This window comes from Agrilactobacillus composti DSM 18527 = JCM 14202 (assembly GCF_001436375.1).
In the GTDB taxonomy this organism is placed as follows: Bacteria; Bacillota; Bacilli; order Lactobacillales; family Lactobacillaceae; genus Agrilactobacillus; species Agrilactobacillus composti.
Genome location: NZ_AZGA01000002.1, coordinates 1 through 57,671, shown reverse-complemented (window position 1 = coordinate 57,671; position 57,671 = coordinate 1). Strand labels below are relative to the sequence as shown.

The 57,671-nt window shown below is 41.2% G+C and carries 47 protein-coding genes, 1 other RNA gene and 1 pseudogene (1 of these 49 running past the window's edge); 14 read left to right on the top strand and 35 right to left on the bottom strand.

The window, feature by feature from the left end; all coding sequences use genetic code 11:
- The 5 genes from pflA to icd all read left to right on the top strand — a co-directional run.
- On the top strand, positions 1-14 hold the 3' portion of the coding sequence (gene pflA / locus FC83_RS00615) for a pyruvate formate-lyase-activating protein (RefSeq protein WP_035451726.1). The gene continues 775 nt to the left of window position 1, outside the view; 14 of the gene's 789 nt are visible here — the last part of the coding sequence; its start codon lies off the left edge, out of view; it ends in the stop codon at positions 12-14.
- Positions 15-272: 258 nt separating this feature from the next.
- On the top strand, positions 273-1,226 hold the full coding sequence (locus FC83_RS00610) for a LysR family transcriptional regulator (protein WP_035451728.1): 954 nt from the start codon (positions 273-275) through the stop codon (positions 1,224-1,226).
- 49 nt (positions 1,227-1,275) lie between these two features.
- On the top strand, positions 1,276-2,208 hold the full coding sequence (locus FC83_RS00605) for a manganese-dependent inorganic pyrophosphatase (RefSeq protein ID WP_035451729.1): 933 nt from the start codon (positions 1,276-1,278) through the stop codon (positions 2,206-2,208).
- Positions 2,209-2,524: 316 nt separating this feature from the next.
- The gene (gene acnA, locus FC83_RS00600; RefSeq protein ID WP_057002253.1) at positions 2,525-5,152 is read left to right on the top strand and encodes an aconitate hydratase AcnA; all 2,628 of its coding nucleotides are present in this window, start codon (positions 2,525-2,527) and stop codon (positions 5,150-5,152) included.
- A gap of 63 nt (positions 5,153-5,215) precedes the next feature.
- Positions 5,216-6,487 (top strand): NADP-dependent isocitrate dehydrogenase, encoded by a 1,272-nt coding sequence (gene icd / locus FC83_RS00595; RefSeq protein ID WP_052004948.1) that lies wholly within the window; start codon positions 5,216-5,218, stop codon positions 6,485-6,487.
- Positions 6,488-6,730: 243 nt separating this feature from the next.
- Here the strand turns inward: icd and FC83_RS00590 are convergent, their stop codons facing one another.
- From FC83_RS00590 to FC83_RS00570, 5 genes are all read right to left on the bottom strand, one after another.
- Positions 6,731-7,429: a deoxynucleoside kinase gene (locus FC83_RS00590; RefSeq protein WP_152537780.1), complete on the bottom strand. Its 699-nt coding sequence runs from the start codon at positions 7,427-7,429 to the stop codon at positions 6,731-6,733.
- A 16-nt stretch (positions 7,430-7,445) separates the two neighbouring features.
- A complete protein-coding gene (pnuC, locus tag FC83_RS00585; RefSeq protein ID WP_052004947.1) occupies positions 7,446-8,225 on the bottom strand; it encodes a nicotinamide riboside transporter PnuC in 780 nt (259 codons plus the stop codon).
- Positions 8,226-8,436: 211 nt separating this feature from the next.
- Entirely contained in the window at positions 8,437-9,300 is an 864-nt protein-coding gene (locus FC83_RS00580; RefSeq protein WP_035455247.1) for a DegV family protein, read from the bottom strand.
- A gap of 86 nt (positions 9,301-9,386) precedes the next feature.
- Positions 9,387-10,673: an alkaline phosphatase family protein gene (locus FC83_RS00575; RefSeq protein ID WP_057002252.1), complete on the bottom strand. Its 1,287-nt coding sequence runs from the start codon at positions 10,671-10,673 to the stop codon at positions 9,387-9,389.
- 39 nt (positions 10,674-10,712) lie between these two features.
- Positions 10,713-11,132, bottom strand: a complete 420-nt coding sequence (locus FC83_RS00570; protein ID WP_035455245.1) for a MarR family winged helix-turn-helix transcriptional regulator — start codon at positions 11,130-11,132, stop codon at positions 10,713-10,715.
- 105 nt (positions 11,133-11,237) lie between these two features.
- Here FC83_RS00570 and FC83_RS00565 point away from each other — a divergent pair, with 105 nt between their 5' ends.
- Positions 11,238-12,950 carry an NFACT RNA binding domain-containing protein gene (locus tag FC83_RS00565; protein WP_035455244.1) on the top strand — a complete coding sequence of 571 codons (1,713 nt, stop codon included), beginning with the start codon at positions 11,238-11,240 and terminating at the stop codon, positions 12,948-12,950.
- Positions 12,951-13,001: 51 nt separating this feature from the next.
- On the opposite strand, the gene pyrE is transcribed toward FC83_RS00565, so the two are convergent.
- From pyrE to FC83_RS00495, 14 genes are all read right to left on the bottom strand, one after another.
- Positions 13,002-13,646, bottom strand: coding sequence for an orotate phosphoribosyltransferase (pyrE, locus tag FC83_RS00560; RefSeq protein WP_035455242.1), 645 nt, complete (start codon positions 13,644-13,646; stop codon positions 13,002-13,004).
- A 2-nt stretch (positions 13,647-13,648) separates the two neighbouring features.
- On the bottom strand, positions 13,649-14,356 hold the full coding sequence (gene pyrF, locus FC83_RS00555) for an orotidine-5'-phosphate decarboxylase (protein ID WP_035455240.1): 708 nt from the start codon (positions 14,354-14,356) through the stop codon (positions 13,649-13,651).
- Positions 14,353-15,282 carry a dihydroorotate dehydrogenase gene (locus tag FC83_RS00550; protein WP_035455238.1) on the bottom strand — a complete coding sequence of 310 codons (930 nt, stop codon included), beginning with the start codon at positions 15,280-15,282 and terminating at the stop codon, positions 14,353-14,355. The genes pyrF and FC83_RS00550 overlap by 4 nt, the downstream gene beginning before the upstream one ends.
- Entirely contained in the window at positions 15,279-16,064 is a 786-nt protein-coding gene (locus tag FC83_RS00545) for a dihydroorotate dehydrogenase electron transfer subunit (RefSeq protein ID WP_035455236.1), read from the bottom strand. The genes FC83_RS00550 and FC83_RS00545 overlap by 4 nt, the downstream gene beginning before the upstream one ends.
- Before the next feature lie 18 nt (positions 16,065-16,082).
- Entirely contained in the window at positions 16,083-19,259 is a 3,177-nt protein-coding gene (gene carB / locus FC83_RS00540; protein ID WP_057002251.1) for a carbamoyl-phosphate synthase large subunit, read from the bottom strand.
- Between the two features lie 18 nt (positions 19,260-19,277).
- Positions 19,278-20,372, bottom strand: coding sequence for a carbamoyl phosphate synthase small subunit (locus FC83_RS00535; RefSeq protein WP_035455234.1), 1,095 nt, complete (start codon positions 20,370-20,372; stop codon positions 19,278-19,280).
- Positions 20,369-21,658 (bottom strand): dihydroorotase, encoded by a 1,290-nt coding sequence (locus tag FC83_RS00530; protein WP_035455232.1) that lies wholly within the window; start codon positions 21,656-21,658, stop codon positions 20,369-20,371. Before FC83_RS00530 ends, FC83_RS00535 begins: the two co-directional genes overlap by 4 nt.
- Positions 21,642-22,613: an aspartate carbamoyltransferase catalytic subunit gene (locus tag FC83_RS00525; protein WP_035455230.1), complete on the bottom strand. Its 972-nt coding sequence runs from the start codon at positions 22,611-22,613 to the stop codon at positions 21,642-21,644. Before FC83_RS00525 ends, FC83_RS00530 begins: the two co-directional genes overlap by 17 nt.
- A 1-nt stretch (position 22,614) precedes the next feature.
- The gene (locus tag FC83_RS00520) at positions 22,615-23,904 is read right to left on the bottom strand and encodes a uracil-xanthine permease family protein (RefSeq protein ID WP_057002250.1); all 1,290 of its coding nucleotides are present in this window, start codon (positions 23,902-23,904) and stop codon (positions 22,615-22,617) included.
- 13 nt (positions 23,905-23,917) lie between these two features.
- On the bottom strand, positions 23,918-24,469 hold the full coding sequence (gene pyrR / locus FC83_RS00515; RefSeq protein WP_035455228.1) for a bifunctional pyr operon transcriptional regulator/uracil phosphoribosyltransferase PyrR: 552 nt from the start codon (positions 24,467-24,469) through the stop codon (positions 23,918-23,920).
- 199 nt (positions 24,470-24,668) lie between these two features.
- Positions 24,669-25,580 (bottom strand): RluA family pseudouridine synthase, encoded by a 912-nt coding sequence (locus FC83_RS00510; RefSeq protein ID WP_035455226.1) that lies wholly within the window; start codon positions 25,578-25,580, stop codon positions 24,669-24,671.
- Entirely contained in the window at positions 25,577-26,035 is a 459-nt protein-coding gene (gene lspA / locus FC83_RS00505) for a signal peptidase II (RefSeq protein ID WP_035455224.1), read from the bottom strand. The genes FC83_RS00510 and lspA overlap by 4 nt, the downstream gene beginning before the upstream one ends.
- Positions 26,036-26,055: 20 nt before the next feature.
- Positions 26,056-27,732 carry a formate--tetrahydrofolate ligase gene (locus tag FC83_RS00500; RefSeq protein WP_035455222.1) on the bottom strand — a complete coding sequence of 559 codons (1,677 nt, stop codon included), beginning with the start codon at positions 27,730-27,732 and terminating at the stop codon, positions 26,056-26,058.
- Positions 27,733-27,749: 17 nt separating this feature from the next.
- Positions 27,750-28,187, bottom strand: a complete 438-nt coding sequence (locus FC83_RS00495; protein WP_035455220.1) for an EbsA family protein — start codon at positions 28,185-28,187, stop codon at positions 27,750-27,752.
- Positions 28,188-28,248: 61 nt separating this feature from the next.
- Here FC83_RS00495 and FC83_RS00490 point away from each other — a divergent pair, with 61 nt between their 5' ends.
- Complete coding sequence (locus FC83_RS00490) at positions 28,249-28,635, top strand: ribonuclease HI family protein (protein WP_035455218.1); 387 nt, start codon at positions 28,249-28,251, stop codon at positions 28,633-28,635.
- A gap of 67 nt (positions 28,636-28,702) precedes the next feature.
- On the opposite strand, the gene FC83_RS00485 is transcribed toward FC83_RS00490, so the two are convergent.
- Positions 28,703-29,305 (bottom strand): nitroreductase family protein, encoded by a 603-nt coding sequence (locus FC83_RS00485; RefSeq protein WP_057002249.1) that lies wholly within the window; start codon positions 29,303-29,305, stop codon positions 28,703-28,705.
- Positions 29,306-29,536: 231 nt separating this feature from the next.
- Here FC83_RS00485 and FC83_RS00480 point away from each other — a divergent pair, with 231 nt between their 5' ends.
- Positions 29,537-30,409, top strand: a complete 873-nt coding sequence (locus FC83_RS00480; RefSeq protein WP_035455216.1) for a DegV family protein — start codon at positions 29,537-29,539, stop codon at positions 30,407-30,409.
- Between the two features lie 63 nt (positions 30,410-30,472).
- Here the strand turns inward: FC83_RS00480 and FC83_RS00475 are convergent, their stop codons facing one another.
- Positions 30,473-30,802, bottom strand: a complete 330-nt coding sequence (locus FC83_RS00475) for a hypothetical protein (protein WP_035455214.1) — start codon at positions 30,800-30,802, stop codon at positions 30,473-30,475.
- A gap of 154 nt (positions 30,803-30,956) precedes the next feature.
- On the opposite strand from FC83_RS00475, the gene FC83_RS00470 reads away from it, so the two are divergent.
- Positions 30,957-31,970, top strand: a complete 1,014-nt coding sequence (locus tag FC83_RS00470; RefSeq protein WP_035455212.1) for a lipoate--protein ligase — start codon at positions 30,957-30,959, stop codon at positions 31,968-31,970.
- Positions 31,971-32,048: 78 nt separating this feature from the next.
- Here FC83_RS00470 and FC83_RS00465 read toward each other — a convergent pair whose 3' ends face one another.
- From FC83_RS00465 to FC83_RS00445, 6 genes and pseudogenes are all read right to left on the bottom strand, one after another.
- A complete protein-coding gene (locus tag FC83_RS00465; RefSeq protein WP_156405552.1) occupies positions 32,049-32,672 on the bottom strand; it encodes a hypothetical protein in 624 nt (207 codons plus the stop codon).
- A gap of 30 nt (positions 32,673-32,702) precedes the next feature.
- The gene (locus FC83_RS00460) at positions 32,703-33,674 is read right to left on the bottom strand and encodes an NAD(P)-dependent oxidoreductase (RefSeq protein ID WP_052004945.1); all 972 of its coding nucleotides are present in this window, start codon (positions 33,672-33,674) and stop codon (positions 32,703-32,705) included.
- A 23-nt stretch (positions 33,675-33,697) separates the two neighbouring features.
- Positions 33,698-34,819, bottom strand: coding sequence for a THUMP domain-containing class I SAM-dependent RNA methyltransferase (locus FC83_RS00455; RefSeq protein ID WP_035455207.1), 1,122 nt, complete (start codon positions 34,817-34,819; stop codon positions 33,698-33,700).
- A gap of 131 nt (positions 34,820-34,950) precedes the next feature.
- Positions 34,951-35,305, bottom strand: an RNA gene (rnpB, locus tag FC83_RS16815) — RNase P RNA component class B.
- Positions 35,306-35,692: 387 nt separating this feature from the next.
- A pseudogene (gene gpsB / locus FC83_RS17345) lies at positions 35,693-36,067 on the bottom strand (cell division regulator GpsB); the annotation flags it as partial.
- 77 nt (positions 36,068-36,144) lie between these two features.
- The gene (locus FC83_RS00445; protein ID WP_035455205.1) at positions 36,145-36,693 is read right to left on the bottom strand and encodes an SLOG family protein; all 549 of its coding nucleotides are present in this window, start codon (positions 36,691-36,693) and stop codon (positions 36,145-36,147) included.
- A gap of 106 nt (positions 36,694-36,799) precedes the next feature.
- Here FC83_RS00445 and recU point away from each other — a divergent pair, with 106 nt between their 5' ends.
- Positions 36,800-37,414 (top strand): Holliday junction resolvase RecU, encoded by a 615-nt coding sequence (gene recU / locus FC83_RS00440; protein ID WP_420805612.1) that lies wholly within the window; start codon positions 36,800-36,802, stop codon positions 37,412-37,414.
- A 13-nt stretch (positions 37,415-37,427) separates the two neighbouring features.
- A complete protein-coding gene (locus FC83_RS00435; protein ID WP_162260632.1) occupies positions 37,428-39,752 on the top strand; it encodes a PBP1A family penicillin-binding protein in 2,325 nt (774 codons plus the stop codon).
- 57 nt (positions 39,753-39,809) lie between these two features.
- Here the strand turns inward: FC83_RS00435 and nth are convergent, their stop codons facing one another.
- From nth to FC83_RS00395, 8 genes are all read right to left on the bottom strand, one after another.
- Complete coding sequence (gene nth, locus FC83_RS00430) at positions 39,810-40,463, bottom strand: endonuclease III (RefSeq protein WP_035455875.1); 654 nt, start codon at positions 40,461-40,463, stop codon at positions 39,810-39,812.
- A gap of 13 nt (positions 40,464-40,476) precedes the next feature.
- Positions 40,477-41,103: a DnaD domain-containing protein gene (locus FC83_RS00425; RefSeq protein ID WP_052005080.1), complete on the bottom strand. Its 627-nt coding sequence runs from the start codon at positions 41,101-41,103 to the stop codon at positions 40,477-40,479.
- A 107-nt stretch (positions 41,104-41,210) separates the two neighbouring features.
- Positions 41,211-42,509, bottom strand: a complete 1,299-nt coding sequence (gene asnS / locus FC83_RS00420; RefSeq protein ID WP_057002247.1) for an asparagine--tRNA ligase — start codon at positions 42,507-42,509, stop codon at positions 41,211-41,213.
- Positions 42,510-42,545: 36 nt separating this feature from the next.
- A complete protein-coding gene (locus FC83_RS00415) occupies positions 42,546-43,736 on the bottom strand; it encodes a pyridoxal phosphate-dependent aminotransferase (RefSeq protein WP_035455878.1) in 1,191 nt (396 codons plus the stop codon).
- A gap of 32 nt (positions 43,737-43,768) precedes the next feature.
- On the bottom strand, positions 43,769-44,248 hold the full coding sequence (locus FC83_RS00410; RefSeq protein WP_035455880.1) for a cell wall elongation regulator TseB-like domain-containing protein: 480 nt from the start codon (positions 44,246-44,248) through the stop codon (positions 43,769-43,771).
- A gap of 30 nt (positions 44,249-44,278) precedes the next feature.
- Positions 44,279-47,065, bottom strand: a complete 2,787-nt coding sequence (locus FC83_RS00405) for a helicase C-terminal domain-containing protein (protein ID WP_057002246.1) — start codon at positions 47,063-47,065, stop codon at positions 44,279-44,281.
- A 72-nt stretch (positions 47,066-47,137) separates the two neighbouring features.
- Positions 47,138-50,854: a helicase-exonuclease AddAB subunit AddA gene (gene addA, locus FC83_RS00400; protein ID WP_035455888.1), complete on the bottom strand. Its 3,717-nt coding sequence runs from the start codon at positions 50,852-50,854 to the stop codon at positions 47,138-47,140.
- 11 nt (positions 50,855-50,865) lie between these two features.
- Positions 50,866-54,402 carry a PD-(D/E)XK nuclease family protein gene (locus tag FC83_RS00395; protein ID WP_057002245.1) on the bottom strand — a complete coding sequence of 1,179 codons (3,537 nt, stop codon included), beginning with the start codon at positions 54,400-54,402 and terminating at the stop codon, positions 50,866-50,868.
- A gap of 84 nt (positions 54,403-54,486) precedes the next feature.
- Between FC83_RS00395 and mvk the strand changes: the two genes are divergently transcribed.
- From mvk to fni, 3 genes are read left to right on the top strand one after another with little or no spacing between them, the layout of a single operon-like run.
- Positions 54,487-55,443, top strand: coding sequence for a mevalonate kinase (gene mvk / locus FC83_RS00390; protein ID WP_035455905.1), 957 nt, complete (start codon positions 54,487-54,489; stop codon positions 55,441-55,443).
- A gap of 9 nt (positions 55,444-55,452) precedes the next feature.
- On the top strand, positions 55,453-56,454 hold the full coding sequence (gene mvaD, locus FC83_RS00385) for a diphosphomevalonate decarboxylase (RefSeq protein WP_035455896.1): 1,002 nt from the start codon (positions 55,453-55,455) through the stop codon (positions 56,452-56,454).
- A gap of 1 nt (position 56,455) precedes the next feature.
- Positions 56,456-57,496, top strand: coding sequence for a type 2 isopentenyl-diphosphate Delta-isomerase (gene fni, locus FC83_RS00380; RefSeq protein ID WP_035455899.1), 1,041 nt, complete (start codon positions 56,456-56,458; stop codon positions 57,494-57,496).
- Positions 57,497-57,671: the final 175 nt, after the last annotated feature.

The window sequence follows — 57,671 nt, the reverse complement described above, 5'->3', positions numbered from 1 at the left end:
GTTATAAGAATTAGGTTATCATTATAATTTGAAATTTAAATAGCTATAAAAAAGAGCAGCTTTTTAGTTGCTCTTTTTTATCATTTTCATTATTATTATGTTATAAGTGCTGGGATATTCTTTTTGACGAGCACGGTGTTATTAAAACTCAGTTGCCATTAAGCCGGCAGCAGTTACTTGTGATTCACATTTTGACGCCACCTGTTAGCCAGCGCTTCTGACACGAAAAATCAGGGGCTAGTACGCACATTATAAAAAAAGGAGATTTCCTAGTGGTTAAAACAAAACAAGAGAATATTTTCTCGTCCAAAACATTGACCTACTTCCTACAGCTTGCTGAAACCATGAATTACACGCAAGCCGCACAAATCTTAGGCATTACCCAACCAGCCTTAACGCAGCAAATTAAAAAGTTAGAGAAGAGCGTAGGTGCGCCATTGTTCTTTTCTATCGGCAAAAGATTACAGATTTCAGATGCTGGTAAAACTATGCTGCAAGCCACTAAACAGATCTATGAAGTCTTAAATAATGCCACGGATGAAATCCAACAATCTACCAATGCTAATTCCGGTAAGATCAACATTGGCTTTTTATCTTCTATGGAAAGCTCAGTATTTGAGAATTTCATCATTAATTATATTGAAGCGAACCCGAACATTGAAATTTCTTTTCGCTTACTGACCCGTAAGGAAATTTGGGACGCGTTAGAAAATAACCGTATCGATGTGGGTGTGATGTATTTACCCGATGAATCCATTAAAAACTGGAAAGCTTATGCCACTAAGAATATTGTGGATGAAGAATTACTATTTGTGCACAACAATCCCAAATTAGCCAGACGTAAGCGGGTTAAGTTTAAGGATACCTTGGATAAAAAGTGGGTGACCTATCCTGATGATTATTATCTGGCCCAAATTGTCAAAGAAACCTTTAAAAATCAATTGGTGGACCAGCCCCAAAGTTCGGCTCAGTTCACGACCCCGTTTCAATTGATGAAATTTAGTCAACACGTTGATGTGAATACTGCTTTACCCCAAAGCTTCTACTTTGCCCATGCTAATGAATTTACCCAGTCGGCGTTACCTTTTGAGCCATCGATCAAATTTCAGATGCAGTTCATTTTTCGCAAGGATAAGTTAGCGATTCCACGGATTGCCCGTTTTTTTGAAGCTTGGGATAAATATTTCGCCGAAACTGATTATAATACTCGATTACAACAGCATTAAGCTTTATAATGAGTAGTGTTAATACTGTTGATAAAGGAGTTTTCAAAAAATGGCAAAAGAATTAATCTTTGGACATCAAAATCCAGATACCGACGCAATTGTTGCGGCAATCTCTTATTCATATCTCCAAAATAAATTGGGCTATGATACTGAGGCCGTTGCGCTAGGTGAACCTAATGAAGAAACTGCTTATGTTTTAGACCATTTCAATACCAAAGCACCACGGGTGATCCAAACCGCTAAAACAGAAGTCGATGCGGTTATGTTGGTGGATCATAATGAACCTCAACAAAGTGTCAGTGATATTGCCGATGTAAAGGTGACGCATGTTGTGGACCATCATCGGATCCAAAATTTTAATACAGCTGATCCGCTATATTATCGGGCTGAACCGCTGGGCTGTACCAGTACGATCTTATTAAAAATATACAACGAAAATAACGTGGCAGTCCCAGAAGTCATTGCTGGCTTGATGCTTTCCGCTATTATTTCAGATACATTACTTTTGAAGTCACCAACAACAACTGATGAAGATCGTGATGCTGTTAAAACATTAGCTGAGTTGTCTCATACAGACTATCAAACTTACGGGTTAGAGATGTTAAAAGCTGGGACTAATCTTGGCAATAAATCAGCAACAGAATTGATCGACATGGATGCTAAGAGCTTTGATATGAATGGTCATGCCGTTCGAGTTGCTCAAGTTAATACAGTGGATATCGCTGATGTTTTACAACGTGAAACAGAATTGCGTGAAGCTATGGGTGCTGAAAACAAAAGTAAAAATTACAGCTTGTTCATTTTGTTGATTACTAATATCTTAAATAGTGATTCAGAATTGTTGGCCATTGGTGACGATGCTAGTAAGGCTGCTGTTCAAAAGGCCTTCGATGTTACCTTAGCTGATGATAAGGCTAATTTACCAGGTGTTGTTTCTCGAAAGAAACAAGTTGTACCGCAATTAACGGCCGCTTTTGAATAATTAGAATAAACTTTGAGAGTTCTTACAAGGCGTACTTGTAAGGGCTTTTTTTGGCCTTTCATAAAGGGAATTGGTAGGATATATATACATATCTAACATGACTATGTCAGCTGAATTTAAAATTTAATAATTTTCTAATAATTATCATAGATGCTGTTATGACAGTGATTTGAGCTGTCAAAAAGTTAATCAAAAAAATTTTTTGTCGCTTTTCAAAGAAAACTTCTTGCAAATTATAAGATCTAGTGAGAATATTTATACATATAATTAAATTTTAATTGTTTCCTAATGGTTTGGACATTTCCGGAGGTGGCTCATGGATACACGATTTTTGAAAAAATTTACCAGTCAGCAACAACAGTACCAATATTTTGACTATGCGGCTTGGCTGGCACAACATGGCTCTACAAAAACTGCATTTCCTTATACCATTCGTATTTTAATGGAGCAGTTATTACGATTTGCGGCCAATGATGAGAAATACAATAAAAACTTAGATCATTTATTAAATTGGGATCAAAACCATGATCAAGATGTTGCTTTTAAAGCACAGCGTGTTTTATTGCAGGATTTTACAGGTGTTCCAGCCTTGGTGGATTTAGCAGCCATGCGGGATAAGGTTATTGAACTTGGCGGAGATGGTAAATCAATTAATCCAGACGTGCCAGTGAATTTGATCATTGATCATTCTGTTCAAGTTTTATCGTCAGGGAATGCCGATGCTTTTGAAGATAATATCAGTAAGGAATTTGAGAATAACCAGGAACGTTATCGTTTTTTAAAGTGGGCAAAACAAGCCTTTGAGAATTTAGAAATTGTGCCACCGGATAATGGGATTATTCACCAAATTAACTTGGAGTACTTAGCTCGTGTTGTCTTTACCGAAGCTCAGGCCGATGGCACTTTGGTTTATCCAGACACAGTTGTGGGCACAGATTCTCATACGACTATGACGAATGGTTTAGGTGTATTGGGCTGGGGTGTTGGTGGTATTGAGGCTGAAGCTAGCATGTTGGGCGAAGTAACATTTTTCCCAATTCCTGAAGTTGTAGGTGTGCGTATCTCTGGTGATCTACCCACAGGGGCGACTGCAACTGACTTGGCACTAACTGTGACCCATCAATTGCGACAATTGAACGTAGTGGGCAAGTTTGTGGAATTCTTTGGACCTGGTTTGGAGCAGCTCACTGTAGCTGATCGGGCCACAATTGCTAACATGGCACCAGAATACGGGGCTACTTGTGGCTATTTCCCAATTGATCAACAAACAACGGCTTACCTCAAGCTTACTGGCCGTGATGCCAAACAAGTACAGTTAATTGAAGATTATGCCAAGGCTAACGGTCTTTGGTACGATCCCACAACAGATGACCAAAGACATTACTCCACGACTTTGGATTTAGATTTAACCCAAATTACACCTAGCCTTGCCGGTCCAAAAAGACCCCAGGATTTGGTGGCCTTACAAGATTTGAAAACAAGATTTACCGCTGAAAAGCCAGGTTTAACGATTAAGATGCCTGATAAGACCTATGATTTAAACTACGGAGCGATCGGGATTGCAGCCATTACCAGCTGTACGAACACATCTAATCCAGCCTTGATGCTAACAGCAGGCTTTATCGCCAAAAAAGCGGCAGAGCTGGGTCTAGCAGTGCCAAGCTATGTTAAAACATCCCTTGCACCAGGTTCTAAGACCGTAACAGCTTATCTAGAAGCGGCTGGTTTAACGCCTTATTTGGATCAATTAGGCTTTAATTTAGTTGGCTATGGCTGTACGACATGTATTGGGAATTCTGGTGCTTTGAAGCCAGAAGTTGTTTCAGCTCTAAGCGATTCTGATTTTCCAATGGCTGGGGTTTTAAGTGGTAACCGTAACTTTGAAGGTCGGATTAATCCGTTGATCAAAGATACGTACCTGGCCTCACCACCATTAGTTGTAGCCTATGCCTTGGCAGGAACGTTAAATATTGACTTAGCCACTGATGCTTTGGGTACAGCCCAAAATGGCCAAGCTGTTTACTTAAAGGACTTGTGGCCTGATGCCAAAACTGTTGAGACGGCAATCCAAGAATTTATCGACTCAAAACTATTTTCTACTAGTTACGAAGATGTCCTAGCGGGCAATGACCATTGGAATAAACTACCGGTCGTAGATAAGCCGACCTATGACTGGGATCCAAAGTCAACTTATATTGCCCGGCCACCATTCTTCAAATCAATGGCCAATCAAACTAGCACACACTTTGGCAAGCTGAAAGTTTTAGGTAAATTTGGCGATTCGATTACCACTGATCATATCTCACCGGCAGGTTTTATTGGCCAGCAAACACCAGCGGGGCAGTACTTATTGTCCAAAGGTGTCCAACCCACGCAATTTAATTCTTACGGTGCCAGACGGGGAAATCATGAGGTTATGATGCGGGGGACCTTAGCAAATATCCGGATTCAAAATCAATTGACCCCAGATAAAGAGGGGGGCTATACCATTTTTTGGCCAACTCGAACTGAGATGACCATTTATGATGCCGCCCAAGCTTATGAAAAAGAACCAGTTGATGGTTTGATTATTCTAGCCGGCAAAGATTATGGCATGGGTTCTTCCAGAGACTGGGCCGCAAAGGGTGTGAAACTTTTAGGTGTGAAAGCGGTTATTGCCGAAAGTTTTGAACGGATTCACCGCTCTAACTTGGTCATGATGGGGGTTTTGCCGTTGCAGTTTGAACCTGGACAAAATGCTCAATCTCTTGGCTTAGACGGATCGGAAGATTATACTTTGGACTTTGATGCGGCCAGTCAAAGTGCTTCTGTGACAGCTAAAAAACAAGATGGGACGCAAGTTGAGTTCAAAACAAAATTACGTTTTGATACGCCAACGGATGCACGATACTACGAAAATGATGGGATTTTGCCTATGATTATTCGTGAGAAAGTTAAGCAATAAAATAATAGCATTATTAAAAATTATTGTTGTTTGAATGGTTAAATTAAGGAGGCGCTCGTAGTTTTGACAAAAGATTTTATCACACATACACCCGCAGGTTTTAAAGTGCCAGATCACCCCATTATTCCCTATATCGAAGGCGATGGAATCGGCCCAGAGGTTTGGGCTGCTGCTCAACCGGTATTTAACACAGCTGTTCACAAAGTATTCGGAACGGCGAAGAGGGTAGAGTGGCAGGAGGTACTAGCTGGAGAGAAAGCATTTAACCAAACGGGCGAATGGTTACCACAAGCTACGAAAGATGCCTTACAACAGGCTTTAATCGGCATCAAAGGGCCTTTAACCACACCTATTGGCAAAGGCCATCGATCCATTAATGTCACGTTACGCCAATACTTTGATTTGTATGCTTGTGTCCGTCCCGTACAGTACTTCAAGGGCACACCGTCACCTGTTAAAAAACCGGAGTTAGTAGATATGGTGATTTTTCGGGAGAATACTGAAGACATTTATGCCGGTATTGAATATGCTCAAAAAAATGCGGCAGAATTAAAACAAACTTTAATTGATACTAATCAAATGGCTAAAGTTCGTTTCCCAGATAGCAGTAACTATGCTATCAAGCCCATTTCTAAAGAAGGCAGTGAACGTTTTGTGATTTCAGCAATCGATTATGCCTTAGCCCACAAGCGGCATACGTTAACGTTAGTGCATAAGGGTAACATTATGAAACTGACCGAAGGCGCTTTTAAGCAATGGGGCTATGATATCGCCGAGGCTAAATATGGCGATCAAGTATTTACGTGGCAGCAATATACGACGATTAAGGCCAATGATGGCGCAGCCGCGGCTGAAAAGGCTTTTAAAGCTGCAAAACAAGCCCAAAAGTTAATTATCAACGATATTATCACCGATAATTTCTTCCAACAAGCTTTGATTAATCCTCAAAATTTTGAAATTGTCGCAACTTGTAACTTAAATGGTGATTATATGTCGGATGCGTTATCCGCACAAGTTGGCGGGATTGGGATCGCACCTAGTGGTAATATCAACTACACAACGGGTCAAGCCATCTTTGAATCTACTCATGGGACGGCACCAGAATTTGTAGGTCAAAACAAATTAAACCCGTCATCAATCTTGTTATCCGGGGCAATGATGTTTGATTATTTTGGTTGGCGTGACGTGGGCAATTTGATTACCGAAGCGATTGCCACAGCTATTCAAAACAAACAAGTGACGTGGGATTTCGCGGCTGGCATTCCAGGCGCCACACAATTGAGCACGTCAGATTTTGGGGCGTATTTGCAGCGGCTGATCGAAGCGAAGGCCTAGTGCCAAATTGGCGCAGAAAATGGCAGTAAAATCGTAAAGTTTGGTATTTTTATAAAAATGAGACAACTTCCGATAATATATATTATGTTAACTTAAATACATTTTTCATCCTGTGGGTCCCCTAGCCTGGCTTTTGGACCACAACTTTTATGATTTGTTAACGGGTCCTGTTGCCAATCCAACTTAACTAAAAATACGCCGATCTAGAAATTAATTTAGGTTGGCGTATTTGTTATGGTTAATTTAAATGACTTGGCGACGTTTTTTGGGCAGTCGCTTTAATTGCTGTAGTTTAGTATCAATCGTGGCAAGTACTTGCTGGCGATCCTCAGGATTTGTGATAAAGTCGTATTGATCGCCATCAATTTGAATTTTACTAGCATACCATTCTTGGTAATAAGCAATTAAGTCTTGATAGTATTGCGGTAGATTTGGATCTTGGGCTAATTGTTCATACGGCCGTCCCCGCTTTTGAATACGTTGAATCATCGTATCATAAGAGACATGGATATTGATCAGCAAGTCTGGATGTTTTTTGGGTGTACCAGCTAATTCTGCCATCATATTTTGCAATAAGTCCTGATAAATCAAATATTCCTCTTTGGTGGCATGCCCTTGATCGGTGTTCATCTTCATGAAAATTTCGTCTTCATAGATTGAACGATCTAAAACGTTATTGTCGTCTGTTAAAGCTGCTTTGATGGCATGAAAGCGGGTATTTAAGAAGTAAATCTGTAATAAAAATGTATAGGGATTGATAGCATCTTTTTGGCCAGCTGCCCTTTTGGCTTCGGCAATTTTATTCCCCTTATAAAATAATGGTAAGACTGGATTATTATCGACTTGTTCGTAAAAAGCTGTCGTACCTAAATGTTCAGCAAGAATTTTTGTCAGAGAACTCTTCCCTGATCCGATCACACCACTTAAGACCAACACTGTCATTCATCTTCCTTCTTTTCTAATCATTATAGATTTTCGATTCGTTTGCTAAGGCTGTCACGTTAGCAGATTTTTTACTATGGTCAAACCAGTTGGAAACTAATACAGCAATGATATCATTACCCACATAAATACTGTAGGTCACCGCTAAGGCCCAATCCCCGGAGCCACTGTGCAAGGCCGTCATTGTCCATAAAACCAAGGACATAACACCCTGGGCAAACCAGAAATAATATTGTTCTGGAAACCGGCGCACACACAACCAAGTTGCCACTAAACCAATAGCTGTGCTTAAGGCATCGACAGCTGGACGAGCATCATTGGTGAAATTGGCAATCAAGACATAGCCAATACCCCAAATGGTTAAAGTAAGCAATAGATATTTTAAGATCATTGTTCGTTTGTTGGTATCAGCGAAGTGTCTCAATTTAGTATCTTTATCCCATTCAGTCCCTAAAATAATAGGTAGATCTAACATGATAATATAAGTACCTTGTAACACGATTTCCATATAATTTGTGTTGGGAATTGCCGTGGCGATAATCATAATGGCCGATGCTAAACCAAACAACCCATTTAACCACTTGCGCGAAGTGATCAGATGGACACAAAACATGCCCAACATGCCCGCAATAGTCGATATCCAACTTGCTTTAGGGTTGATAAGCTGCATACCAATTAAAAAACCAATGCCAAAGGCACATAAAAGATAACTCTGCAATGTCCAACCACGCCAGTCAGCAAGTAAATGGGTGCGTAACTTATGTGGGAATGTTTGAAGCCCAGAAATGATTTGCATAAAATAGTTTCCTCCAATATATATGTAATAAACTGTGCTTTTTGATAGGCAAACACAAGATATAGTGGCAAGTAAAAAGGCCAACTACAATATATTGCTTCATTTCAAAAGAAATGTCAATATATTGTAGTTGGCCTTTTCAAAAAAATAAATTGAATGGAAACTATTTCCAGAAAATAAGATGAACAGTAATGAGTATATCCAAAACTAGCTAATCGTTATATACTCTGATCCAGGCTAAAGCCATGGCCTTGTCCCCCAGATGAACGCCAACAACAGGTCCAAAATAAGTGATTTCTGTGGGTAATTCCGGGAAGCGGGACTGAATCCCCTGTTGCCAAATTTTGGCCTCTGGTAAATCATCGCCATGAATAATCAAAGCACGCAAAGGATAATCATGGGTTGTGATGGCTTGTTGCAATAACTCCTCAGCTCTGGCATAGGCTCTTTTAATAGAACGTACTTTTTCAAAAGCTACGATTTTATGGGTATCTGGATCAAAAGTTAACAAGGGTTTTATTTTAAGGACGGTGCCCACTAAGGCAGAAGCATTGGAGAGTCGCCCACCCCGCACCAAGTTTTGTAAATCATTGACAATGAAGACTTCCCCCATGCTAGCGCGCATTTCATTTAGCCGGGCCAAAATAGCATCAAGGTCGGCATGGTTGCGGTTCATTCTGGCGGCTTCTAGCACCAAATGTCCCATAAGCATGACCGTGATCTGGGAGTCATAAGGGATTAGTTTGACACCAGAAATAGTGTTTTCTAATAGCCGTAAATTATCAACAAAGCCAGAAATACTGCTGGCTAAATGAATGGATAAGATGGTATCATAGCCGGCTTCATGTAATTGTTCATAAAGTTTTTTAGCTGTCCCTAAGGCTGGCTGGGAGGTAGTTGGGAAAGTTTTGCTGGTTTTTAAGAGTTTATAAAACTCAGCAGTGCTAATATCTTTGCCTTCTTGATAAGACTGGCCATCTACCATAAATGGGATTGGGATGACGTGGATATCATTGGCTTTGATTTGTTCAGCTGAAAGATAAGCTGTACTGTCCGTTACGATGGCAAGTTTCATTAAACCGTCTGTCCTTTATTATAATATTGAGTGCATCAAAAAGTATAAATATAATCATAACCTATTGCCAAGAGCAAGACAATTAATCATTTGAAAATATCAGTAAGGGTTTGACCATCAATATCTTGAGGCATTGACAAACCTAAAATTTTTGCAAAAGTTGGTGCCTCATCAATTAAACGGGCATTGGCAATTTTATGATTGCGTTTAATTTCAGGCCCATTAAAAAGCAAAGTAGTTTTATAATCCTTTTGAAATGGCGAATAGCCATGGACGCCGCGATAACGATCGGGTTGCCCAATCTCATCAGGATTGACAGCTTCAACCACTGGCCCAGTGGCATCGTTAATGAAATAATAACCTCTTTTTGCTTCACACATAAATGCTGCCGCAGGATCTGCCCCATCTTGGATCAGCTCTTCGGGTGGATAAATTCGGGCCACGGCTGGTAGGGTTGCTAATAAGTCGTTTAATTGGGCTGAATCTTTGAAATCTGGGCGAGTATAAATATAAGTCGTACCATCACAAGAATTTGCAAAGACCTGCCAGTCTTTAGCAATTGTTTGTTTGTTGGTTAAATGTAACCAGCCCTGTTCTTTGAATAATGTATTCAACCGGATCATATGGTCCACATCAATTTGATAATGGTCGCCTAAAATTGCAAAGGTTGTATCGTGATACGTATGGGCATCTTTAGTGGCTTGGACGATGGCTCCCACATGCTGGTCCAAACGCTGTAGTGCTTGGTAGGCTTGGTCAGAGCGGACCCCATAACGGTGGCGATGCGCATCCATATCTACTAAATGGATCAAGGTTAGATCTGGCTTCTTCCGTTTCAAAGTATCCACCGCGCATGCCGAAATAAAAGCATCTAGATAGGGCTGGCGAATGCCTCGGCGTAATTTACCATATTTTGCATTTAATCTAGCCACAAATAATGGCGAACTGGCCCATAATGAGACCATCACCTGATTGTTCCAGATACGATTGGAAAAAATCTCCGCAATATTATAATCAATCGAACTTCTGGCGGTGACTGGCCATAAGAAAGCAGCTGTGGTTAAATGATGTGCTTTGGCGATATCATAAAGTGGTTGTGATTTAACAGCCTTACGATACCAAAACCAATCAGGGGATTGTCGATTACTTTGAATTTTAACGTTATTGACGATACCATGTTTATTGGGATAATTGCCGGTAATAATCGTTGTATGGGAGGGATATGTAAGTGTCGGCAAGATGGGGTCGATCTCTTGTATATGCGTCCCTGTTTGAATTAAATGCCGCAGATTAGGCAGTAATTTTAGATGTGCCGTAGATAAATCATCGCTACCCAAGGCATCTAAAGAAATAATAACTAGTTTTTTTGACATAAGAAAACTCCCTTCACCAGGAGAATTATAACATAGGAACTAGTCTAATCGTTGACTGATATCTCGTTGAAAACGGTCTAATAAGACATTGAACAGCTGAGCCTCTTCTTTAGACCAGTATTTAAATAATTGGGTATTTATTTGGTTAATTGCGGTATTTGCACTATTAAGAACTTGTAATCCAGCCGCAGTTAACTGATAATGTTTTTGATGGTTATTTGAGCTTGTTGTACTATGAATTAATTTTCGCCGGACTAATTGATTTAATTGGCGAGAAAGTGTAGATTTATTAGTTCCAAGGCTTTTTTGAAGACTTGGCACAGAATTTTGAGTGTTTTGAATTAAATGCAGCAGCACAAATAGGCGCATAGTCAGTTGAAAAGGTTTGAGCAATTGATTCAAAACCTGTTCTAATTTTTTTGAGGCGTTATAGTAACGTAATATCAAATTTTTCTGCATAATATCACCATAATTGTATTATACAACTTTAAAGTTTCATTATACAACATAACGCCTATATTGCGTCATTTCCCAATTTTAATATTAAAAGGAGCGATTAAAAATATGTCTTTTGACGGTGCCTTTACCCATGCCATGGTGCAAGAACTAAAAACAGCGTTGACGGATGGTAAGTTGAATAAAATTCAGCAACCCTATGACAATGAAGTTATTTTAACAATTCGTAAAAATCGAAAAAATCACACGCTATTATTGTCAGCCCACCCCTCTTATACACGCATCCAAATTACCAGAGTTCCCTATAGTAATCCACCAATCCCCACCAAGTTCGTCATGTCCCTGCGGAAATATTTAGATGGTGCTATTGTGAAATCGATTCAGCAGCAGCATAATGACCGTATTATTTATTTCAGTTTTGCCTCTAGAAATGAATTAGGTGATTTACAAAATTTGCGATTGATTGTGGAATTGATGGGTCGCCATAGTAACATCTTTTTAGTGAACGAGGACTCGCAAAAAATCATTGATCTAGTACGGCGAATTCCACAAAGTCAAAACTCTTTTAGAGGATTGATGCCTGGGGATGTCTATCGCCAGCCACCGTACCAAGATAAGCTGGATCCCTTTAACATCGCTGCCGCACAATTGGATGACTTTCAAGCAGCGTTAAGCCAAGCCGAGACACCACAAAAATTAATACAACAACAAGTTCAAGGATTAGGTAAAGATACAGCTAATGAATTAGTATATCAATTATCGAGCAACGATATATCATACTGGCCAACCTTTTTTGATCATTTTAATCATCCTAAGCCTACGATTGTCAGCGACACTAAACGCAGTAATTTCACGGCTTTTCCTTATGACACATTGCTTAAAGTTGATGATCAAACGCAAACGGTCCAATACTTCGATAGCCTTAGTGAACTGTTGGATAGTTATTACGATCAAAAAGCTCGCCGGGATCGCGTCAAGCAACAAGGCAGCGAATTGATTCACTTTATCAGTTTAGAGCTTGATAAGGATAAGAAGAAAATGACCAAATTGGCTAAAACCTTGGCCCAATCTGATAATGCTGGGGAATATCGGCTCAAAGGCGAACTTTTGACAACTTATTTACATCAAGTCACTAAGGGGATGACCACCATCACCCTACCCAATTTTTATGACAACGAAAAGCCGGTTAAAATCACCCTATCCAATCGACTCACTCCTTCTGAAAATGCTCAAAAGTATTTTACCCGTTACCAGAAACTGAAGAATTCGGTGGCTTTTGTGACGGAGCAAATGAAGTTGACACAGGCTGAAATTGATTATTTTGAAGGTATCTTAGCCCAAATTGATATTGCTGAACCGCAAGACCTAGAAGATATTAAGTTAGAACTACAACGGGAAGGCTATCTTCATAAAAAACAAAAGAAGCAACGTAAACCAGCAAAAATAAGTAAACCTGAAGAATTCTGGGCCACAGATGGTACACGGATTTTTGTCGGTAAAAATAACTTGCAAAATGATCAGTTGACTTTGAAAAAAGCTCGTAAAACAGACACCTGGCTCCATGCTAAAAATGTGCCGGGTTCTCATGTGATTATTGATAGTGCGACCCCATCTGATCAAACTTTGACGGAAGCCGGCAACTTAGCCGCCTATTTTTCTAAGTCGCGTTATTCGGCGTCAGTCCCCGTTGATTACGTCCAAGTTAAAAAAGTCCATAAACCTAATGGGGCTAAACCAGGGTTTGTTATTTATGAAGGGCAAAAGACACTTTATATTACGCCCAAAGAAGCACTCGTGACTCAGTTACGACAAAAGCCTTAAAATAGTAAAAAAAGAAGATATACCCAATTAGGTATATCTTCTTTTTTATCTTTATTCAAAACGCTTAGACCATTTTTGTGGGTCCTCACGCCACTGGTGTAATGAATCTAACATGGTTTCACTAATATATTTTTCTTGAAGCGCCACATCAATCAAGGTGCTGTAATTGGTTAGCGTCTCAAAAGGTATACCAGCCGCTTTAAAGTTGTCATACACTGCTGCTAATTGATAACTGAAAATACCAGCGACACCAATTACTTCGGCACCCTCTTTTTGGGCCGCCTTTGCAGCACTTAGAACGCTACCCCCAGTTGAAAGCAGGTCATCAATGACGACTGTTTTTTGACCCTTGATCAAATGACCTTCAATCTGGTTTCCTTTGCCGTGGTCCTTGGGTTTAGATCGAATATAAACCATTGGTAAGCCTAATAATTCAGCAACCCAAGCAGCATGAGGAATACCTGCTGTGGCAGTACCGGCGATCACTTCGGCACTAGAAAAATTTCTAGAAATAATGTCAGCAAGCCCTTGGGCAATATGTTTGCGCACGATCGGATAAGCTAAGGTGATCCGATTGTCACAGTAAATTGGGCTGTGGAGACCACTAGCCCAAGTAAATGGTTTTTCAGGTGATAAAAATACGGCTTCAACACTCAGTAAGTCTTTGGCGACTTGTTTTGCAATTGAATCTGTCATAGCTATTTTTGCTCCCAACTTTCAAGAATTTGTTGATAGGCACTGACGGCATCGGTGGCCTGGGTGATTGGCCGCCCAACGACGATGTAATCACTGCCGTTTTGACGTGCTACTGCCGGCGTCACCACCCGAGTTTGATCTTCATCCGGTTGGGTTTGCAACCGAATACCTGGCGTGACACACAAAAAGTCCGATCCAGTAGCAGCCTTAATAGCTTGAACTTCCAAGCCAGAGGAGACTACCCCATCGGCACCGTTTTGTTGCGCAACTCGCGCATAGTTTAAAACAGAATCTTGAACTGTCCCAGGAATTAATTGTTCTTCATTTAATTGCCGTTGAGATGTTGAAGTAAGTTGCGTAATAGCTAACAACTTTGTATTTTGGCCATTGGGCGTTGCCAATAAGCCATTTTTAGCTGCAGCAATCATGTGAGAGCCACCGGCAGCATGGACAGTGGTCAATTTAATATTACCCAATTCACCAATGACCCGCATAGCCCGCTCAACAGTATTTGGAATATCATGTAATTTTAGGTCTAAAAAAATATCATGACCTCTAGCACTAATATTCTTGATTACATCAGGGCCAGATTGGTAATACATTTCCATCCCAATTTTTACAAAGAGTTGGGCATCTTTTGGAAATTTATCTAAAAAAGAAAACATTTCATTACTTGTGGCAAAATCTAAGGCAATAATAGGTCGGGTCATTTAACTAACTTTCCTTTCCGTTCATGAATTAAGGACTCAATGGAACTAATGTGATACTTGGCCATCACCGCAGGTAGTGCGGTGATGATTTCAGGACATGCAAAAGGGTCTGTTAAGTTAGCCGTACCTATTGCCACCGCATCAGCGCCGGCAATGATCATTTCTAACACATCTTCGGCACAAGTGACCCCACCCATGCCAATAATAGGTAAATCACATACAGAACGCACTTGATGAATTAATCTTAAAGCAACTGGCAATACTGCCGGTCCAGATAAACCGCCAGTTTGATTGGCCAGAATTGCCTGGCGCGTTGTTAAATCAAAACGCATACCCACTAACGTATTGATCAAGGTAAAACCAGCAGGTTGCGCCATGGCCACTGCTTTAGCGATCTCGCGAATGTCAGTGACGTTTGGGGATAACTTGACGTAAATCGGTACCGCAGAGACATTGACACAAGCTTTGGTCAATTCAAAAGCGGCCGTGGGATCCACCCCAAACTCCATGCCACCATGGGCAACATTGGGACAAGAAATATTTAACTCAATGGCACTAACACCAGGTGCTCGGCTGATTTGGTCACAAACCGCCACATAATCGGCTTGGGCGGAACCAGCCACGTTGGCAATAATTGGTAGGTCTTTAAACTTAGCATGTAACTTGGGAATCTTCTCGGCAACAATTGTGGCCACACCTGGATTTTGTAAGCCAATGGCGTTTAGCATACCTTGGGGTGTTTCGGCGACACGTGGTGTGGGATTACCAAAACGTGGTTTAGAGGTGGCTGCTTTGATCATAATGGCGCCAAGTTGATTCAAATCATAAAGGTTACCTAACTCTTCACCAAAACCACAGCAACCACTTGCTGGCATAATTGGATTTTTTAAATCTAAGCCTGGTAATTGAACCCCTAGTGTTGTCATAAAACCACCTCATTAATATGGAAAACAGGACCATCAGTACAAACTTTTTTGTTGGTGGCGCCACTGGTATCGGCTGTAGTATGCAAGACACAGGCATTACAGATCCCTATGCCACAAGCCATGCGCGCCTCTGCTGAAATATAAGCATGGGGATGACCTTTAAAATGTGCACTGACGGCTAACTCTAAGCCTCTAGGACCACAAGCGTAAATAGCTTGGTAAGATTTGTCGGTGAAATTTTGGTCGATTAAATCAATAATGGTCCCCTGCAGACCATAGGATCCATCGTCAGTACTGACCATAGTATGGCCAAACTGACTCATTTTTGCTTCGTAGAAAATCCGTTGTTTATTAGGGAAACCTAAGGCAATATCTAAATGGTGTCCTTCATGATATAAGCGTCTGCTTAATTCGTATAAAGGTGGTAAGCCAGTACCGCCACCAATAATCAATACATCGGCATTTTGATTTAAGAATTCACTGGGAAACCCATGACCCAGGGGCCCTAAGACATTTAATGTTGCCCCTTTTGATAATTGGGCCAGTATTTGCGTGCCATCACCGACTACCCGATAAATGAGTTTGATATACCCTTGTGCTACATTAACTTCAGCAATCCCAAAAGGCCGTCTTAAAATATACGCGGGATTGGGTATTTTAACATTCACAAATTGACCAGCAGCAATGGGATCTTTGGTAATGGCACCAGCAAGTGTCAATTCATAAATTGTGTCCGCAACTTCGATTTGATTGGTCACGGTTAATGTGTAATCTTTGATCATTGGTTGGCCACCTTCTTTTTATAACGGATTTGTCACAAAACTCTTAGATTCTAGAACACTTAAGATTGCATCTGCGGTATCTAAGGAAGTAAATAACGGAATGCCATGCATGATGGCCATTTCGCGGATTTCCACCCCATCTTTGGCACTAGTACTGTCTGTTCCAATTGTGTTGATCACAGCTTGAATTTTACCGGCCTCTAAATCATACAACAAATTTTCATCAGATTCATGGATTTTTTGAACAGCCTTCACATTTAAACCGTGTTCTTCAAAGTAAGCTTCTGTCCCCTTCGTACCTAAAATCTGATAACCTACGGCACGGAAGCGCTTGGCTAAGGCTAAAGCCTCATCCTTATCAGCGTCGGCAACGGTAAACAAGATATTACCATGGTCGGGTAAATGTAATTTTGCAGCTTCAAAAGCTTTGTATAATGCTTTTTCTAAAGTTGTATCTGAACCCATCACTTCACCAGTTGATTTCATCTCTGGTCCTAACAGGCTATCAACTTTCGCAAGTTTAGAAAATGAGAAAACCGGTGCTTTGACGTGGATCAACTTGCTTGGTGCAGCCAAGCCATCGTGATAGCCTAAATCCACTAATTTCTTGCCTAAGACGACTTGTGTTGCGACTTGAGCCATAGAAATACCGGTAACTTTACTTAAGAATGGGACGGTCCGACTAGCCCGTGGATTAACTTCAATGACATAGGGCACGTTATCATGAATAACAAATTGGACATTCATCATCCCGATACAATTCATTGCTAGGGCTAATTTTTTCGTATAGGCTACAATAGTTGCTTGCACTGTTTGGCTCATTTTCTGCGGTGGATACACAGCCATAGAATCACCAGAATGGACGCCGGCCCGTTCAATATGTTCCATAATGCCAGGAATTAAAACAGTTTCGCCATCACAAATGGCATCCACTTCACATTCTTGGCCAACTAAATAGCTATCGATCAAAACGGGATGTTCGTTAGAGGCTTTAACCGCATTGGCCATATAGTTATTGAGTTCTTTTTCATTATGGACGATTTCCATAGCACGGCCACCAAGCACATAACTAGGGCGCACTAAAACTGGATACCCGATCTTTTCAGCAACAGCTGGCGCTTGGGCAGCATCTGTGACGGTATCGCCAATGGGATGTTTAATATTTTCAGAAACAATGACTTGCTCAAATTGGTCCCGATCTTCAGCTCGATCTAAGTCTGCCAATTGGGTCCCTAAAATCTTAACCCCATGGGCAACTAAAGGTGCGGCTAAATTAATAGCAGTTTGGCCACCAAATTGAACAATAACGCCAATGGGATTTTCCAGATCGATGACATTTAAGACGTCTTCGGCAGTTAGGGGTTCAAAGTACAGTTTATCCGAAATTGAAAAATCAGTCGAAACCGTTTCTGGATTACTATTCATTATAATAGCTTCATAGCCAGCTTTTTGGATAGCTTCAACCGAGTGAACTGTGGCATAGTCGAATTCTACACCCTGGCCAATTCTGATGGGGCCAGAACCAAGCACCAGTACAGATGGTTTTTTAGAAACTAAACTTTCATTTTCCATTTCATAACTACTATAGAAATAGGGCGTTGTAGATTCAAATTCACCAGCACAGGTATCCACCATCTTATAAACAGGGATCAATTGGTGAGCTTTACGTAAATTCCGAATCATGTCAGGGTCAGTCTGCCACAATTTAGCAATCTCATCGTCAGCAAAGCCGTTCTTTTTAGCCACGGTTAAAAGGTCAATATCTTGGGGATGGGTGGCTAATGCATGCTCTATTTCGATGATGTGCTGGATCTTATCTAAGAAGAAAATATCAATTTTAGAAAGTTCAGCTAATTCTTCGACAGTATAGCCGCGGCGCAACGCCTCAGCTAGATAAAATAAACGATCATCTTGGGGATGGATTATTTTATCAGACACTTGGTCATCGATCACGTCGCTTAATTCAGGCATCTCGATATGAATGGTGCCGATCTCCAAAGAACGAACCGCTTTTAAAAGGCTCTCCTCCACATTACGGCCAATAGCCATAACTTCACCGGTAGCCTTCATTTGAGTTCCTAAATTACGGTCACCCTTTTCAAATTTATCAAAGGGCCACCGCGGAATTTTAGCCACGACATAGTCTAAAGCAGGTTCAAATTCAGCATAAGTAGTTTCGGTAACGGGATTTTTGATTTCATCCAAAGTTAAACCAACGGCAATTTTAGCGGCCATTTTGGCAATCGGATAACCTGTTGCTTTAGAAGCTAAAGCTGAGGACCGGCTTACCCGAGGGTTAACTTCAATAATATAATAGTTGAAGCTATTGGGATCTAAGGCTAATTGAACGTTACAACCACCTTCAATTTTTAAAGCCCGGATAATTTTTAAAGAAGCATCGCGTAACATTTGCACTTCTTTGTCTGAAAGTGTCTGAACTGGGGCAAATACGATGGAATCACCGGTATGTATCCCGACTGGATCAAAGTTCTCCATGTTGCAGACGACCATCGCATTGTCGGCAGAATCTCGCATGACTTCAAATTCGATTTCTTTATAGCCGGCAATACTTTGCTCTACTAAAACTTGAGTAACTGGTGATAAAGCCAAACCATTTTCTACGATTTCTTGGAGCTCGATATCATTGTTGGCAATACCGCCCCCGGTACCGCCTAGGGTGAAGGCCGGCCGAATGATCACTGGATAGCCAATTTTGTCCACAAAATCCTTTGCTTCTGCTAAGGTATACGCAATGTGGGATTCAGGGATTGGTTCATGCAATTTCTGCATTAATTCTTTGAACTGCTCACGATCTTCTGCTTGATCGATAGCCGATAATTTAGTGCCTAATAATTCAATACCTAACTCATCTAGAATTCCAGAGTGCGATAGGGACATCGCCATATTCAACCCGGTTTGTCCACCTAATGTTGGGACAATGGCATCTGGGAGTTCTTTGCGAAGGATTTGGGAGACAAATTCTTCAGTAATTGGTTCAATATAAACCTTATCGGCGATTTCTTTGTCGGTCATAATGGTGGCAGGATTGGAATTGATTAAAACAACCTCATAACCCTCTTCTTTTAAGGCTAAACAAGCCTGAGTCCCTGAATAATCGAATTCTGCGGCTTGACCAATGACAATCGGGCCAGAGCCAATTACTAAAATTTTATGCAGATCCGTACGTTTAGGCATATTCTTATCGTTTCCTTCCTAATCTCCGAATTTTTCCTGTTTTTGTTTCAATTTGAAGGCATCGATCATTTCCATGAATTCATCGAATAAATGATGGGCATCGTGGGGACCAGGGGCAGCGTCTGGGTGAAATTGCACTGAAAACGCTGGATAGAAACGATGTCTTAAGCCTTCTACGGAATGATCATTAATCTCTTCGTGGGTGATCATCAGCTGATCTTTATCAACGGAAGCTGCTCTAACAGCATAACCGTGGTTTTGTGAGGTGAAATCGATGCGACCAGTGGCAATTTCGCGAACGGGATGATTAAAACCCCGGTGGCCAAAGCGCATTTTATAAGTTTCGCAACCATTAGCTAAGGCCAATAGTTGATGACCTAAACAAATACCAAAAATGGGGATTTTACCTTGAATACTTTGGATCATTTCAATTGCTTCTGGCACATCAGTAGGATCGCCAGGGCCGTTTGTCAACATGACCCCATCCGGGTCTAAATTCAAAATTTCAGCAGCACTCGTGTTGTAAGGGACGACGGTCACGTTGCAATTACGTCTTGAAAATTCTCTTAAAATAGAGTGTTTCAGACCAAAATCCACCACCACAATATTACGCCCCATATCTGGGCTAGGATAAGCTTGGGAAGTGGAAACTTGTTGGACTTGGTTTTTAGGTAAAACTAAAGCTTTCAATTGATCAAAGGCATGATCATCAGCTGCATCCATGATGCTAGCTTTCATGGTTCCTTCTGAACGAATTCGTTTGGTCAAGGCTCTCGTATCAATTCCACTGATTCCGGGAATTTTTTTAGCTTTCAAAAATTCATCCAAAGATAGTTGATTGCGCCAATTGCTGGCCCGTCTGGCGGCCTCGTGGACAACAACGCCCTTACAAGTTGGGATAATCGATTCGTAATCATCCCGATTAATACCGTAATTACCAATTAAAGGATAGGTAAAGGTCACAATTTGGCCATTATAGGACTGGTCGGTGATGGTTTCTTGATAACCACTCATCCCTGTATTGAAGACAATTTCGCCTGTCGTTGTGACCGGGGCGCCAAAACCGGTACCTTCAAAGACACTACCGTCTTCTAAAATTAAATAGCGTTTCATTGTTGTCCTCCTAAGCTTGGAAATGCAACGCGTTGACCTGACACAAAGGTTGCCCTAGGCCAACCTAACACGGTGTCATTGATAAAAGGTGTATTTTTGCCCTTAGAAACGAAGTCTTTGACTGCTATTACATGTTCATGGGTTAAATCGAAAATGGCAATATCCGCTGGGCCGCCCACCAACAATCTACCGGCGGGTAAATTGAATAGGTCGGCGGGACGATCACTCATCAAGTGTAAAAGCTGTTCTAAAGATAAGATCTGCGTCTTCACAAAGGCCGTGTAAAGAATAGGGAATGCTGTTTCAGAACCCGTGATCCCAAAAGCTGCCGTTTTCATTGAACCGGACTTTTCAGAAACACTGTGGGGGGCATGGTCTGTTGCGACACAATCGATTGTACCATCTAATAGGCCCTCAATGCAGGCTTGACGGTCCGCAAATGATCTTAAAGGTGGATTCATTTTCATCATCGGATCATCTTTGGTGATCATGGCATCATCTAAGACTAAGTGATGTGGTGAGACTTCACAACTAACATTGATACCCGCTTGTTTAGCAGCCCGGACTTGGCGAATACTTTCTGCGGTGGAAATGTGGCAAATGTGATAATGGGCGCCAGTGGCTTGAGCTAATTCAATATCCCGGGCCACTTGACTGGATTCAGAGACTGCTAAAATCCCAGGTAGGCCTAACTTATCAGCGTAAGGACCAGCGTTCATCACACCGCCGCGCACTAAAGAATTGTCTTCAACGTGGGCAACAATAGGTAAATCAACGGATTTTGCCGCAGCCATGGCATCATACATGGTACCGGCCAGTTGGACCCCTTTGCCATCGTTACTAAACGCAAAAGCACCAGCGGCTTTCATCCCCTGCCAATCCACTAATTCAGCGGAAGTTAAGTCCTTAGTGATTGGGGCATATTGGTGGATATGCACATGCCCTTCAGTGGCATTGCGTTGCAATTGCTTCTTTAATAAGTCAGGGGTATTCGGTACGGGATCAAGATTTGGCATGGCACAAACGGTGGTAAAACCTCCATGAGCCGCAGCCAAGCTCCCTGTAGCAATCGTTTCTTTGTACGTGAAACCAGGATCTCTGAAATGCACGTGGACATCTACTAGCCCTGGCGCAACTAACTGCTGTGCTGCATCAAAAGTTGGAACATTTTCGGGCACTTGAATATTGGGAGCAATCGCCTTGATTTTATCACCGTCGATCAATACATCGGCAGCTTGTAATTTATCTTCAAAAAAAACAGTTCCGTTTTTAATAAGAAATGGCATTTGTTTTGACTCCTATCTTGATTGAGGATTGGGGCATCAATAAATTATGGCCGGCCAATAAGCTCTCTAAGATGGTCATGCGGGTGTATACACCATTCGTCATTTGTTCGAAGATTCGAGATTGTGAGCATTCTACTAAATCAGAAGCAATTTCCACACCGCGGTTCACTGGTGCTGGGTGCATGATGATTGCAGTTGGTTTCAAAGTTTTAGCTCGTTCATGGGTTAAACCATATTGTTGATGGTAAGTTTCTTTAGAGAAGGTCTGGTTAGATTGGTCGGTCAGACGTTCATGTTGTACCCGTAGTAACATCAAGACATCAACTTTTTGAACTAATTCGTCCATCTCAACGCGAGTGCCATAGCTGTCAAATTCAGCATCGTACCATTGATCTGGGGCACAGAACAATAAGTTGACCCCAAGTTTCTTGAGCAACATCATATTGGAACGAGCGACCCGAGAATGGGCTAGATCGCCGGCGATCCCCACCGTTAAGCCTCTGAAATGGCCAAATTCTTCATAAATTGTCATCATGTCTAACAGACATTGAGATGGATGTTGCCCAGCACCGTCACCGGCGTTGGCAATAGCGATTTTACGGGGTTGTTGGATCAAGTCTTCATAATAGGCATCTTTAGAGTGCCGGATAACGGCAATGTCAGCGCCGATAGATTCCACAGTTTTGACAGTATCGTGTAAAGATTCACCTTTAGAAACGGAACTAGTTTTAGCATCAAAGCTTAAAACGTGTAGGCCGAGTTTTTCTTCAGCCATTTCAAAACTTGTATGGGTCCGCGTACTATTTTCAAAGAATAAATTGATGGCATAAACGGGACGTTTTAATTGAATTTGCGCACCGCGTTTAAAAGCTTGGGAACGTAAAACGATATCCATGACATCATCGGGGGTAAGATCAGCAACGGTTACAAAGTTTTGTTTTTTAAGAATTGACATATTAGTGCACTTCCCTTTCACTGGCGGCCTTTTGTGGCAAGATTAGATTTAAGATAATTCCTAAGACAGTAGCAATGGCTAATCCCGAAAATTGGAATTCGCCGATTTGTAAGTAAGCATTCCCAATACCGATAACTAACACCGCAGAACCAATCATTAAGTTGCGCTTTAAGTTGAAATCTACATGGTTATCGATCAATACCCGTAAGCCACTGGAAGCAATAACTCCGAAGAGCAAGAAGCTAATGCCCCCGATAACTGGTGCGGGAATACTTTGGATCAAAGCACTTAATTTTCCGATGAAACTGAAGATGATGGCAAATGTACCGGCGCCAATCAAGACATAGACACTGTGAACTTTGGTGATCGCCAGTACACCGATATTTTCACCATAAGATGTTACCGGCGGTCCGCCTACAAGCCCAGCGATGATGGAAGCTGTCCCATCCCCCGCTAAGGTTCTATGTAAACCTGGATCTTTAAAGAAATTACGTTTCGTTAACCCGTTTAAGACCATGATATGGCCCATATGCTCGGTCATGGTAACAAAGGCAATAGGTACCATACTTAAGATAGCCCCGAGATATAATTTAGGATGATAGGAGATAAATGGAAATTCGAAGCTTGGTAATTTAAACCAGGGTGCTTGCATCACCGGCGAGAAATTCACGATGCCTACCAATACGGCGATAAGGTAACCGGCGATGATGCCTAGCAAAATTGCGATTTGAGATAAGAAACCTTTCAGATACATATTCAAGAAAATGGCGATCAAGACCGTCGCCAAGGCGACAACGAAGTAACGTAAATCATATTTAGTGCCATTCATCGTCGCGTCTTTAGCAGCCGTACCCGCCAAGGATAAGCCGATGACCATGACGATTGGGCCCACCACAATGGGTGGCAGAGCTTTGTCGATCCAACCAAAACCAATTCTGGAAACAATTAAAGCGACAATCAGATAAACACAGCCTACCCCGATGGTCCCTTGGGCAATACCGGGATAACCGGTGGTCTTCATCAAAGCAAGCATAGGCACGATAAACGAAAAACTGGAACCCATGTAAGCGGGAATCTTGCGATTGGTGATCAGGATGTAAAGCAACGTCCCAACCCCGGAACTGAACAAGGCAATACCAGGATTTAAACCAACTAAGATTGGCACTAGGACGGTCGAACCAAACATGGCGAATAAATGTTGAATGGATAGGCCAAACCAATGACCTAACGTCGGTCGGTCTTGAATGTCTAAGATTGCTTCATCATTGTGGAATGACGTTTTCTTTGCCAACGCGCCTCACCTACTATTCGTTAATTTTGTGTAAGTCCGAAATATCTATACTGTCTTTACCATCGATTTCTTCGACGTTGACTTTAATTTGTTCTCCTAAGGAAGTAGGGATGTTTTTACCGACAAAATCTGGGCGAATTGGTAATTCCCGATGCCCTCGGTCCACTAAGACCGCTAATGAAATCTTCTTAGGCCGGCCAATATCCATTAAGGCATCAAGCGCAGCTCGGATGGTACGACCGGTGAACAAAACGTCATCTACTAAAATGATGTTTTTGTTATCAATGTCAAATTCGATGTCGGTATTGTTAACTTCAGGTTCTTGGATTTTGCTGGCATCGTGAATATCATCGCGATATAACGTAATGTCTAGAGTACCTACCGGGATATCAATGTCTTCTAATTGTTTCAAACGACTGGCAATGCGTTTAGCGATATAAATCCCACGGGTTTTAATCCCTACTAGCGCAATGTCTTCCACACCCTTACTTTGTTCGATGATTTCATAAGTGATTCGGGTTAAGGCGCGTTTCATCGTGACACTGTCCACAACTTCTTTACTCATTTGACATTCTCCTTTTCTACAAAAAAAGACTCCTTGTCCAGTTCGACAAGGAGTCATACGAAGTTTGTATAGTTTAAGTTTGCGCTGAGATACACTGAGATCAAATGCGCAGTGCTTCGTATACCTTCTTAGCCTCACAGGACTAAATTAAAGGCGCTTTATTTAATTTCTTAAACTATACCGAATATTAGCATTGAAGTCAATGTGTTTGGCGCAAATTATCTAATGTTTTTTGAAAAATTTCAGGTAATGGTGCTTCAAAACGTAAATGTTCCCCCGTTCGGGGTTGCTCAAAACCTAAAACAGCAGCATGTAAGAACTGCCCATGGCCCGATAAGGATTTTTTAGGGCCATATAAAGGATCACCGGCGATGGGATGGCCGATATAGCGCATATGTACTCGAATCTGATGCGTCCGACCAGTTTCCAAAATACATTGCACATAAGTAAAGTGACTTTTTTCAAATCTTTCTAAGACCTTAAAATGCGTCACCGCCGACCGACCACCAGCCACAACCGCTTGTTTTTTACGATCTTTGGGATCCCGACCAATGGGGGCATTGATCACACCGGAATCTTCTTGGATAACGCCGTGGACAATGGCCAAATATACCCGATCGTTAGTTTTAGCTTTGAGTTGGGCCATCAAACTCTTCATGGCCAGCTCGTTTTTGGCAACCATCAGCAAACCAGAAGTATCTTTATCAATGCGATGAACGATGCCCGGTCTAATTTGGTCATTGATCCCTTCAAAATCCGTATGGTACAACAAGGCATTGACCAAGGTATGATCGGCATGTCCCGCTGAAGGATGCACCACCATGCCTTGGGGTTTATTGACCACTAAAACATCACGATCTTCATAAACGATGTCTAGGGGGATGTTTTCCGCTTTTGCAGCCAACGGGGTTGGTTGTGGGATCTGAATGACGATCTGGTCGCCAGCTTTAACTTTATATTTGGGTTTGACTAGTTTAGTGTTGACCGTAATCGCATCAGTTTTAAGCCAGTGTTGAATTTTTGAACGGGAGAACTGCGGAAACGCAGCAATCAAAGCTTTATCGATTCGGTCACCATCTGTTGCCACAGTATAAGTTAATACATCAGTCATTCATCGTTCTCCTTATCAAAAAATATCAGGTAAATAAATAATATAATCACACCAATGCTCACAAACGTGTCCGCCACATTAAAAATGGGGAAATTGATGAACTTTAATTGAAACATGTCCACGACGTATTTAAGATGCAAGCGATCAATGAAATTACCAACTGCCCCACCTAAAATGAAACTCAAACCTAGGTTGAACAAGATGGCGCCATGACGCTTTTTAAACATTAAGTATAAAACCACAACGATTGCCACACTCGTCACCGCATAAAAGAACCAGGTTTTCCCTTGCAGGATACTCCAAGCGGCACCGTAATTGCGAACATATAACAAACCCATCAAATTAGGGATTAATTCATGGCTCGCACCTAAAGCAAGATGGACGACAACCCAGTGTTTTACCAACTGGTCCACCACCACAATCAATGCGGCCACTATCAGCCAAACAAAAAACATAATCAAACCTCATTTAGTTATTAGAATAAACCAGAAATAACACCATTGTCATCCACATCCATATTTAATGCAGCTGGCTTTTTAGGCAATCCTGGCATCGTTAACACATTACCCGTCAAAACAACCAAGAATCCAGAACCGGTCTTAGGGACAATTTCGCGAACATGGATGGTAAAGTCCTTAGGGGCACCCAGAATATGTTGGTCATCCGTTAAGGAATATTGGGTCTTGGCCATACAAATTGCTAAATTATTCCAACCATTGGCGCTGATCAGCTTCAAATCACGCAGGGCCTTGGCAGAAAATTCCACGTTGCGACCGCCGTAAATAGTTTTAACAATGGCATTGATTTTATTTTCAACGCTATCTTTGCGATCATATAATGGGGTAAAGTCAGCAGGTTGTTGCAAAGCCTTAGCAACTGCTTTCGCCAATGGTTCGCCGCCTTGACCGCCATTGGCCCAGACTTCGGTGTTGACTGCTGTGACCCCAAGATCTTGACATAATTTTTCTAATAGCTCAATTTCAGCCGTGGTATCTGCTGAAAAAGCATTGATGGCCACCACGACTGGCACATGATAGCGCTGCATATTTTCAATATGTTTCTTTAAATTCACAAAACCCTTCTCTAAGGCCGCTAAATTCTCTTGGGTCAAATCTTTGACACCCACACCACCGTTATATTTCAAAGCCCGAATGGTGGCAACGATCACGGTTGCATTTGGGGTGTGGCCAATGGCGGGACTAGCAATGTCCATAAATTTCTCCCCACCCAGATCAGCGCCGAAACCGGCTTCTGTAATAGCCACATCCCCTAAACCTAGGGCCATTTTAGTGGCTAAGATGCTATTACAGCCATGGGCAATATTTGCAAAGGGACCGCCGTGGACAAAGGCTGGCGTGCCTTCTAAAGTTTGCACCAAATTAGGTTTAATGGCATCCCGTAAAAGCATGGCGATGGCCCCTTGAACCTTTAAGTCACCTACTGTGACTGGTTGGCGATCATAAGTATAACCCACGGTGATTTTGGCAATTCGGGCTTTTAAATCATGGATATCTTCAGCTAAACATAAAATAGCCATTAATTCACTGGCAACAGTAATATCAAAGCCATCTTGTCTTGGCATTCCTGATGTGGGACCACCTAGACCGATCACAATTTGTCTTAGCGCGCGATCATTAATGTCAACGACACGTTTCCATTGAATTCGGCGGGGATCAATATTCAATTCATTACCTTGTTGAATGTGATTATCAATCAAAGCAGCCAAAGTATCATTGGCCGTTGTTAAAGCGTGCATATCCCCTGTAAAATGTAAGTTGATATCTTCCATGGGGATAACTTGGGCATTACCGCCGCCAGTCGCCCCGCCTTTCATGCCCATGACTGGGCCTAAGGACGGTTCTCTTAAAGCAATGACGGTTTTTTGACCAATTCTATTTAAAGCGTCCGCTAGCCCAATGGTTACCGTGGATTTCCCTTCACCAGCTGGTGTTGGGTTGATTGAGGTCACTAGAACCAACTTGCCCTGTGGTTTTGATTTAATTTTTTGAATCGCGTCAAAGGTTAACTTAGCTTTGTATTTACCGTAGTTTTCTAAATCATCAGGTGTTAAATCGATGGTTGCGGCGATTTCATCGATGGGCTTCATGGCAGTGTGCTCCACATGTTGTGCAATTTCAATATCGGTTTTCATTGATATCCTCCTGATCTTTATTTAAGCGATGGCTTTTGAGCCACATCTTTTATTTTAACATGATTTATTCGAAAAGTATCGAGCAACAAGTTCATGTTTTTAGGTAATATCATAAAGCTATAATGTAAATAACCGGGTTTTAAAAGTGAAACACGAACATTACGACGGATATGTAGGACATTTTTAATATTGTCAAAGGGAATTACCCTTGATTTGAAGAATAAACGTTTGAAGGTAACTGTTTGGTTTTGACCATCGATCAATAGCTGTTGACCAAAAAAACCGTAAAGTGTCAAAAGAATCGCAATGATCCAAAAAATCATACCTAAAAAGCTAAAGCCAGTAGTCTCAAACTGAATAATCAAACCAACGAACAAAAAAATTAGCATGAAACACCAAAATATTAATTGACGGGGATTGCTGAAATAAATGCGGGTTTTAAAATCTTTATGCATCAAAAAGGCCTCCAGAAGATGTGGTACCATATAAAATATGAAATAGTTTGGAGCAGGTAAGATGATTCATTTAAATACAGATGCTGCCGTGCGCGGCAATCCTGGTCCGGCAGTCGCCGGTCTACTATTAATCAAAGCCCATCAACAAGTTCAAAAAACAACCTATCTAGGTGAAATGGATAACCATCAAGCCGAATTTCAAGCCGCAATTTGGGCCTTTGAATATATGATCACTCAGCAATACACCAACGAAATTGTGTCCTTTCAATCTGATAGCAAGCTATTGATCGATAGCCTCAACAAACGCTATGCTAAACATTTTACCAAAACATTGGCCCAATTGTTAGATTTACAAGCAAAGTTCCCGATGGTTTTGAATCAGTGGGTGCCTGAAAGCCAAAATAAAGGCGCCCATAATTTGGCAACAACGGCCTTACAAAAGTATTAAAGCCAGCAAAAAAGCTGAGTTCAGGCAAACTCAGCTTTAATATAGGTATTTTTTAAATGATTTAAGATTAGTCTAATACTTTGAAACGATCGCTGCGATTCATATATTCTTTATCGCCGGCACCAGCTTCAATGGAACCAAATGGCATTTCAGCGCGTAGTTTCCAGCTAGCAGGGATGTTAAAAGCAGATTTAACATCCGCATCGATCAATGGATTATAGTGTTGTAAATTAGCGCCGATGTTTTCGTTGGCAAATGCTGTCCAAACATTAAATTGGGCATTGCCTTGGCCTTGTTCAGCCCAGTCAGCAAAGTTGTCAGCGTAAAGTGTGAAGTTTTCTTCAAATGACTTAACGATATCGACATCAGTAAAGTATAAAATAGTACCATAAGCTGCTTTGAAGCCTTCGATTTTAGCTTGGGTGTTCTTAAAAGCTTCTTCGCTGGGTACTTCTGGGCGTAAACGTTCTAACGTAAGATCCCATAACTTATCGTGATTTTCATTAAACAAGAATACAGCTCTGGTCGTTTGGTTGTTGAAAGCTGAAGGTGCTAATTCAATGGCCTTTTCTGCCAATTCAACAATATCAGAATTGCTTTGTGTCAGGTTTTTACCTAAAGCATAGATTGAACGTCTTTTTGCAACTGCGTCTAAGTATTGGGAAGTCATAAATATTTTTACCACCTTTTTGTTTGTTTGAAGCATGAAGTTATTATAACAACTTACTTTTAGTTAGTAAAGCTTTTTTGCTAAATTATTTTCAAAAAATGAGCGTCGTTTGCTTAAAAAGGATTGTCTTTGGCATCAACCCTGCGTCAATCGGCAGTTGTCACTAGTTCACATTGATTAGTGGATACGTTACAATATAGGTTAATAATAGAATTTAAGTGGAGTGAAAAAATGAAAACTGCAATTTTAACGGATAGCACCGCTTATTTAACCCCTGAACAAATTGAAAAATATGATATTCGCGTGGTTTCGATTCCTTTGATTTGGTCGGATAAAACTTATTATGACACGAAAAATATGGGTATTAATGAATTTTATCAACGTTTGAAGAGTGATAAAGACCTCCCTACCACCTCAACACCTTCCATCGGCGATATGCAGGCAATCTTTGATGATCTCGCTAAAAAGGGCTATGATGATGTGATTTGTATCATCTTATCCAGTGGCATCAGTTCTTTTGTCTCTACCCTTTCAGCTTATGCACCTGAAGTAACCAATATCAAGGTTCATGTCTTTGATTCCCATATTACTTGCGCAGGCTTAGCTGATGAGGCCCTTTTGGCAGGTAAGTTAAATGCTGAGGGCAAAACCCCCACTGAAATCTTGGCAGCCCTAGAAGCTGAGCGCAAAACCATGGGAGTTTATTTCATGGTGGATGACTTAAGCCATTTGAAACGCACCGGCCGCTTAAGCAATGCCTCTAGTTTTATCGGGGGCCTGCTAAAAATCAAGCCAATTTTGTCCATGGATATTCAAGATAAAGGTGAAATTTCAGCGATTGCCAAAGAACGTCAAGCTAAAAAGGCTTATGAACATATTAAGCGGGAATTTGGGCAAGCCATTGCCAACGTGGACTATCCCATTCGCGTGACGGTCTTTGATGCAGCTGACCCGGAAGCTAAAAAAGAATGGCTGACCGACTTAAAAGCCAGCTTTCCAAACGTCACTGTTGACAGCAGCATTATTGGCCCCGTCATTGGCGTGCATGTCGGTCAAGGCACCATGGCCATGATTTGGGCAAGGGATTGGAAAAGTTTTTCATAAAATTTAGGCATAAATAAAAGAATCAAGTTGGGCGATTTTGCCCCGACTTGATCCCTTTTTAGTTTAGCGTTCCCATTTAATGAAATCGTTCATGTTCTTGCCTAAGTAATCAATGGCCTCTTGGGCTAAGGCTGCAGCTTTAGTGTCCGTTTCCTTTGGATCTAAATCATAAAAATCAACCAAAAAGCCTTTGGCCACATCTAAGAAATTTTCTGTCCGACCAAAACCGTTATCATTGAACAAAACGTCCAAGTTTTCCAGACCCGCTTTAGCGGTATCATAAATTTTTTGAACAACATGGGTTTCTTGGGGTAATTTTTGACTGCCATATTGAATCAAAGATTCATTCATATCAACTATTGTGTCTTTACGTGCTTCTTTTTCTTTTTTCAACTTGAACACCTCATCATTTTTTTAACTCATCTCCATCATAGTTTCTAGACCACTATTTTTCAATCATTTAACGGGATTGAAAATTCAGATTATTGTTAATTGATGGGTTTTTTAGCTATACTGTTTAAAGAAACATGAAAGGAGCTTTAAGTCAATGCGTTATGTGATTATGACATCAGATGATATTCGGGAGAATTTAGCAACCGAACAGTTTTTAATGAATCAAAAAGATTTCAATGAGCCTTTATTGCTCTTTTATATAGAGAAGCCTTGTATTATTGTTGGCCGCAACCAAAATACCTTTGAAGAAATCAATCAAAAGTTTGTGGAAGATCATGATATTACCGTTACCCGTCGGCTATCCGGTGGCGGTGCAGTTTATCAAGACCTTGGTAATCTATGCTTTAGTTTTGTGGTGCGAGCTGATAGTGAAGAGTTCGGTGATTTTAAATCCTTCACTCAGCCAATTGTGGATGCCTTACACGACATGGGGGCTACCAGCGCGGAAGTTAGCGGCCGTAATGACTTATTAGTTGATGGCAAGAAGTTTTCCGGTAATGCCATGTATACTAGAAACGGCAAAACATTTAGCCACGGCACCCTTTCTTACAATGTGGACTTAGATGTCTTGACCAAAGCGTTAAATGTCCCAGAAGATAAAATTAAATCTAAGGGTATTAAGTCTATCCGCAGCCGGGTCACCAATGTTTTACCTTATTTAAAACCGGCATATCAAAACTTAACGACACCAGAATTTAGAGATATCTTGTTGTTGCGGTTATTCGGGGCCAATAGCCTTGCTGATATTAAAGCACAAGAATATGTCGTTACCCCTGAAGATGAGCTTGAAATCGAAAAAATATATGACCGTTACTACAATAATTGGGATTGGGTTTATGGTAAATCACCTGAATTTACCCTAAAAAAACGGCAGCATTTTGATTTTGGGACCATCGATGCCCGCTTATTGGTTGAAGGTGGTAAAATCACCCAGGTGACCTTTTATGGAGATTTCTTCGGGCCGGCAGATGCCAGTGAATTAGCGGCTAAGTTACAAGGCACCATTTATGACCGGGCCCATTTAGCAGCGGCTTTAGCGGACGTGGATACCAATCAGTATTTTAATGGTATTCCTAAAGCTGACGTCATTGAGTTATTAGCCCAATAAAAACAACTATCCATATAAAAACGATTATCTCGTAGCGGTTGAACCCCACTTAAGAGATGATCGTTTTTTTGGGTTAATTTAAATCCAGATTGTATCTAGATCCAGATTGTTTTCAAAGACCACGGTGCCATCGGGATAAACTAAATAACCCCAATTAATTGGAATCCAGTCAACACCGTTACCCACAGACATCCTGGCTAAGACAAGGACATTAATGGTGCCCCATTTTGGACTATTGACCAGTTTCCTGCTCCACCACATGTACTCGGGATAGTCCGCCATGTCGCTAATTTTTCCGAGATCAAACGGATAGATATCATCTTCCGGATGATGGGCAAAGACGTTTAAACTGGCATCATTATCATCTGCCACTGGGACTTTGACTTGGTTGCCTTGCAGCCATAAATTGCCGCCAACGTTATAATAATACCCATCAGCCCGTTTGGTATAACCATAGACTTGCCATTGGGAATCTTTGGGCAAAATTTTTATGAATACCTTTTGCCCATCGTTGCCTTCAAATAGATTTGCGCCCCAAGTCCCATCAACAGTAGCCACAGAGCGGTAGTCATTATAAGTATCGACGGCTTTAAAGCTATTGATACGTCCCGTGCCATCGGCCGAAACGGTTTGTACCGAGCCAAAACAACCCAATGAGCCAACCAACGTCAAAATGACCAAGCAGAACCTTTTAAATTTCAAGTCGCTCCCCCCCAAAAAAGTTAAGCCGTATTAATAGTGTTTATGCATATCTACTAAGTTTTGCACCAGCGTGCCATCTTGCATAAACTGGGTCAGATTAGGTAAGAACACATTAAAGTAAGCATGGCTGAAATGTTGAACATAGCCTGATGTATGGGGTGTGATCATTAAATTCGCATCGTCCCATAAAGGTGAAGTTGCGGCTAGTGGTTCAGGATCAAAGACATCCAAAGCAGCGGCTTTCAATTGGCCAGTGGTTAATGCCCCGTGTAACGCAGCTTCATCCACGGAAGGCCCCCGACCCACATTGATAAAAATTGGTTGTGTTGTAAGTTTGTCAAAAAAGGCCCGATTGAAGAATTTATTCGTTTCAGTTGTGAGTGGCATAATATTGACAATATAGTCGGCTTTAGCTAGTAATGCCTCATAATGGCGATCATCGACAATTTCATCAAAATCGGCTTTAGCTTGTCCACTGTGACTGACACCATAAACGGTCATATTGAAGGCTTTAGCTACTTTGGCAATTTGTTGCCCGACATGCCCTGGTCCAAAAATCAATAGATTTTTGTCGTCTAAATTGACGATTTTATCCGTGTCAATACCATAATGTTTTTGGCTTTTAGCGACAACAGCTTGATCTAAGGCCCGTTCAAAGTATAGTAAGTAGCCAAAGACGTTTTGGGCGATGGATTGAGCATGGATGCCACTAGCATTGGTCACTAGGACATGCCGGTCGTTGAGTGCTTTAAAGGGTAAATAGTCGACCCCTGCAGAAATTGTTTGGACCCATTGTAATTGGCTGTGGGAGCTAGCTAGTAATTGGCTCAAGAGTGTTTTACCAGCAGTGGTTTGATAGTAACCATAAATAATATTGATATCGTTTAAATTAGTTTCAGAAAGATCGGCCATCGTTAAGACGGTCAATTCAGGAAAAGAAGTTTGCAACTGTGTTAATTGTGCTGGTTTTAAATCACGCATGGCTAACATTGTTTTTGTCATATGAATCCCTCCATGACTTAATTTTAATGGCGCTTGGCCCAATATTGGAAATAATCTGCTCGCAAAGCCCCATTATAAAGTTTGCGGCGCTTGGTAGCCCGCTGACCATAATAATTTTGGAAATTTAAATCTGAGGTTAAAATATATTTACTCCAAGTGGTTAATGGTCTAAAGACATCCCCCATTTGTTTGTATAACACATGAACATCTTCTTCGTTACTTAAACGTTGCCCATAGGGTGGATTGACAATGATAACGCCATTTTCTTGATCAACTTTTAAATCTTTAACAGCCAGTTGTTTAAAATTAATATCGTGTAAGACCCCGGCATTGTTCGCATTAACTTTGGCAATTTCAATCATATTTTGGTCAATATCAAACCCAGAGATATCCAAGATATCATCTTTAATTTCAGCTTGGACCGCCACTTTTTGTGCATCTAGAATTTTGGCATCAAACCAGTCAAAACCTTCAAATGAAAATTGACGCTTTAATCCTGGCGCGATGTTACGGCCAATCAATGCCGCTTCAATGGGTAAAGTTCCTGAACCGGTCATGGGATCGATGAAGGGCTTATCTGGATACCAGTTTGTCAGCATGATCATAGCAGCTGCCATATTTTCTTTTAAAGGTGCCCCACCGGCTTCTACCCGGTAACCCCGCTTGAATAAACTTGGGCCTGTCGTGTCTAGTGTGATTCGGGCGATGTCTTTGGTGACATTAATATCAAAAGCAAATAAATTACCAGTTTCAGGAAAACGGGTCCGCCGGTGATAATAAGCTGCCATACGATCCACAATGGCTTTTTTGGTCACAGCCTGTAAATCTGGCTCTGAGTGTAACTTGGAGCGCACACTGCGACCAGTTACCGGAAATTTAGCATCCATGGGCAAATAATCTTCAAAGGCAACGGCCTTCACACCTTGAAAAACGTCTTCAAAAGTTAAAGCTTTAAATTCGGTTAAAATAATTTTAATGCGATCAGCTGAACGAAGCCATAAATTTGTTTTCGCAATATCAGTTTGATCGCCCTCAAATAAGACCCGCCCATTTTCTGTCGTCGTTTTATAGCCCAATTCTTGTAATTCTTTAGCAGTGATAGCTTCAAATCCTGAAGACATCGTTGCCATTAATTGATATTTCATTTAATTTCTCCTTAATCGTGCCACAATTATTTACAGTCTGATTATACAATAGTTTGTACCTCTAAGTTAGCGGCATTAAAAAAGAGGTCTTGCAAAACCAAAGTTTTGTAAGACCTCTAACCCAAGTAAATCTCTATAAGCCATGTTCTGTTCCAGAAAAGTTGGGAGCTTTTCCTTCAGTGATCATCTATCTGCTAATATAGCTCCTACAAGTCGTTCATTTCCTTTTGTAAGACGCCCCTACCAAAAGTTTGGGTTACTCGCTCGCGGGGTTTACCTCGTTCCACCCGCTATATTTCTATAGCGGCTCCGTCACTGTGGCACTTTCAAGTATTTTAACATAGCCGAAACCTTAGCTAAAATTACTGCCGTCAGTTATAAACTGCCTTGGCTTATTGGGCCAAGCACGAACACTACAGGCATCGCAGCCTGTGCGGGCATGGACTTTCCTCAGCCTATTACAATAGGCCGCAATCACTCAAGATTTACAATAAAAATTAGTATACACTAAAACTAGTAACGATTCAAACTATTATCATCAAATTGGTTTGAATTATTATCTGGATAGCGGTTGTGATCCGGGTTTTGATTAAAAGAATTATTATTATAATTACCGAAGTCATGGCTATCATTATTGGAACGGGGATTAGGCATATTCGGGTTAGCCTGGCCATTATTGTTGGGCGACATGGCGGGATTGGTGGTATTTGGTGTGACATTTGGATTGTGGGGCATGTTATTATTAATTGGGTTGTGACCGGGTGTTGGATTCATATAATTAGCCGGCCGAGTGGTGCTCGTATTTGCTTGGTAGCGATTAGCCCGATTGCTGGCATTGCTGTTAGCTGCCGGATTAAAAGTATTTGGATTTGCTTGATTATTATCAACCGGTCTTTGTTGCCCAAATACACGGCGTTCCAAATTTGACAGCCGTTTTAAAATGTCATAATTAGAAGCTGGATTGCCACCTGATGTCGCATTAGGGGTACTACCCATGTTTTGACCAGCGGCAGCTTGTTTACTTAATTCGTCAATCCGGGAAATTAAGCGGGAATTTTCCTGAGATAATTGTTGAATTTGCGTGTTAAAAGTTTCATAGTCTTTAATCACGTCATCTAAAAATTCATCAACTTCGGCTGGGTCATATCCCCGCATCTTTTGTTTAAAGTCCTTTTCCAAAATATCTTTTGGTTGCAAATTAATCTTTGCTTGCGGACGATTGTGTTGCCCATCTCTTCTATCATCCATACTTTCACTACACCTCAGTTTTCTTGAACGTTTCATACTTATTAAGTATAACAAAATACCGTATTAAAATAAAATTTCTATTGAATTTCATTCATTTGGCGCGCGGCCTCTTCTAGCGCATACATGTCAATCAAGGTTAGACCATAATCGGTCTGTTCTTGATATTTGGTAATGGCAGCATAGTCATACTTGGTTTTACCCGGGAATTCTGGGTCGTAGACCAAAAGCGCCCCATCAGTATGTTCCAGCATAAAAGCTTGATAGGTTCGTAATTGTTGCGGATTTTCGTATGGTTGATTGCTAATGGGTTCAGAGAAGTCCGCAGTGGCAATGGCTGTTTGCAACATCAGCTGATTTTTTTCATTCCAATTACTGCCAAAATCCGAAAATGGCAACATGGCCGCACTGCGCAACTCTGGATAACCATGTTTTAAATCATCAGCTAAAGCCAAAGCCCACTGCTCGATGCCCATTTGGCCACCAGTAATGATCCAAGCTAGCCCCTCATCTAAAAAAGCTTTAAGTTGATTTTTCAAAGCATATTGAATCACCTGTACTTTCTTGTCTTGTTCGCTAAAAACATTCAACTCATAACTACGATAACCTGTTACCCATAAATTACGCATACCAATCCCCTTTTTTGCGAAAATATCAAGATTTAATGTCGATTTTGTAATATTTGAAAGTTTTGGTTTGTTTTTTGTTATAATATAGCAACGGAGCGTGATGACTTTGATTAAATATCCAAATGGTAATCGCTATATCCCCAAGCAAGCAGTTAACCGTCAACTTGCTGTTAAGAAAAAACATGATGAAGTTCTCTTTGGCCATCGGGGGATGGCGCTTGAAGACGAGTTAAATGCTAGCAATGAGTATTATCGAGCCACTGAACAGGCAGTGGTTTATAAAAAGCCGACCCCTGTTCAAATTGTGAAAGTCGATTACCCCAAACGGGCCAAAGCCGTTATTAAGGAAGCTTATTTTAGGCAGCCTTCCACCACTGATTACAATGGTGTGTACCAGGGGCGCTATTTAGATTTTGAAGCTAAGGAAACTAAAAACAAAAAATCCTTCCCACTAAAGAACTTTCATCAGCATCAAATCGATCATTTCAGCCGTTGCCTTTTGCAACAAGGCATTTGTTTTGTTATTGTTAAATTTGTTTCTTTGCAGCGGCTGTTTTTATATCCTGCAACACAGTTGATCATACACTGGAACGAACAGGAAAGTACAGGCCATAAATCTATTGCTTTAGCAGATTTTGAAAAGCACGGATTTGAGATCGACTATGCCATTCAACCCACAATACCATATTTAAAAGCTGTTGATCAGTTGATTATGCATTAAAGGAGATTAAATTGTGAGTACCAAACGTCCAGATACACCCAAGGGTAAACCTAGGCATATTTTTCGGAAATTAGTCATCATTTTCCTGGGCCTAGTGATTCTTGCGGAAGTTTTGTTTTTGCTGGTGGGCCGCAATGCCCCGAACTTAACTCAAACTAAGTTGCAAAGCGGTGGCTCCTCTTCTATTTTAGATTATAAGGGTAATGAAGTCGCCACTTTGGGTAATGAAAATCGGGACTATACCACCAGTAATAATTTCTCGACCCAAATGAAAGATGCCGTCGTATCCATTGAAGATCGGCACTTTTATCAAGAACCTCTAGGAATCAACCCAGTCCGAATTATCAAGGCCGGTTTTCATAACTTAACCAATCCGGGTTCTGTACAAGGTGGCAGTACCCTCACCCAGCAGTTAGTTAAGTTATCCGTTTTCTCTACGAAAAAGTCAGATCAGACGTTTAAACGAAAAATTCAAGAAGCTTATTTGACGATAAACGTAGAACGGAATTACTCCAAGCAACAGATTTTAGAGTTTTATATGAACAAGGTTTACTTAGCCAATGGGGTCTACGGGATGGGAACAGCCAGTGAATATTATTTCGGCAAGTCCCCTAAAGAGCTTACTTTGGCGCAAACAGCGTTGATTGCTGGCATGCCTCAGGCTCCTAACACCTATGATCCTTATCAACATCCCGAAACTGCGCAAAAGCGTCGTGATGCTGTGATTGATGCGATGCTGGCTAATAATAAGATTTCGCAAAATGATGCGATTACTGCTAAACAAACGCCACTAACAGATGGTTTGTTAGCCAAACGTGATTTGGATCAAGAAAATAACAATCGCTATGTTGCAGATAATTACATCAAAGAGGTCATTGATGAGGTTAAATCAAAAGGTTATGATCCTTATCGGGATAATCTAAAGATCAAAACTAATTTGCACTTAGACGTTCAAAAACAACTTTACAATGCGGTCAACAATAATACTGGTTTATTCCCAGATAATAAGATGCAAGTTGCCGCGACAATAGTAGAACCTAGTACCGGCAATGTGATTGCCCAAATCGGGGGGCGCAAACAAGGTAAAATATTACTTGGTTTAAACCGCGCCACTTCCACCCAACGCAGCAATGGTTCCACCATTAAGCCAATCCTTGATTATGGACCAGCGATTGAGTATCTAAATTGGTCGACTTATCACCTACTTGAAGATACACCTTATACCTATGCCGGGACTGATATCAGTCTCTATGATTGGGACCACGCCTATGATGGCACAATTACCATGCGTAAAGCCTTGGCCAATTCCCGTAATATTCCAGCAGTCAGAACGTTAGAAACAGTTGGCTTGAGTCGGGCTAAAAGCTTTGCCAATAATTTAGGTATCAGTATTCCGGCAGATGCAGGTTTAAGTACTGGGATCGGTGCGGATGTTTCTACCTTGCAAGTGGCCAGTGCTTACGGGGCCTTTGCGAATGGTGGAACCTATCAGAAGCCAATTTATGTGTCGCAGATCAAGACTGCTGATGGCATGCAACACACTTATCAAAGTGAGTCTAAACAGGCCATGAAGGCTTCAACAGCCTACATGATCACCGATATGCTTAAAGATGTGATCACCAGTGGGACCGGTACAAATGCGAAAATTTCCGGGGTCTATCAAGCCGGTAAAACCGGTACGGTGGAATACGCGGATACAGAAATCGCTAAAAATCCAGCGCTTTCTGGTACGGCTAAAGATGCGTGGTTTGCCGGGTATACGAAGAATTATAGTATGGCTGTTTGGACGGGTTATGACCAACCAGAGCAAAGTGGGTTATCAATGAGCGAGCAACAAATCCCAGTTTACCTGTATCGCAGTTTAATGGCTACGTTAGCGCAGTCAAGTGATAATTCGGATTGGACACAACCAAGCAGTGTGGTTTCAGAGCGTATTTTAGCTGGTTCTAATCCGCCGGTGATCACCAACTCAAGTGTGAATGCCACACTAGAATTATTCGTGAAGGGTCATCAGCCGACTGGGCGTGTGTCCAGTAACAGTAGCACTTCACGGACACCGACGATTCGACGCAGTCAAAGCCAAAGCCAAACACCAACGGAACCTAGTGAATCTGAATCTAGTCAAGCGTCGTCTTCTTTCAGCCGCTCGACACCAGAATCATCAACTAGCAGCAGCGTCTCCGAAAATACGCAACGACCAGATACAGATACCAGCTCAACGCCAAATGATAACACCGGTGGTAATGGGACACCGCCTATCAATAATAATGGTGGGCAAACCAACACTGGCGGTGGTAATCAAGGCAATACTAATCAAAATCAAAATCAGAATCCTTAAATAAAAAATTCTAGCTGATAATTTCGGCTAGAATTTTTTATTTAAGGTGTTAAGTGATTATTCATTTTTAGCGCCCATTCGTTTTTGTCCCTCGGCACAGATGGTCAATAAAGGACAAGTTGGGCATTTCGGATTGCGGGCCATGCATTGATACCGGCCAAAGAAAATGATAGTATGATGCGCCTTGACCCATTCGTCTTTGGGGATACGATCCATTAAAGCCTGCTCGACTTCTAAGACCGAAGCCGATTGCTTCACGATTCGCAAGCGTTTAGCTACCCGTTGGACGTGGGTATCAACGGCAATCGCGGGTTGCCCAAAAGCATCCCCCATGACCACATTGGCTGTTTTGCGGCCTACCCCAGGCAGTGTGACCAAGTCAGCTCGATTATTGGGGACTTGGCCATCAAAACGATCGATCAAAGCTTGCGCACAGGCTTTAAGATGTTTGGCTTTATTATGATATAAACCAATGGAGTGAATATAGGTTTCAATTTCAGCAATACTTGCTGCAGCAAGTGATGCCGGGTCTGGAAAACGTTCGAATAATTTTGGCGTGACTTTATTGACTGAGACATCGGTGGCCTGGGCACTTAAAATAACCGCAATTAACAACTCAAAGGGCGATCTTGAGTGCAAGGCACCCACAGCATCTGGAAATTCAGCCATCATTTGATGGATTGCCCATAAGGTTTTGGTTTTAGACAGCACATAAACAACCCCTTTAATATTGATTTCTTAAATCTTTTTCCCGTTGGACTTGTTCTTTGGTGGTAATGTTTTTCTTTTCCCAAGACAGTAAAATTCGATCAATATATTTTAAAGAATAAACTTGGTTTAATACGGCTTCACGCAGAGCTAATTGAATCAAGTCCGGATTATAATGATCTTGGTTTAACCACGCGTCAATGGTTTCAATTTCAATCGGCGACAAAGGGCGATTGAATTCCACTTCGATTTGTTTAAATAAACTATTGCGAGTGGCTTGTTTCTCACGGACTTGGTTTGAAGATGTTGCTTGTTGTAATACTAAAGCGAGTCGATCAAAGATTGGCATTAGATCATAAGTATCTTGTTGGACTTGCTGGGCATTATGGGTAGTTTTAATAGTGATAAATTTTTTTTCGGTCAAACTGTGTAGAATTTGAAAAATTATTTGTTGGTTAAACCCTAAGGCAGTCGATAATTGTTCGATACCCGGGAAGCCAATGCCTTTTTCATGATAATGCCATAGTGTGACAAATAGCAGAAATTCGTCGCTGGTCATTTTTAAGTTGCCAATATTTTGCAATAAAATATTAGGGATCGCCGTACTGCCTGAATCTAGTAAGGCTTTTGTAAAATTATCCAAAAAATCACCACCACTTCATAATGTTAAAAGGCCGGAGCAAATATTTGCCACAGCCTTTTAACGATATATTCAATAGAATCTATATATTAAGTCAAAAACAGTTGAAGTTATGGCCGCATGCGGGTCAACATTCTTGGAAATGGGATTGCCTCTCTTAGGTGATCTAAGTGACAAATCCAAGTAATTGCTCTTTCTAAGCCAAGGCCAAAGCCGGCATGGGGCACACTGCCATACTTGCGCAAATCCAGATACCAACTATATTCATCGGGGTCTAAACCAGCTTTAACAATGCTGCTTTTAAGAATTTCATAATCAGTTTCCCGCTCAGAGCCACCAATAATTTCACCATAACCTTCTGGTGCTAATAAATCAGCACATAAGTAGATGTCATCACGGGTAGGATGGGATTTCATATAAAATGGTTTAATTGTCTTGGGATAGTTCAATACAAACACCGGTTGTTCAAATTGGTCAGAGATAAATGTTTCTTCTGGGGAGCCAAAGTCATCGCCCCACTTCGTGTCAAAACCATTTTTTTGTAACATTGCGATGGCTTCGTCATAAGAAATGCGCGGATATGGTGTCTTTGTGTATTTCTCCAAAATTTTAGGATCACGATCAATTAATTTTAAGGCATATTGACAATGGTCTAAAACGGCTTGTACCAAGTAAGCAATATATTTTTCTTGAATTTCAAGACTTTGTTCTTGATGCATGAAGGCCATTTCTGGTTCGATCATCCAAAATTCAGTTAGATGTCGTCTAGTTTTGGACTTTTCAGCGCGAAATACTGGGCCAAAAGAATAAACTTTATCAAAAGCCATTGCGCCGGCTTCTTCATACAACTGCCCACTTTGGGATAAATAAGCATCCTTGTCAAAGTAGTCAATATGAAATAATTCAGTGGTCCCTTCCGGTGCACTATCGGTCAAAATGGGTGGGTCAAACTTCAAGAAACCTTCTTGATCAAAGAAGCGATAAGTCGCATGGATAAGTTCATTTCTGATTTGCATAATGCCATAGGGTCTTTTAGAGCGTAACCACAAATGACGATGATCTAATAAAAATTCGATGCCATGCTCTTTAGGGGTAATCGGATAGTCTTCACTATCACCAACTAATTCTAAGTCACTGACTTCAATTTCATAGCCAAAATGGGACCGGCTATCCTCATGAATGACACCTGTTACCCAAAAACTACTTTCTTGTTTCAAGTGTTTGGCCAATTCAAAAATTTCTTCAGGGACGTTACTCTTGACCACAACACCTTGGAAATAGGCGGTACCGTCACGCAACTGCAAGAATGAAATTTTACCACTTGAGCGTTTATCTGTTAACCAGACGCCAATACGCACAGTTTCATCAACGTGGTTTTTGGCATCAATAATATTGATTTGTGTAGCCATTAGTTTGAAAAACTCCTTATTTAAAAAATAGACTGATTAGTCGTTAGCTTTGCCAGAGACAAAACTTTGAATACGGTCAATACTTTCTTTTAAGTCTTCAAGGCTTGCGGCATAGCTGATGCGAATATAATCTGGCATGCCAAAAGATCTGCCTGGGATGACTGCAACGAACTTTTGGTCCAACAATTCTTCACAGAAATCTTCTGTCGTGGTAAAGCCCGTTGATTGGACGGCATCTTTAATATTAACAAATAAATAAAAGGCGCCTGCGGGTTTTTCTTTGATTTCAAACCCCGGAATTGCTTGAATCAAAGGATAGATTGTATTTAAGCGGGTTTCAAAGGCTTTACGCATCGTTTCAACTGATTCCTGTGGACCCGTTAAAGCTTCGATGGCCGCATATTGGCTAACTGTTGCAGGATTGCCAGTGGCATGTCCAGCTAAAATAGACATGACTTTAATAATACGTTCATCCCCTAATGCATAGCCAATACGCCAACCGGTCATGGCGTATGATTTTGATAAACCATGGATCAAAACGGTATGCTTGCGAATATCTTCAGAAATATTAATCAAGGCATCAAATTGGTGACCGTTATACATCAAGTGGCTATAAATATCATCAGAAATAATCATAATATCGTTTTTAACAGCCCAGTTACCAATTTGCGTCAAATCTTCACGGTTATAAGTTGTACCCGTGGGATTTTGCGGCGAATTGATAATAACAGCCTTCGTCTTTGGTGTTCTAGCAGCTTCTAATTCATCGACGGTCACTTTATAATCGCCATCTAAACTATCAACAGAAACTGGTACCCCACCAGAAAGACGCACTTGTTCCACGTAACTTACCCAAGCTGGTACGGGAATCAAAACTTCATCACCTTCATTGAGTAGTACTTGGAAAGTGGCATAAAGTGCAAATTTAGCACCCGTCGTAACAATGACTTCAGAGGGTTTGTATGTGACACCATAGTCAGCTTTAACCTTATCGATGATTGCTGTCTTAAGTTCTGGCAAACCTGTCGCCGCAGTATAGCCGCTGACCTTGCCATCTTCAATAGCTTTGATAGCAGCTTCTTCAATATTCTTTGGTGTTTCAAAATCCGGTTGCCCAATAGATAGATCAATAACATCCATGCCCAAGGCTTTTTTTTCTTTAGCCTTGGCACTTAAAGCTAGCGTTGCTGATGGTTGTACTTTTGCAACATTCTTTGAAAAACGCATACTAATTCCTCCTAGAAATTCTCTTACAATATTTAGACATTCGTTGTTCTTTGAACAACGCGTCCTGTTTTAAAATCAAAGGTTTCAAAACCTATGGTATCGTCTTTATTTTGGTACGTCACTTCCCAAACCGGTTTCTTTTTATAAATACCTAAAGCGACATTATGAATTTGTTTGGGATTATAGCGGTCAACAACCCGGTTAATCGCCGTCTTTTTTGAAATGCCGGCATTTTGATTTAAAACAACGATTCGATTGGTTTTAGGATTGATGATCACAAAAATTTTACGATTACTTTTATCTAGACCCCCAACAGTCCAGTTTTGTTCATTTCGATTATAGAGATAAAAGGTCTCTGGTGTTTTAAGATTTGTGTTCTTTTTAGCCAGTGCAATAGCATCGGCTTGGCTACTCTTATAAGGTGACACACCAACATGATAGATAATGTAAACCGTACTGAGTAACACCACAATAATAGCAAGGTAAATCCAACGCTTTGTTTTTTCGTTCATGGTAATCTCCTTTAAAACAACAACAATTTATTATACCAAAGAAGTACCAGATTCGCGTAAGAATTTTTCAATCGATGGAATCGCATCACGCAAATTTAAAACTTCGCTATGGACTTGTTTAGGTAGTGAACGCAAAATTTCATGGCCGTAAGAAGTATTGGTCAAGCGGTTATCTAAAACAACCATGACGCCCTTATCCGTTTCTTGTCGAATTAGACGCCCAAATCCTTGCTTGACCTTAAAAGCCGTTTTAGGTAATGAATCCTTGCTAAAGGGATCAATACCTTGTTGTTGTAACCAACTATAACGTAACTTCACTTCTGGTTGTGCGGGCGACTCAAATGGCAGTCGCGTTAAGATCAAAGCCTTGAGATGATCGCCTGGGAAATCTATCCCCGACAAAAAACTGTTAGATCCCAATAACACCGCATGTTCACTTAAAGAAAAGCGCTTGAATATTTTTTCGTTACTACCCGTTATCCCCTGGGCCAGAATCTCTTTTTCATGGCCGGTAAGGGTTTCTTTTAAAGTGTAATAGGTTTGCTTTAACATATCCAAAGAATTGAATAAAACCAGGATTTGCCCCGTACTAGCTTGCGCCATTTGATCGATAACACCTGTAATATAATCCGAAAAATAACTGGCACTGACAGATTTAATATCTGGTGCATCGGCGATGGTGATTAAACGGGCCTGATTTTCATAATCAAAGGGGCTATTTAGCTTATAGGTATTGACTTCATTTTTATTGAGGTGCATTTGGCTTAAAAAGTAATCAAATTTATGATTAAAGGTCAACGTTGCCCCAGTAAGGATAACGTGCCCAAAGCGCTGGAATAAATTTTGAGCAATTGTACCTGGATCTAAGACATGGATAGCTAAATCTAATGTTTCCACATTACCATATTGCTTCATTTGCAATAATATGCCGGTATTATCTGATTGTGCTAGCATCTGGGTCATGAATCGTTGATAGTCATCGATAGCATTTTGAAATTGAATCATCATGCTTAAAATTTGATTGAGCAGCGAAATGGTTTGATGATTAAATTGCTGTTCGAGGTTGGTGAGTTGATTTAAAGCTTGGGTCAAGTTCACACTGATACTTTGGCCTAACGCTAAAATTTGGTTTAATTCAGGCAGAACATACTTCGGCATATCTAACCCGCTTAAATCAATGATTTCATCAATAGGATGAGCCCGTTTAGATTTAGGCAAATTATCTTGGATGTAACTTTCAAAGAAAATACTTTGAACGCGTTTAATTGTAGTAAGCAGGTTGTCGATTTGCGAATACCCCTTATTTAATTGGGCATAAGCTGGATAAATAGCAGCCGCCGCATCGGCCAAGGGCTCATGATGATGGGCAAGCTGATGTAAGCAGTCTAAAAGCTCTTGAAAATGGCTCGTATGATTATGGGTCCGACTAACATTGCGACTAAACTCGTCTGCTTCATCCACGATTAAGGTTGCCTGCTTGCCAAACAAATCACTGGCTTCATGCGCTAATAAATAACTGTGATTTGTTAAAATGATGCTGGCTTGTTGGGCCTGTGTTTCGATATATGTCATAAATTCATCTGGGCCAAATAAGTGCTTGCGACCATTATGATGGGTGATCCGTTGCAAATAGTAATTGTGATAATTGGTCAATTGTAATTCGGCAATATCCCCTGTTTTCGTCATGGTTAGCCAGACTAGCAGTCGCAATTGTAACAAGCGGGTTGGCCGATTTGAAGATGGGATCAACAATGATTGATAGAAAATCTCCAGATTAAGATAGTGATTTTCGCTTTTCACCAGTGCAACTGGTACTTTTGCAGCTAGTAATTGTTCCACCAAGGGAATTGTTTGATCAATTAATTGATTTTGTAAGACGGTTGTCGCTGTTGAAATAACGATCTTATGTTCATGGGTAGCCATGAAATAACTGGGCAACATATAACCTAGGGTTTTACCACTACCGGTTTCAGCTTCAATTAATAAAGGGGTCGTTTTGGGTTGGTTAAGGTGTTCGTAAATCAAATTCATCATCTTAGCCTGCCCAGAACGATAATTTAATAAAGGTGTAAATAATTTTTTCTTAGCACTCGGCGACTTTGGAAAATTAGTCAACTGATGTAGTGGCTGTGCCTGCAAATCACGACGATTACGTAAAACTAGACCATGATTAACGTGTAGATAACTAGGTAGTGGTTTTTTAGGTTGTTTATCAGCTAGGTCCCGAATGAAATCGCCGGTTTGGCGGGTTAATAAATCACTGAGCTGGGCAATATGCGCCAAGGTCAGTTGCGGGGTGTTTTCCATTCTTTTTTTTAATGCTAAAAAAAGTTTGGCAGTCACAAAAGCATCGCTATCCGCATGATGGGGATTTTTATGCTGAATGGACAAGAGATTAGCCAAATCTTGCAATTTATAGCTAACTGCCGTGGGTAAAAAAATCTGGGCTAGTTCCACAGTATCAATTGCGGCAATATTTAGCGCTGGCAAACCAATGCTTTCAAAGGCTGCATTTAAAAATGGAAAGTCAAAATTCACATTGTGGGCTACAAAAATTGTGTCCTCTAACATGTTACGCAAAGATGGGCCAATTTCCGCAAAAGTCGGCGCATCTTTTACCTGGCTAGCATCAATGCCAGTTAGATCGGTGATTGCCCTGGGAATAGCCTGTTTGGGATTAATATTTTGAGAAATCGTATTGACGATTTTATTTTTTTGAATCATAACACAGCCGAATTGAATGATTTGATCGATCCCGCGCTTGGTACCAGTGGTCTCCAAATCAACAACAGCATAGATTTGTTTCTTAACAGACATCTAATATCGACACCATTTCTTTATGTGTCCTGAATAATTTGGCAGCGATTATTGAGGACACTTCTAAAATAATTACTTAAGTGGTATTAATTCTTGGCTATGGAGTGCATAAAGATATTTATGACTCACTTTTTGCTGACAAATATTCGCCAATGCTAAAGCATATAAATTTAATTGGCCCTGATAACGGGTCGTAATCGTTTGGTTATCAGCATGATCAGTTTTATAATCTACCAAAATTAATTCATTATCACTGCGATAATACCCATCAATCATACCATGAATCAAGACATTTCCGGGATCATTTGCGTCAATTTCATCAAATAATTGATTTGCTGGATAAACCATCGAAAAAGTCACTTCGCGATAGAAATTTTGAGGATGTTGGCAAATCTTTTCACCCAGATCAGTATTGAAAAAGCTCAGAATTCCTGGCAAGTCCAGGCGTTGGCTTAGAGGCTGGGTCAATAACCCCTGTGCTATGAGTTGTTGCACCGTGTCTTTTAGGCTGTCTAAAGTTAAGGGCTGGGTCAAATCAACTTTTTGGAAAATTAGATGGGTGGCAGTCCCCAATTGGGTTGCAGAAATATGGGACGTATCTTTTAAAAATTCTGGTTCATTGAGTTGCGCGACTGAAGATGCTTGGGGACCATTCTCCAAATTTAGGGGTGCTAAAGTATCCAGATCTGGGTCATCAAATTGACGCTTGATATCCGATACAGATTGATACGCGGTGGTCTTAGTAGCTGCTAAGTTAGGATAAGGCTGATTGAAGCGGCGCTGAATCAATTGGGTAAAACTCGGGCTCAATTCAATGACTTGGTTTGGCGGTGTTTGAATTTCTGTATCTGCTGGCGTACTTGGTGCTAGCGCTGTCGGTTTAACGAATTTGGCACTGACTTGGTGGGGCAAATCATCAAACAAGCCACCCACGTAATGATCTGCAAATACCCCTTCTTTTTGCCCCCGAATCAATGCTGGGCCAATGAAATCTAAAAAACTTTTAGCTTTTAACTTTGCAGCTAATGGCAAATGTAAGCCGGAATCACTTGCTAAGTCCGCCCAACGATCCATAACCGCTTCAGGGCTATTCTGACTGCGCGTCGCATCTCTTAAATCAGCGACTAACAGCAGTCTTTGTTGGGCCCGGGTCAAGGCAACATATAACAAGCGTAATTCTTCAGCCAAGTCCATTTGATGATTGACAGCTTGAATAAGCTTTTTTTGAACCGTTGGGATCAATACCCGCTGATCGGTCAAATAATCCAGGCCTAAGCCTAATTGTTGATTTAAAGCAAATTTTTGCCGTGAGGCATCTGTATTAAATTGGTGTTCCAAGTCAAAAACAAAAACCACCGGAAATTCTAGGCCTTTACTTTTATGAATTGTCATAACTTGAACGGCATCTAAATTTTCCTCGGTCACATTAGGCTGGCCCAAGTCTTTGTCGTTGGCTTGCATTTGCTGAATAAAGCGGACGAATTGAAAGACACCTTTAAACCCGTTAGCCTCATACTGCTTAGCACGGTCATACAAAGCTTGCAGGTTCGCACTGCGTTGGGGACCAGAGGGCATCCCACTGACATAATCTAAGAAACCAGTGGTGTTGTAAATGGACCAGATTAAATCGGCCAATTGATTGGCCCGAGCCATATCCCGATAACTTTCCAAGCTAGTTAAAAATCGGTCTATTTTCTCTAAGAAGTCTGGGGTACAAACTTCTAAGTCAATACTTTGTGCAGCGTTGACTTGTTGTAGGCATTCGTAAAACGATTGGTTTTTTTGAGAATCATTGCCGCGAATAAAGCCCAATTCATTTTCATCCAGGCCAACAATTGGCGATCTTAAAACCGCCACTAGCGGAATATCTTGATCGGGATTATCTATTAATTCCAGTAACGCCAGCATAATTCGCAGTTCGGTAGTTTGAAAATAATTCTGGGTATCATTGACGATGACTGGAATCGCGGCCTTCTTAAATGTATCAATAATATCTAAGTTGGCGTGACGGGTACTAACTAAGACCGCAATATCCCCATAAGTTATTGGCCGTTGTTCGCCGGTTTCATTGTCATAAATTTTCTCTTGATTCTTGACCATGGCAGCAATGCGTTGTGCCAAGGTTAAAATGGCTGGCGAAACGTCAAATTGCTGCCCATCATCTGTCTTTGCAAGATCTTTTGATGTATCTTCTGAAGCTGAGGTCGTTAATAAGACCTCTACCGGGCTTTGATCAGCAGGATAATAACTTGCCCCAAAACGCAGGTAAGCATTTTGGTCATAGGAAATATCCCCCAATTGTTGATCCATTAACTGAGCAAAAATATAATTGACAAAATCAGTAATGGTTTGCTGAGAGCGAAAGTTTTCTGCCAAGACAATGCGCTCATCACTGTCTTTTGCATCATCGCCATAAGTCGCATATTTATGGGCAAAAAGCGTCGGGTCTGCCATCCGGAAACCGTAAATTGACTGTTTAATATCCCCCACCATAAAGCGATTGCCCGGGGTGGTTTTTGCCACTAACCCCAGTAAGGATTCTTGCAGTGGATTGATATCTTGATATTCGTCGATCAATACTTCTGAAAATTTATGTTGGTAAAACTCCCGCGCTGGTTGTTGGCCCTGGTCGTCTTGATAATTTAAAATATCATAGGCAAAATGCTCCAAGTCACTAAAATCAATTAAATTACGCTGGCGTTTAAGCTCTTGATAGTTCTCAGAAAATGAGGTCATGACTTCAACAAACTTTGTCAATAATTGTTGACATTGGTCGTTAATGTCACGTAATTGGTCTTCAGATAAGATGAAGTAACTGCCCACTAATTCGGTTATCTCCGCGACTTGAACATCTATTTGCTGGCTTAAGTGCCGACCATCAGGTTCAACCTCAGCTTCAATTTTTTTATAACGAGGCCAGGTTATTTTTTTCCCGAAGAACTGTAAATGAGTGCGCAAATCTTGATAATTTCTGGCCGCTAAAGCGGCTTGAATCGCGGCGATATTTGTGGAGACTTGTTCGATCAGCTGAGCTTGTTTGTCTAAGCCCAGCTGGGCAAACTGGAGTTGCGCCTGTTGACAAGTAGTGGTTAGCGTATTTAGCGCTGACGTGAGTTGCGGTAGGATGGTTGTCTTAAAAGCAGCATTATCTAAAATGTTGTGTTGATTGCGGTATTGTTCCGGCAAACTGGCCAACCAGGCACTGGGATCCGCAAAAGCACGCATGTAATCGTAAACATTGAAAATCATGTCTTCCAAGCCCTGATCATCGCGATCATTGGAAAAGTTTTCCGTTAATTTAAAGAAGGTTAAATCATCCGCATTGTAGTAATCTTCCCGCAAATCCGCAAAAACATTCTGCTTGAAAAGTGTGCCCTGGGTGCTATCTTCAAGAATGCTAAACTCTGGATCCATGTTAATTAAATAATAAAAACGGTGAATGACCTGTTCACAAAAGGCATGGATGGTACTGATATTGGCTAAGTTCAAGCGATTTAACTGGCGCCGGTCATGGTGTAACTGGGCTTTATCAGTCGCAGACAGCTTCGGTTTCACCTGCAAAGCACTAATTCTGTTTTGAATGGCTCGCTGAATCCGTTCTTTCATTTCCTGAGCGGCCGCGCGGGTGAAGGTTACAATCAATAATTGATCCACATCAATGGTCTGGATTTCTTCAATGACCCGTTGAACCAAGACGGCTGTTTTCCCAGAGCCAGCTGAAGCTGATACGAGGATATTATGGCCATTATGAGCAATAGCTTTTTGTTGATTATCTGTAAATTTTACCATGAGACTCCTCTCTAGTCGCTTTGATTCAGGACATGTAGCATTTTATCTAACCAATAATCAATTACGGCACTTCGTTTGCTGGGGTCTTTGCCTAAGTCACGGTAGTTATTTTCTGGTAACATGGCATCGAATTGGAAAATTGGCAAGTAAGGACTGAAGTTTAAGGCCGTGTTGTTATTGCTAAAGCGTACCGGTTCAAGGGGTAACTGACCGGCAAAAATAGCTTGAGCTGCCGCTTGAATTTTATGGGCGTTGAAGGCTAGCAAAGTTTGTAGCTGGGCTGGCGTCACTAGACTATTGCTGCGGGAAGAAAAAGTATCTTTATTTTTACTGTAGTAAAGTGGGACAACTTGTGAATCTTTATCAATTTTCTCATCGGCAATTTGTAATACGGCCTCATCATTTAAGATTAAGCCTTTATAACGAAAGTCGGTTAATACCTTGCCATCAATGGCCGCAGTATCAATGCCGGATTTTAAGTCTTTTAGCTTGATTACCGGGTTGTGGAGGTGGAAATAATAGGCACCGGCAAATTGAGCCTTGGGTAAGTCTAGGGCTTGTAAGTTGTCTAATACACTTTGAACATAGGTTAACATTTGTAAGGATAAGCCATAAAAGACCTGTTGGTATTTCAAATCATGATCGCTAGATTTATAGTCAATGATGTTGAAAAACTGGTTATTAGAAACGGCGGCTGTGTCAATACGATCAATTTTGCCTCTAATCCGCACCTTATGTTGTGGATCTAATTTATAATCTAAACTCCGCAAACTATTTTGCCCGCTACCAAAAGGAATTTCAGTTCTAAAGGGTTTAAAGCGCATATGCTGACTCTGTAAAATATTATTGCGGATTGAGATTTTTAGAATTTCCTTTAACTTATAGCGAATATAGTGCATACGCCCAGTGCTGGATAAAATATCATACTGGGGCATTTGATAAACACGATCCAAAATTTCGTTTAAGATCATATCTATCTGCCCTTCTTTTAAATCGGCGATATTTAAATGCTGATCCACTAAAAACTTCATAAATTCGTCCATGACTTCATGGTAAAAAGAACCACGACTGGCTGGGGATAAGTCGTAGATTTCCCTTTCTTGAAGCTTCAAGCCATAGGTTAAAAAGTAGGCATAAGGATTGCGATAAAAGGTTTCTAGTTGAGAAACTGAGGCATTCAATGTATCACCGAATAACAAGTCCACAATTTTAGGTTTTAAAGGCTGAGGTTTATTGAAATAATGTAAACTGCTGAATACTTGTCGCGCTAAATGTTGAATAGTTTTATCTTGCGTTAATAATTTTTCGATATAAGTCAAAGGCGTACCTAAGGCTTGGCGGTCATTTTGGACTTGGCGTAATGTGGGCACCAAGCGATGCAAGACCTGTCTTTTAGTACCAATTAGTGGTGCTAGGGTGGCGATGTGCTCGGTGGCGGGTAAATTATCAGGTAATTGGGTGGGACTCATGGCAAAATGCGTACAAAGTCGTTGCAAATATGGGGAAGGTTTTGACTCGACCCCTTCACTGTTAGTTTTGGCATAACTCAAGAATAATTGGGAATTGGGATTTAAAAATGCGGTATAAGCCAAGAAACTTTCATTTGCCATCACGTGTTCCGTCGTGGGCAACTCGTCAAACTCTGGGCTCAATGTTGCTAAACTCGTGCGGTCTTCATCATTTAGAATAGTTTCTGGTTTGGCAATCTCCGGTAAATTTTGATCATTTAGCCCAATAAAAAAAGTCATTTTGCGATTATTCATTTGCACAATACCCACTTCTGAAACACTCACGGCATCTAATGTTGATGGAATCTGCGCGTATGCGGTATTGTTAAAAGCCGCAGTGAGCAGTGCCACAAAAGTAGGCACATCAAATTCAGAATCACCTAAAATAGCTACATATTGATCTAAAAGTTGTATAAAAACATTAAACCCTTGACTATTCTTATCAGCAATTTGTTGGGTTTGATTTAATTGCGCGGCTTCATTTTCCCAGGCGATCAATTGGTCCAACACACCCACATCTTTTAAGAACTCATATAAAATTCGCGCGCCTGTTTTGGCGTCTTTAGCCCGATGCAATTTGTCAAAGAAAGGGGCCAAATTCAATCGGATCAATTGATGAATAGTCTCAATAGCTTCTGATTTGACTGGATCAGTTTGCACATCTGTTGCCATTTCAGTGTAGGTTTTAACTTGAAACGTCCAAGGTGTTGCTTCGAGCCAATCACGCTGATATAAATTGTGGGCTAGCAAATAATTGTCGGTAATATCCAGTTGGCGGCGATAGTCATTTTTAGTGACATAACCCGTAGCCGTTTTAGGCAGCAACAACTCCGTTTTTAACAATCCCATGATATCAGCATAACGAAAATGATTTGTATCAATGGCAAAGAGACTGGTCAAAAAGGCAAAGAGCGGATGATCTTGCATTGAAATTTCCAAATCATTAAAATATGGCAATTCAAATTGGGTAAATATGGGTTTGATGACTGTTTCATAGTCTGACAGATGTTTGGTCAGCACCAAAAAATCACGATAATGATACCCTTCATCAGTCACTAAAGCATGGATCTTTAAGGCGACCGCTTCAATTTCTTGATAATTATCATTAGCGGCTAAAACTGCCAAAGCAGGCTTGGTTTCATCGGTGTGGTTGGGATCTAGCCAGTAATCACCAATGGCTTTGACCCCTGGTGTGACGCGAGGTATAGAAATTAAAGTGTTATGACTGACAATTTTTTGACTGCGGGCAAAATCCACCAATTGTTGCTGTAATTTTTTGGAGCGGAAAAACAAATCATCAGCAAGTAGTTCCCCATTCATATTTGGTTGATCCAATACTAGTGCCACGGTAACTTCACTGGCGTTGGTGATCAAACTATTGACGACGTTTCGTTCGACGGGTAATAATTGGGTAAAACCAACTAAGTAAAAATGCATATGACTGAGGTCAGTTGTTGCTAGTAGCTGGCTTAATTGCGCTAATAGCTCATCATTTGTGATAAAGTCTTCAGACACAACTTTTTGATAAGCCGCATAGATCAAAATTAAATCTGAAATTTTTAAGTAGGTATCTGAGGTTTCAGGTAATTGGGTCAAGGTTGTTTGTAATTTGGCAGTATCAATTTGAGCCATTTGTAATTCTGCCAACTGTTTACCCAGTGAGCTCAAAAAACCGGGTTGATTTAGTTCACCACGAAAAATTTTGAGGTCATTTTTTAAATGCTGTAAAATTTTTGTCAGAATCATACTTTGCGCAGCTGAATCCAAACGGTTTTTCTGGTAAAATTGAGTGTCCTTTAGAAAATGCCAAGCGAGACGGCTAAAAGAAAAAACCTGGACGTTTTCGCTGGCAAAATAAGGACTAGCTTGCTTTTGTTGCAAGGTAGACATTAAATTAACTTCAGATTCAAACTTGATGTGGTTGGGAACGATTAGAAAAAACTGGTCCTCTGGATTTTGAATGAAGTCTTGATATATCTGGGTGGTGATGGCCTGGTGATGATTTTTATCCGCCGTGCCATAAAAAAAGTTTAGACTCATGTTCCCGCTCCTCTATGCTTAAATTTATAATGAGATTGATTAGGATTAACTATCTTGATGTTCTTCAAATATTATACCGAAAGGATGCTCATTTTGCGATACGGTATTGGTTCCAGTCATGCTAAAATTATACTTATCGGGGATCACTCCGTAGTTTATGGTTATCCGGCTATCGCCTTACCCTTACCAGGAGTTGCTTTGACAGTTCACATGCAAGAACGCCCGGCTGGTTTTGGGCAAATATTACACTCGCGTTATTATGATGGCCCTCTTGACCGTGCCCTGGCCGAACTTGATGGCATGAAGCAATTGATCGAAAAACTACTGCAACATTTTGAAGCTTTTCAACTTAATTTTGAAATGACGATTAAGAGTGCGTTACCAGCTGAACGAGGCATGGGTTCTTCAGCAGCCACAGGAATTGCCATTATACGAGCAATTTTTGACTTTTTCAAACGCCCCTTGGCCCACAGTGTGTTGTTGAAATGGGCTGATTTTTCCGAAGGTTTGATCCATGGCACGCCCAGTGGGTTGGACGCAGCAACGGTCAGTGCCAATACACCAATTTGGTTTATTAAGGGTCAGATACCCCAACAAGTTGCGATCAACACAACTGGGTATCTAGTGATTGCAGACAGTGGTATTAAGGGCCGTACTGGTGCTGCCGTGGCGTTGGTTCGGCAGCACGTTACTGATAACCCCAGGCATTTTAAGCCCTTGTTACAGCAATTAGGGCAACTGACCACCCAGGTCAAAAATGAATTAGCAACTGGTGATTTAAAACAGTTGGGGCAGCATTTAAATTCAGCCCAACAAAACTTAAAAGAACTTGGCGTCAGCTCTGCGTCCTTAGATCAGCTTATTGATACTGCCCGCCAACAAGGGGCATTAGGCGCTAAATTGACTGGCGGTGGCCAAGGAGGTTGCATGATTGCGCTTTGTGCTGATAAAACTTCAGCCAGCAACTTAGCAACCCGATTAAGGGCCGCTGGTGCCATTGAAACTTGGATCCAAGCACTCGCAGAAATTAGTAATTCTTAGGTGGTTATTATGCAAACTTATACAGCAATTGCTCATACGAATATTGCTTTGATTAAATATTGGGGCAAAAAAGATGACAAGTTCATTATTCCCTTTAACAATTCGTTATCCCTCACACTCGATCGTTTCTATACCAAAACTAGTGCCCAGCCAATCACAGCTGCAACCGATAGTTTTGTATTGGATGGTCAGGCTCAAAGTGGGGCTGCGTTAAGCAAAGTGACCAGCTTTTTAGACATTTTGCGGGCAGAAACTGGCAGCACCCAGAGATTGGCCATCAATTCTACCAATCATGTGCCGACAGCGGCGGGATTAGCCAGTTCAGCTTCTGGTTTTGCCGCCCTCACGCTGGCCAGTTGTGCTGCTTTTGGGCTACAATTGCCCAGACGCACATTATCCCGGTTGGCACGTCGAGGTTCTGGTTCAGCTTGTCGTTCGATTTATGGCGGCTTTGTTGAATGGAAAAAGGGTCAGGATGACTTAACATCTTTCGCCACGCCGCTGGCTGCCAATGAACAAGTGGATCTAGATATTGCCATGATTGCCTTAGTTGTTTCTGCACAAGCTAAAAAAGTCACCAGTCGCCAAGGCATGGCAACTACTGTGGCCACCTCACCTTTTTATCCGGCCTTTGTTAAGAGTTGTGAGACAGATTTATTGGCTATCAAACAGGCAATTGACGCACAAGATTTAGAAAAAGTTGGCCAGATTGCTGAAAGCAATGCTTTGAAAATGCATGCCACTAACTTAGGAGCGACACCACCCTTCTCTTATTTCTTACCAGAGACATTGGTGGCAATTGCGGCCATTCAACAGTTGCGGGCCAAAGGTTTTTTGTGTTATTTCACAATGGACGCTGGTCCGAATGTGAAAGTTATCTGTCGTGGCCAAGAGGCATTGAAAATTCAAGCTGAGCTACAAGCCTTGTTGCCAAACACTGAGATGCTATTGGCCTACCCTGGTCCTGGGGCAAAGATAGTCAATTCTGAATCATTGAAAGAGGCGCACTAATATGTCAACTGAATCCAAACATGCCCATCGTAAAGATGAGCATTTAGCCATTGCCACTCATCTTTTTGATGAAAATCAGGTGAATGCCTTTGATCAAGTTAGGTTGTTGCATCAAAGTTTACCAGAAATCGCTGTGGCGGATATCCATTTAGAAACTGAACTTTTCGGCAAGTCTATTGCTGCGCCTATTTATATCAACGCTATGACGGGGGGGTCTAAAAAAACTGGCGAAATTAATGGCCAGTTAGCACAAATTGCCGCTGAACTCCGGATTCCCATGGCGGTTGGTTCAGAAAGTATCCTTACTAAGGAACCAGCTAGTGGCAGTACTTTTGAAGTTGTCCGAAAATTTAATCCTAGTGGTGTGGTCTTTGCCAATATGAGTGCAGATAAGGATTTACAGCAAGTTCAAGCCGCCATTGACCTATTAGCTGCTGATGCCCTGCAGATCCACTTAAATGTTATCCAAGAAGCTATTATGCCTGAGGGCGAGCGGACTTTTTATTGGGCAGATAATTTAAGTCAGTATCAAAATCAGCTTGCTATACCGATCATTGTCAAAGAAGTTGGTTTTGGGATGAATAATGCAACTTTGCGCCAACTCCATCAACTGGGGATTCAATATATTGATGTTTCGGGTACTGGTGGGACTAATTTTGCTAAAATTGAAAACGTGCGTCGCACCGGGCATGATATGGCCTACTTAGCAGGGCTGGGCAATACCACAGTTGAGTCCTTACTTGAAGCCAGCCAGGTTCAAGGGCCAACTTACTTTGCGTCAGGTGGCATTCGCAATCCTTATGATATTGTTAAGGCCTGGCGTTTAGGGGCTCAAATGGTGGGCATGAGCGGAACAATTTTACATTTATTACTTGACAGTGGTTTAACACAAACCATCATTACACTGAAGGAATGGCTTAACCAGTTGAAATTACTACTAGCTATTTTTGGTGCCCGGGATCTTTTGACCTTGCGTCAGGCGCCCATGGTACTTGCCCCAGATTTGATCAGCTATTGCCAGCAACGGCAGATTCAACTTTAATATAAGCATGACAAAGGCGTTATAGGCACCGCAACGGTGGTCTATAACGCCTCTTTAACGCTTATTTTTGAATAAAGTCATTTAATGCGGTCTCAAAGGCAGCCAATTTTGCTTCAGCGGCCTTTTCAGATTCAGCTTGGGTCCCCACATAGAATTTGATCTTAGGTTCCGTCCC

Coding starts and splice junctions, on each gene's coding strand:
- FC83_RS00530 (WP_035455232.1), bottom strand. CDS start 21,658: ATGCCATTTCTTATTAAAAACGGAACTGTTTTTTTTGAAGATAAATTA.
- FC83_RS00510 (WP_035455226.1), bottom strand. CDS start 25,580: ATGACTGATGTATTAACTTATACTGTGGCAACAGATGGTGACCGAATC.
- pyrF (WP_035455240.1), bottom strand. CDS start 14,356: ATGACCCGACCTATTATTGCCTTAGATTTTGCCACAAGTAATGAAATG.
- FC83_RS00480 (WP_035455216.1), top strand. CDS start 29,537: ATGAAAACTGCAATTTTAACGGATAGCACCGCTTATTTAACCCCTGAA.
- FC83_RS00455 (WP_035455207.1), bottom strand. CDS start 34,819: ATGAAATATCAATTAATGGCAACGATGTCTTCAGGATTTGAAGCTATC.
- FC83_RS00580 (WP_035455247.1), bottom strand. CDS start 9,300: ATGAAACTTGCCATCGTAACGGACAGTACAGCTTATCTTTCAGCTGAA.
- addA (WP_035455888.1), bottom strand. CDS start 50,854: ATGGTAAAATTTACAGATAATCAACAAAAAGCTATTGCTCATAATGGC.
- mvk (WP_035455905.1), top strand. CDS start 54,487: ATGCTCATTTTGCGATACGGTATTGGTTCCAGTCATGCTAAAATTATA.
- lspA (WP_035455224.1), bottom strand. CDS start 26,035: ATGTTTTTTGTTTGGCTGATAGTGGCCGCATTGATTGTGGTGGTGGAC.
- carB (WP_057002251.1), bottom strand. CDS start 19,259: ATGCCTAAACGTACGGATCTGCATAAAATTTTAGTAATTGGCTCTGGC.
- FC83_RS00470 (WP_035455212.1), top strand. CDS start 30,957: ATGCGTTATGTGATTATGACATCAGATGATATTCGGGAGAATTTAGCA.
- FC83_RS00565 (WP_035455244.1), top strand. CDS start 11,238: ATGTCTTTTGACGGTGCCTTTACCCATGCCATGGTGCAAGAACTAAAA.
- pyrR (WP_035455228.1), bottom strand. CDS start 24,469: ATGAGTAAAGAAGTTGTGGACAGTGTCACGATGAAACGCGCCTTAACC.
- FC83_RS00570 (WP_035455245.1), bottom strand. CDS start 11,132: ATGCAGAAAAATTTGATATTACGTTACTATAACGCCTCAAAAAAATTA.
- FC83_RS00490 (WP_035455218.1), top strand. CDS start 28,249: ATGATTCATTTAAATACAGATGCTGCCGTGCGCGGCAATCCTGGTCCG.
- FC83_RS00590 (WP_152537780.1), bottom strand. CDS start 7,429: ATGACAGTGTTGGTCTTAAGTGGTGTGATCGGATCAGGGAAGAGTTCT.
- FC83_RS00485 (WP_057002249.1), bottom strand. CDS start 29,305: ATGACTTCCCAATACTTAGACGCAGTTGCAAAAAGACGTTCAATCTAT.
- FC83_RS00605 (WP_035451729.1), top strand. CDS start 1,276: ATGGCAAAAGAATTAATCTTTGGACATCAAAATCCAGATACCGACGCA.
- acnA (WP_057002253.1), top strand. CDS start 2,525: ATGGATACACGATTTTTGAAAAAATTTACCAGTCAGCAACAACAGTAC.
- FC83_RS00460 (WP_052004945.1), bottom strand. CDS start 33,674: ATGACAAAAACAATGTTAGCCATGCGTGATTTAAAACCAGCACAATTA.
- fni (WP_035455899.1), top strand. CDS start 56,456: ATGTCAACTGAATCCAAACATGCCCATCGTAAAGATGAGCATTTAGCC.
- pnuC (WP_052004947.1), bottom strand. CDS start 8,225: ATGCAAATCATTTCTGGGCTTCAAACATTCCCACATAAGTTACGCACC.
- FC83_RS00445 (WP_035455205.1), bottom strand. CDS start 36,693: ATGCGTAATTTATGGGTAACAGGTTATCGTAGTTATGAGTTGAATGTT.
- FC83_RS00545 (WP_035455236.1), bottom strand. CDS start 16,064: ATGATCAAAGATTACACATTAACCGTGACCAATCAAATCGAAGTTGCG.
- FC83_RS00525 (WP_035455230.1), bottom strand. CDS start 22,613: ATGTCAATTCTTAAAAAACAAAACTTTGTAACCGTTGCTGATCTTACC.
- mvaD (WP_035455896.1), top strand. CDS start 55,453: ATGCAAACTTATACAGCAATTGCTCATACGAATATTGCTTTGATTAAA.
- FC83_RS00500 (WP_035455222.1), bottom strand. CDS start 27,732: ATGAAAACCGATATTGAAATTGCACAACATGTGGAGCACACTGCCATG.
- FC83_RS00415 (WP_035455878.1), bottom strand. CDS start 43,736: ATGCGTTTTTCAAAGAATGTTGCAAAAGTACAACCATCAGCAACGCTA.
- FC83_RS00495 (WP_035455220.1), bottom strand. CDS start 28,187: ATGCATAAAGATTTTAAAACCCGCATTTATTTCAGCAATCCCCGTCAA.
- FC83_RS00405 (WP_057002246.1), bottom strand. CDS start 47,065: ATGTCTGTTAAGAAACAAATCTATGCTGTTGTTGATTTGGAGACCACT.
- FC83_RS00550 (WP_035455238.1), bottom strand. CDS start 15,282: ATGACAACACTAGGGGTTCAATTACCAGGCTTAGATTTAAAAAATCCA.
- FC83_RS00535 (WP_035455234.1), bottom strand. CDS start 20,372: ATGAAACGCTATTTAATTTTAGAAGACGGTAGTGTCTTTGAAGGTACC.
- asnS (WP_057002247.1), bottom strand. CDS start 42,509: ATGGCTACACAAATCAATATTATTGATGCCAAAAACCACGTTGATGAA.
- FC83_RS00575 (WP_057002252.1), bottom strand. CDS start 10,673: ATGTCAAAAAAACTAGTTATTATTTCTTTAGATGCCTTGGGTAGCGAT.
- pyrE (WP_035455242.1), bottom strand. CDS start 13,646: ATGACAGATTCAATTGCAAAACAAGTCGCCAAAGACTTACTGAGTGTT.
- FC83_RS00410 (WP_035455880.1), bottom strand. CDS start 44,248: ATGAACGAAAAAACAAAGCGTTGGATTTACCTTGCTATTATTGTGGTG.
- FC83_RS00395 (WP_057002245.1), bottom strand. CDS start 54,402: ATGAGTCTAAACTTTTTTTATGGCACGGCGGATAAAAATCATCACCAG.